At 51.2% G+C, this 57,671-nt stretch carries 51 protein-coding genes, 1 other RNA gene, 1 pseudogene and 1 riboswitch (1 of these 54 running past the window's edge); of the genes and pseudogenes, 13 read left to right on the forward strand and 40 right to left on the reverse strand.

Annotation, left to right across the window (positions count from 1 at the left end; translation table 11 throughout):
• The 3 genes from ssrA to ACN0RL_RS09600 all read left to right on the forward strand — a co-directional run.
• Positions 1 to 109: a transfer-messenger RNA gene (gene ssrA / locus ACN0RL_RS09590) on the forward strand; the annotation flags it as partial.
• Positions 110 to 284: 175 nt separating this feature from the next.
• Complete coding sequence (locus ACN0RL_RS09595; RefSeq protein ID WP_417516109.1) at positions 285 to 1,484, forward strand: tyrosine-type recombinase/integrase; 1,200 nt, start codon at positions 285 to 287, stop codon at positions 1,482 to 1,484.
• Between the two features lie 97 nt (positions 1,485 to 1,581).
• On the forward strand, positions 1,582 to 2,610 hold the full coding sequence (locus ACN0RL_RS09600; RefSeq protein WP_417516111.1) for a hypothetical protein: 1,029 nt from the start codon (positions 1,582 to 1,584) through the stop codon (positions 2,608 to 2,610).
• A 9-nt stretch (positions 2,611 to 2,619) separates the two neighbouring features.
• Here the strand turns inward: ACN0RL_RS09600 and ACN0RL_RS09605 are convergent, their stop codons facing one another.
• The 10 genes from ACN0RL_RS09605 to ACN0RL_RS09650 all read right to left on the reverse strand — a co-directional run bounded on the left by ACN0RL_RS09605 (position 2,620) and on the right by ACN0RL_RS09650 (position 17,864).
• On the reverse strand, positions 2,620 to 3,684 hold the full coding sequence (locus tag ACN0RL_RS09605) for a YagK/YfjJ domain-containing protein (protein ID WP_417516357.1): 1,065 nt from the start codon (positions 3,682 to 3,684) through the stop codon (positions 2,620 to 2,622).
• Between the two features lie 213 nt (positions 3,685 to 3,897).
• Positions 3,898 to 5,430: a YfjI family protein gene (locus tag ACN0RL_RS09610; protein WP_417516113.1), complete on the reverse strand. Its 1,533-nt coding sequence runs from the start codon at positions 5,428 to 5,430 to the stop codon at positions 3,898 to 3,900.
• Entirely contained in the window at positions 5,427 to 5,654 is a 228-nt protein-coding gene (locus tag ACN0RL_RS09615; RefSeq protein ID WP_417516115.1) for a helix-turn-helix transcriptional regulator, read from the reverse strand. The genes ACN0RL_RS09610 and ACN0RL_RS09615 overlap by 4 nt, the downstream gene beginning before the upstream one ends.
• Before the next feature lie 269 nt (positions 5,655 to 5,923).
• Entirely contained in the window at positions 5,924 to 9,265 is a 3,342-nt protein-coding gene (locus ACN0RL_RS09620; protein WP_417516117.1) for a DEAD/DEAH box helicase family protein, read from the reverse strand.
• On the reverse strand, positions 9,262 to 10,353 hold the full coding sequence (locus ACN0RL_RS09625) for a virulence RhuM family protein (RefSeq protein WP_417516119.1): 1,092 nt from the start codon (positions 10,351 to 10,353) through the stop codon (positions 9,262 to 9,264). Before ACN0RL_RS09625 ends, ACN0RL_RS09620 begins: the two co-directional genes overlap by 4 nt.
• A complete protein-coding gene (locus ACN0RL_RS09630; protein ID WP_417516121.1) occupies positions 10,353 to 13,487 on the reverse strand; it encodes a site-specific DNA-methyltransferase in 3,135 nt (1,044 codons plus the stop codon). The genes ACN0RL_RS09625 and ACN0RL_RS09630 overlap by 1 nt, the downstream gene beginning before the upstream one ends.
• Before the next feature lie 53 nt (positions 13,488 to 13,540).
• Positions 13,541 to 16,471, reverse strand: coding sequence for an SNF2-related protein (locus ACN0RL_RS09635; protein WP_417516123.1), 2,931 nt, complete (start codon positions 16,469 to 16,471; stop codon positions 13,541 to 13,543).
• 119 nt (positions 16,472 to 16,590) lie between these two features.
• Positions 16,591 to 16,893 carry a hypothetical protein gene (locus ACN0RL_RS09640; RefSeq protein ID WP_417516125.1) on the reverse strand — a complete coding sequence of 101 codons (303 nt, stop codon included), beginning with the start codon at positions 16,891 to 16,893 and terminating at the stop codon, positions 16,591 to 16,593.
• A 141-nt stretch (positions 16,894 to 17,034) separates the two neighbouring features.
• Positions 17,035 to 17,514, reverse strand: a complete 480-nt coding sequence (locus ACN0RL_RS09645; RefSeq protein ID WP_417516127.1) for a hypothetical protein — start codon at positions 17,512 to 17,514, stop codon at positions 17,035 to 17,037.
• A 101-nt stretch (positions 17,515 to 17,615) separates the two neighbouring features.
• Positions 17,616 to 17,864 (reverse strand): hypothetical protein, encoded by a 249-nt coding sequence (locus tag ACN0RL_RS09650; protein ID WP_417516129.1) that lies wholly within the window; start codon positions 17,862 to 17,864, stop codon positions 17,616 to 17,618.
• Between the two features lie 206 nt (positions 17,865 to 18,070).
• On the opposite strand from ACN0RL_RS09650, the pseudogene ACN0RL_RS09655 reads away from it, so the two are divergent.
• The 3 genes and pseudogenes from ACN0RL_RS09655 to ACN0RL_RS09665 all read left to right on the forward strand — a co-directional run.
• A pseudogene (locus tag ACN0RL_RS09655) lies at positions 18,071 to 18,337 on the forward strand (hypothetical protein); the annotation flags it as partial.
• Positions 18,338 to 18,441: 104 nt separating this feature from the next.
• Positions 18,442 to 18,687, forward strand: coding sequence for a DUF6088 family protein (locus ACN0RL_RS09660; RefSeq protein ID WP_417516131.1), 246 nt, complete (start codon positions 18,442 to 18,444; stop codon positions 18,685 to 18,687).
• Between the two features lie 183 nt (positions 18,688 to 18,870).
• Complete coding sequence (locus tag ACN0RL_RS09665) at positions 18,871 to 19,266, forward strand: nucleotidyl transferase AbiEii/AbiGii toxin family protein (RefSeq protein WP_417516133.1); 396 nt, start codon at positions 18,871 to 18,873, stop codon at positions 19,264 to 19,266.
• Positions 19,267 to 19,412: 146 nt separating this feature from the next.
• Here ACN0RL_RS09665 and ACN0RL_RS09670 read toward each other — a convergent pair whose 3' ends face one another.
• A complete protein-coding gene (locus ACN0RL_RS09670; protein ID WP_417516135.1) occupies positions 19,413 to 19,907 on the reverse strand; it encodes a c-type cytochrome in 495 nt (164 codons plus the stop codon).
• Between the two features lie 280 nt (positions 19,908 to 20,187).
• Positions 20,188 to 21,084, reverse strand: a complete 897-nt coding sequence (locus ACN0RL_RS09675; protein ID WP_417516137.1) for a cation transporter — start codon at positions 21,082 to 21,084, stop codon at positions 20,188 to 20,190.
• A gap of 95 nt (positions 21,085 to 21,179) precedes the next feature.
• Between ACN0RL_RS09675 and cadR the strand changes: the two genes are divergently transcribed.
• Positions 21,180 to 21,584 carry a Cd(II)/Pb(II)-responsive transcriptional regulator gene (cadR, locus tag ACN0RL_RS09680; protein ID WP_417516139.1) on the forward strand — a complete coding sequence of 135 codons (405 nt, stop codon included), beginning with the start codon at positions 21,180 to 21,182 and terminating at the stop codon, positions 21,582 to 21,584.
• Positions 21,585 to 21,714: 130 nt separating this feature from the next.
• Here cadR and ACN0RL_RS09685 read toward each other — a convergent pair whose 3' ends face one another.
• From ACN0RL_RS09685 to ACN0RL_RS09735, 11 genes are all read right to left on the reverse strand, one after another.
• On the reverse strand, positions 21,715 to 21,966 hold the full coding sequence (locus ACN0RL_RS09685) for an SHOCT domain-containing protein (RefSeq protein WP_417516141.1): 252 nt from the start codon (positions 21,964 to 21,966) through the stop codon (positions 21,715 to 21,717).
• Positions 21,967 to 22,075: 109 nt separating this feature from the next.
• A complete protein-coding gene (locus ACN0RL_RS09690) occupies positions 22,076 to 22,255 on the reverse strand; it encodes a hypothetical protein (RefSeq protein ID WP_417516143.1) in 180 nt (59 codons plus the stop codon).
• Positions 22,256 to 22,376: 121 nt separating this feature from the next.
• Positions 22,377 to 22,865 carry a hypothetical protein gene (locus tag ACN0RL_RS09695; RefSeq protein ID WP_417516145.1) on the reverse strand — a complete coding sequence of 163 codons (489 nt, stop codon included), beginning with the start codon at positions 22,863 to 22,865 and terminating at the stop codon, positions 22,377 to 22,379.
• Between the two features lie 135 nt (positions 22,866 to 23,000).
• The gene (locus tag ACN0RL_RS09700) at positions 23,001 to 23,387 is read right to left on the reverse strand and encodes a DUF302 domain-containing protein (protein ID WP_417516147.1); all 387 of its coding nucleotides are present in this window, start codon (positions 23,385 to 23,387) and stop codon (positions 23,001 to 23,003) included.
• Positions 23,388 to 23,420: 33 nt separating this feature from the next.
• A complete protein-coding gene (locus ACN0RL_RS09705; RefSeq protein ID WP_417516148.1) occupies positions 23,421 to 25,772 on the reverse strand; it encodes a heavy metal translocating P-type ATPase in 2,352 nt (783 codons plus the stop codon).
• Positions 25,765 to 25,992: a hypothetical protein gene (locus ACN0RL_RS09710; protein ID WP_417516150.1), complete on the reverse strand. Its 228-nt coding sequence runs from the start codon at positions 25,990 to 25,992 to the stop codon at positions 25,765 to 25,767. The genes ACN0RL_RS09705 and ACN0RL_RS09710 overlap by 8 nt, the downstream gene beginning before the upstream one ends.
• 30 nt (positions 25,993 to 26,022) lie before the next feature.
• Positions 26,023 to 27,375, reverse strand: a complete 1,353-nt coding sequence (locus ACN0RL_RS09715; RefSeq protein WP_417516152.1) for an APC family permease — start codon at positions 27,373 to 27,375, stop codon at positions 26,023 to 26,025.
• Positions 27,376 to 27,386: 11 nt separating this feature from the next.
• On the reverse strand, positions 27,387 to 27,740 hold the full coding sequence (locus ACN0RL_RS09720; protein WP_417516154.1) for a hypothetical protein: 354 nt from the start codon (positions 27,738 to 27,740) through the stop codon (positions 27,387 to 27,389).
• A 165-nt stretch (positions 27,741 to 27,905) separates the two neighbouring features.
• Positions 27,906 to 28,655: a copper resistance protein B gene (locus tag ACN0RL_RS09725; protein WP_417516156.1), complete on the reverse strand. Its 750-nt coding sequence runs from the start codon at positions 28,653 to 28,655 to the stop codon at positions 27,906 to 27,908.
• On the reverse strand, positions 28,652 to 30,367 hold the full coding sequence (locus ACN0RL_RS09730) for a copper resistance system multicopper oxidase (protein ID WP_417516158.1): 1,716 nt from the start codon (positions 30,365 to 30,367) through the stop codon (positions 28,652 to 28,654). Before ACN0RL_RS09730 ends, ACN0RL_RS09725 begins: the two co-directional genes overlap by 4 nt.
• Positions 30,368 to 30,460: 93 nt before the next feature.
• Complete coding sequence (locus ACN0RL_RS09735) at positions 30,461 to 30,994, reverse strand: cupredoxin domain-containing protein (RefSeq protein ID WP_417516160.1); 534 nt, start codon at positions 30,992 to 30,994, stop codon at positions 30,461 to 30,463.
• Positions 30,995 to 31,199: 205 nt separating this feature from the next.
• On the opposite strand from ACN0RL_RS09735, the gene ACN0RL_RS09740 reads away from it, so the two are divergent.
• Both ACN0RL_RS09740 and ACN0RL_RS09745 read left to right on the forward strand, forming a co-directional pair.
• Positions 31,200 to 31,865: a response regulator transcription factor gene (locus tag ACN0RL_RS09740; protein WP_417516162.1), complete on the forward strand. Its 666-nt coding sequence runs from the start codon at positions 31,200 to 31,202 to the stop codon at positions 31,863 to 31,865.
• Positions 31,852 to 33,186 (forward strand): ATP-binding protein, encoded by a 1,335-nt coding sequence (locus tag ACN0RL_RS09745; protein WP_417516164.1) that lies wholly within the window; start codon positions 31,852 to 31,854, stop codon positions 33,184 to 33,186. The genes ACN0RL_RS09740 and ACN0RL_RS09745 overlap by 14 nt, the downstream gene beginning before the upstream one ends.
• A 305-nt stretch (positions 33,187 to 33,491) precedes the next feature.
• On the opposite strand, the gene ACN0RL_RS09750 is transcribed toward ACN0RL_RS09745, so the two are convergent.
• From ACN0RL_RS09750 to ACN0RL_RS09770, 5 genes are all read right to left on the reverse strand, one after another.
• Positions 33,492 to 34,049, reverse strand: coding sequence for a manganese efflux pump MntP family protein (locus ACN0RL_RS09750; protein ID WP_417516166.1), 558 nt, complete (start codon positions 34,047 to 34,049; stop codon positions 33,492 to 33,494).
• 51 nt (positions 34,050 to 34,100) lie between these two features.
• A riboswitch (yybP-ykoY riboswitch) is annotated at positions 34,101 to 34,226 on the reverse strand.
• A gap of 52 nt (positions 34,227 to 34,278) precedes the next feature.
• The gene (gene dmeF / locus ACN0RL_RS09755) at positions 34,279 to 35,217 is read right to left on the reverse strand and encodes a CDF family Co(II)/Ni(II) efflux transporter DmeF (protein WP_417516359.1); all 939 of its coding nucleotides are present in this window, start codon (positions 35,215 to 35,217) and stop codon (positions 34,279 to 34,281) included.
• A gap of 155 nt (positions 35,218 to 35,372) precedes the next feature.
• The gene (locus ACN0RL_RS09760) at positions 35,373 to 36,050 is read right to left on the reverse strand and encodes a hypothetical protein (RefSeq protein ID WP_417516168.1); all 678 of its coding nucleotides are present in this window, start codon (positions 36,048 to 36,050) and stop codon (positions 35,373 to 35,375) included.
• Between the two features lie 16 nt (positions 36,051 to 36,066).
• Entirely contained in the window at positions 36,067 to 36,801 is a 735-nt protein-coding gene (locus ACN0RL_RS09765) for a HupE/UreJ family protein (RefSeq protein ID WP_417516170.1), read from the reverse strand.
• 46 nt (positions 36,802 to 36,847) lie between these two features.
• Entirely contained in the window at positions 36,848 to 37,210 is a 363-nt protein-coding gene (locus tag ACN0RL_RS09770; RefSeq protein ID WP_417516172.1) for a hypothetical protein, read from the reverse strand.
• Between the two features lie 81 nt (positions 37,211 to 37,291).
• On the opposite strand from ACN0RL_RS09770, the gene ACN0RL_RS09775 reads away from it, so the two are divergent.
• Both ACN0RL_RS09775 and ACN0RL_RS09780 read left to right on the forward strand, forming a co-directional pair.
• On the forward strand, positions 37,292 to 37,570 hold the full coding sequence (locus tag ACN0RL_RS09775) for a metal-sensing transcriptional repressor (RefSeq protein ID WP_144778842.1): 279 nt from the start codon (positions 37,292 to 37,294) through the stop codon (positions 37,568 to 37,570).
• A 13-nt stretch (positions 37,571 to 37,583) separates the two neighbouring features.
• A complete protein-coding gene (locus ACN0RL_RS09780; RefSeq protein ID WP_417516174.1) occupies positions 37,584 to 38,888 on the forward strand; it encodes an MFS transporter in 1,305 nt (434 codons plus the stop codon).
• Between the two features lie 334 nt (positions 38,889 to 39,222).
• Here ACN0RL_RS09780 and ACN0RL_RS09785 read toward each other — a convergent pair whose 3' ends face one another.
• From ACN0RL_RS09785 to ACN0RL_RS09805, 5 genes are all read right to left on the reverse strand, one after another.
• The gene (locus tag ACN0RL_RS09785; RefSeq protein ID WP_417516176.1) at positions 39,223 to 39,582 is read right to left on the reverse strand and encodes a hypothetical protein; all 360 of its coding nucleotides are present in this window, start codon (positions 39,580 to 39,582) and stop codon (positions 39,223 to 39,225) included.
• A gap of 252 nt (positions 39,583 to 39,834) precedes the next feature.
• Positions 39,835 to 40,722, reverse strand: coding sequence for a hydrolase or metal-binding protein (locus ACN0RL_RS09790; RefSeq protein ID WP_417516178.1), 888 nt, complete (start codon positions 40,720 to 40,722; stop codon positions 39,835 to 39,837).
• 60 nt (positions 40,723 to 40,782) lie between these two features.
• A complete protein-coding gene (locus tag ACN0RL_RS09795) occupies positions 40,783 to 41,784 on the reverse strand; it encodes a YqaJ viral recombinase family protein (protein ID WP_417516180.1) in 1,002 nt (333 codons plus the stop codon).
• Positions 41,785 to 41,869: 85 nt separating this feature from the next.
• Positions 41,870 to 42,832, reverse strand: coding sequence for a DUF932 domain-containing protein (locus tag ACN0RL_RS09800; RefSeq protein ID WP_417516182.1), 963 nt, complete (start codon positions 42,830 to 42,832; stop codon positions 41,870 to 41,872).
• Positions 42,833 to 42,862: 30 nt separating this feature from the next.
• Positions 42,863 to 43,213 (reverse strand): hypothetical protein, encoded by a 351-nt coding sequence (locus ACN0RL_RS09805; protein ID WP_417516184.1) that lies wholly within the window; start codon positions 43,211 to 43,213, stop codon positions 42,863 to 42,865.
• A gap of 998 nt (positions 43,214 to 44,211) precedes the next feature.
• Between ACN0RL_RS09805 and ACN0RL_RS09810 the strand changes: the two genes are divergently transcribed.
• Positions 44,212 to 45,438 (forward strand): ImmA/IrrE family metallo-endopeptidase, encoded by a 1,227-nt coding sequence (locus ACN0RL_RS09810; protein WP_417516186.1) that lies wholly within the window; start codon positions 44,212 to 44,214, stop codon positions 45,436 to 45,438.
• Positions 45,435 to 46,568: a beta family protein gene (locus tag ACN0RL_RS09815; RefSeq protein WP_417516188.1), complete on the forward strand. Its 1,134-nt coding sequence runs from the start codon at positions 45,435 to 45,437 to the stop codon at positions 46,566 to 46,568. The genes ACN0RL_RS09810 and ACN0RL_RS09815 overlap by 4 nt, the downstream gene beginning before the upstream one ends.
• A 55-nt stretch (positions 46,569 to 46,623) precedes the next feature.
• Here ACN0RL_RS09815 and ACN0RL_RS09820 read toward each other — a convergent pair whose 3' ends face one another.
• The 7 genes from ACN0RL_RS09820 to ACN0RL_RS09850 all read right to left on the reverse strand — a co-directional run.
• On the reverse strand, positions 46,624 to 48,126 hold the full coding sequence (locus ACN0RL_RS09820) for a reverse transcriptase domain-containing protein (protein ID WP_417516190.1): 1,503 nt from the start codon (positions 48,124 to 48,126) through the stop codon (positions 46,624 to 46,626).
• Positions 48,127 to 49,010: 884 nt separating this feature from the next.
• Positions 49,011 to 50,312, reverse strand: a complete 1,302-nt coding sequence (locus tag ACN0RL_RS09825; protein WP_417516192.1) for a sensor histidine kinase — start codon at positions 50,310 to 50,312, stop codon at positions 49,011 to 49,013.
• Complete coding sequence (locus tag ACN0RL_RS09830; RefSeq protein WP_417516194.1) at positions 50,305 to 50,994, reverse strand: response regulator transcription factor; 690 nt, start codon at positions 50,992 to 50,994, stop codon at positions 50,305 to 50,307. The genes ACN0RL_RS09825 and ACN0RL_RS09830 overlap by 8 nt, the downstream gene beginning before the upstream one ends.
• Positions 50,988 to 54,155, reverse strand: a complete 3,168-nt coding sequence (locus ACN0RL_RS09835) for an efflux RND transporter permease subunit (protein ID WP_417516196.1) — start codon at positions 54,153 to 54,155, stop codon at positions 50,988 to 50,990. The genes ACN0RL_RS09830 and ACN0RL_RS09835 overlap by 7 nt, the downstream gene beginning before the upstream one ends.
• Entirely contained in the window at positions 54,148 to 55,314 is a 1,167-nt protein-coding gene (locus tag ACN0RL_RS09840; RefSeq protein WP_417516198.1) for an efflux RND transporter periplasmic adaptor subunit, read from the reverse strand. Before ACN0RL_RS09840 ends, ACN0RL_RS09835 begins: the two co-directional genes overlap by 8 nt.
• On the reverse strand, positions 55,311 to 56,612 hold the full coding sequence (locus tag ACN0RL_RS09845) for a TolC family protein (RefSeq protein WP_417516200.1): 1,302 nt from the start codon (positions 56,610 to 56,612) through the stop codon (positions 55,311 to 55,313). The genes ACN0RL_RS09840 and ACN0RL_RS09845 overlap by 4 nt, the downstream gene beginning before the upstream one ends.
• A 318-nt stretch (positions 56,613 to 56,930) precedes the next feature.
• Positions 56,931 to 57,671, reverse strand: the 3' end of a protein-coding gene (locus tag ACN0RL_RS09850) for an alkaline phosphatase family protein (RefSeq protein WP_417516202.1). 1,215 nt of this gene lie beyond the right edge of the window; 741 of the gene's 1,956 nt are visible here — the last part of the coding sequence; its start codon lies off the right edge, out of view — the gene reads right to left on this strand; its stop codon occupies positions 56,931 to 56,933.

The raw sequence follows: 57,671 nt of genomic DNA on the forward strand, positions 1-57,671 counted from the left end.
CACCCTGGCCTTCGGGTCGCAAGAGGTTAAATCAATAGAAGGACACAAGCATGTAGATCTCAAGGCACAGTGCTGGCGGACGCGGGTTCAATTCCCGCCGTCTCCACCAACCAAGAGTTTCAGGGGGTCCAGCGAGACCCAGTGAAACGCCCCAAAGCCCCGGAAACGGGGCTTTTTTATGTCTATCACATCCATATTGATCCATTGGCATCCACGCAAACTTGTGGGTAACATTGTGGGTAACAGCACATCTCCACTTCTCGTTACCCACAAACTGGACACCCATGGCCCGGCAACTCAACAAACTCTCCGCCAACGAAGTGAAAAATGCTAAGGGTTCCGGGGAGATACGGAAACTCACAGATGGTGGCGGCCTCAATCTGGTCATCAAAGGTGAGTACAAATATTGGTGGTTTCGGTACCGTTTTGCGGGTAACGAAAAGACCCTCTCACTGGGCAGTTACCCACAAGTTACTCTTGCGGATGCGCGTAAAGCTCGTGATGTAGCCAAAGGACTGCTTAATGACAACATCGACCCCAGCGCCCACCGAAAGCAAGAGTCTGCTCAGCGAGTATCCGATGGCGAGAACACCTTTCGCTCCCTCTGTGAGGACTGGTACCAGCAGAAACACTCTGCAGAAGTTACTGAGTCACACGCAGTGCGCAACTGGCGAAGACTGGAAATCTATACGTTCCCTCTGCTTGCCAGGCGCCCCATTCGCTCGATCCTGCCTGCCGATATCCTGCAAGTACTGGACAAGATCGTTAAAAAGGGAAACGTTGAAACCGCACACAGGGTTAAAACACTCATAAGCCTGGTATTCCGGTACGCAGTGGCAACATCGCGAGTAGACTCTGACGCAACCCGGGATTTGACCGGTTACCTGCCCAAGACCCAAGTAAAGCACCAACATGCACTGGTTCGACCTGACGAGGTCTCACGCCTGCTGAAGGACATTGAGGCATACCAGGGGCACTTTGCCACGTCAGCCGCCTTGAGAATCTCTCCATTGGTATTCACTCGACCAGGTGATACGCGGCAGATGCTCTGGGAGCAGATTGATTTCGACAAAGCCCTATGGGAACTTCCGACGACTAAAAACGGTGCACCCTTGATGGTGCCTTTATCACGCCAAGCAATTGCCATATTGGAAGAAGTCGAACCCGTCACCAGACACCGCAGCCCGTATGTGTTCCCCAACGCCAGGGATGCCAAACGCCCGATGAGCAATGTGGCAATCAAGGCCGCCCTGGATCGGATGGGGTACGGTGGAAAAATGACTGCTCATGGGTTCCGGGCTATGGCCAGAACCCTGCTGCAAGAGGAACTCAAATACCCTGTTCACCTGATTGAGATGCAGCTAGCGCACCGTGTTGCAGACATGCATGGGCGCGCCTATAACCGGACTGAGTTTCTTGAAGATCGGCAAAATATGATGCAAGCTTGGGCTGACTACCTGACTAAGCTTTTGTCAAATGCTTAGCATAGCGAAGCTAATAGTTTTAGAGTTATGCCTCCGGAATTTCATTCATCACGCTCACATCGTGATCCTACTGACAAAATTGAAACGCTGATCAAACATGCTTTACACCAACAAAAATAGCCACACCCTTTTGTCAGTTACCCGTGCGATCAACGAGTTGTCTGTATCAAGTAGCACTTTTTTTCAACAGGCTCAAAAAGAAAACTGTACCTTTTTAATTAACATACCAGCCGATACTGAAGTCGCAATAATCAGAGCCTTCTCTACATATGACATTTTTAGGCTTACAAACATTCAGCTTAAACGAACCGCCGCATCCTGGCGTCCCACACTTGTCAGCAGTAAGATCCAGTTCTTATCCCTCGATTCATCTGAATGCCTACCGCTAATCTATAGAGAAAATATTCTGAAAGGCAGCTTTACTGCAGTAGGAAAAATGAGCAACGACGGCAGCGTAGATTTAATGGACATGGAGGCTTACAAGTTAAATTACCCTGAAGCACTGTTCGAATTCGCTACCGACGCTAACTTCTTAACATATCAAAAAAATGAAATATTTTCAGAAGATTTTCAAGAAAAAACTACTCAACCAATTAAAAAGCCAATACCTATTACACTCGAAAGTTTACTTATTCGCGCTGAAGAATTATCAAGGATTGCACAAATTGCAACACGTGAACTGGGAAAACTCGAAGCACAGGAATGGATGTCGTCAATGCTCCTCGATCTGAATGAGGCTTCAACATTTTTCTTTTCTAATTCTGTTGATCCAGACCGTAAACGGATACACGCATGGTTTATGGAAAAATGGAGCGAATTCCGTCTCGGAGACGATGTCATTAATCAGGCTGTATACGCAATTATGCCAGACAGCTTTTACCGTGACGCTCCTAGTAAATATAAAGTCAAACCCGAAATTAGAAGCAAATACAACGATTACGCATCTACTGCACTAATAATAATAAATGAATTAGCACAAGATTGCTGGCAAGAAGCTAACTTCCACATTCCTAGAAGGAAATATCGTAGCCGAAAAGATATTATTGAGGAATTAAATGCTCAAGGTTTTACGGCTAAACTAGCTGGAGCCGTATCAAGTTTCATCCGCCCAAAAAAAAGAACTTAAATACTGAAATCAGATATTGCTCGTAGTCTTAAACGATCCTCTAGGCCGTCCCCTCCTAAGGCTTTTCATCTTTGGCATGTTTCCTCTAAAAAAAACTCTTCCGCACTCCGGTAACAGCCTGACCCAATAGTCTACCTTCACCAAGTATTCAGAGACATATCCTTTGAGGTTGGAAACCTTCTCAGAATCAAAGTGATTTATCACTCCAATACCGAGTCTCCTGTACTTGCCCTTGTTCTTATTGCAATTATAATACGTCCCTCTGCCGTTCGTTATGACCTCAGCCCAGTGCTTTCCGATCAACTTAGCTAGAACAATATCCTTACGATACTTTGCTCCGTCATAAAAAACCAAAAGGTGAAAATGGAAACCCTTTAAATGCCCATACTCCAGCTTGCATGCAAAACCAAGCATTCCAGGAACAGGTATTCCTTGGTAAAGATCCCTTTGCATTTTCGACCAATCATTTTTAACCTGCTTTACCTTCTCCCGAAGTTCCTCAGTCTGAAAATATTCTGACCTATACGATAAGTCTACACGCACTACAAGCAATCTTGAGTGTTTATTGAAAAGTGCTTCAACGTATTGACTAAGACTTTTCGACCTCTTCCTCGCCGCCTTATCAAAGCGCCTTATTGTCTTCTTGAATTTAGTTGAATGGGCTTCTGACTTAATGTCGTCAACCAATTCGTTCAGAAAACATACTGCCCTACCTATTTCGTGGGCTAACAGATTATTAATCATATATGGAAGAAAGGGATCCTCTAATCTCTCAACACACCTAAACAACAGATCCGCATATGGACTTACATTGTGTAATGGAAAATAGTAGCTATACTCATACTCACCTACAACAAGTACTGAAATTAGCGCTTTACCAAGCCGCAAAGATCCTAAAGTAGGCTTTCCACCTCTGAGCCTGACATAGAATAAATCTTCATCACATTCAACAACAGATTTAACTACCCTATCTATCCGTTTCAATCTTTTTATTAGGTCATCTTCTACTGTTAATGCTCTATCATCTATTTCAGCATTATCATCAACACCCTCTACTCCGCTTTGGCTCTCCATCACTACTCTAACCACTCGACCATTAATAACTTACCATTATAATTATATCAATGTGTTATTCGTCTATCACTCACTCATCACTACAACACATAACACCAATTAAATAATAATACAAAATAAAAATCACAACCAATTAACTTGCAACCCCGAAAAACAACTTCAATTAACGGAAAACTCAGCCACCCACGAATATAAGTTAGTGGCAACAAACCATTAATTTTGATAAATCACCTGTCCAAAAATGGCCACTTGAGCTGCAGCAGCGTTATATGGATCTCCTGGAAATAAATCCACACAAGTAACATTCTGCGCAGTAAAAATTGAAACCTGCCCCTCCATCTTCAGAATGTCGAGGGCATCATTTAGCCTGACTTTGTTTCGAATGCGGCCTGGGCCATACTGCCGGATATGGTTTTTACGAATGTACCGCTGATTACCCATTCGTACACTGTCCAACCAGTTTCTTAGCTCCTGAGCATCAACTATATGTCTTGGAGGTGGCAAAAATATCCCAAGATATTCGTCGGAATACCAGAAGCCAATGTCGATAGCCATGTTAAGCACTTCCTTCGATATATCCCCTTCATAACCTTCGAACCAATGGATGCTTGCTGCTAAGCGGGCAATATTATTCGGCAGCTTTGACGCGTGATCTCCCGCATTCTCAAACCGGCCACCTGGCCTGATCTGGACCTCTATTTCGTTTGCAATGTCCGTCCATAGATTTGATGCGTCAGGGCTAAAATGCAGCACCTGCTTCTCTGATTCCGGAGCTTCCAGCAAACCGACAACCTGGTTTAGCAGCTCGTTCATACGGCTATTAAATAGTTCTTGTTTCTCCGCCGCTGGTGAGCCATTTCGAACAAATCGATTCCCTTGGGTAGACTCTGGCCGGGAGACTAGAAACCGTGCCCATAGGCCAGATCCTCTTGTAGCCTCCCCGCGACGATCCATATACGCTTCAAAGGCACTATTCTGGACCATGAGCATGACTGTTAGCCGCCGATCAACAAGATCAAAACTTTCTCGTGTCGCTCGATCTACAGTTATTGTGTCACCACTCCAGATGGCGTTTTGTTTTGCTAGGTCATTAAATGCTCGACCTGCTAGAACGCCACCGCCCTCGCTTGAAATCAGCCCGGCTGCCGGTAGGTTTTGATAAAGTCCGTAGAACAGCGCTTCAGATGTGGAGTCGTCATAAATAATCTTAAATTCCCTGGGTTTTTTTGGCTCAGAATTTTCATGCTCTAGCAATTGCTGTCGGCTTAAATCCGAGAGGGCTTCACCTGCCCCCTTGTTTACAGCACTTTTTATAATTGCTTTTCGCTCAGCTCTCCAGAGATCGTGCTCAACCTTCCAAGCTCGCAAATTTTGCGTGAACTCATATTTTTGCCGCTTTTGAAACCTGTAGATCTCAGCTAGAACACTACTTTCTACTGCGGTTTTTCGTTCCCCCGAATCTCCAATTGTTAAGTACATTTGTGATGTAGGCACAACCTGGCCAATTGGCAAGCGAACATCAATCAAGCCTTGCTGAACTAGTGAGATAGCCCCAAATATGCAGCTATAAATCATCGGCTTAGGCGCTTGGATGTTATGCTCAATTTCCGCCGCAGCAGAGGAAATGAGCGGAGCATTCACCAAATATGGAAATACAACATTTTGAGGTGGCAGAGAGACGCACTGAAACCCTCCACCAGCCCAACGCTGCGCTGGCCCGCCGTGGTAATTATTATGCACCATCATCCAACTCTCGATGTCGAAACGCAGGCCTCAAGCCATTCATTTAACTCCGATTCCACCCAACCAACAGCGCCGCCGCCCAGGCGAACCTGTTTTGGAAATGAGGGATCATGCTGTTTAGCTCTTGGGTCAAGCTTGGCGTAGATTGTGGATCGCGATAGTCCTGTTCGTGTCATGACGTTTTTCAGCCGGAGAATGGTTACAGTTGCTCGTTTTGAATCAGGCATTATTTGCTCCTCGGTAAGTGCCAGAGCATTTATCCTAAAAGAACAACTTGAAGAGGGTACAGAACGTGAGGCTAACGATTACTCACGTTAGCTTTTTTTGGGGGGATTAAATTCATTGTAAAAGCATGGTGGTAGGCTGGGCGCAAGCTATACCTGCTATTCGTAGCAGGTATAGCAGGGAGCCATACAAGATGACATAAGATCCGGATTGCCTTGGCAAGAGATGTGGTCAGTCATTGAGCCCACGCCCAACCGACTACCATTACTCGTTAATGCAGCTTGGTGAAAAGCTTATTGAGGTATGCCTGGCCGCCATCTTCCATGAACAACACATGCCGGTTCTCCAGCTCAGCTTTCTGGGTAGGATCACCCACGTTGAGCAAATCCGAAAACTTGGTCGGTGACAGCACAAAAGCATTCAGAACCAAAGCTGGCTCGCCGGGTTTGGCCTGGTCGGCAAGGGTTTGTTCCAGCGTTTTTACCTCCTTGTATAAGCCAAGCTTTGGATGCGACAGATCCAGATTGCGCAACCCTTTAGGATCAACGAAAGAAAGCCATTGCTGCCCTGTCGCCTCGTCCACCAACCACAAAAGGAAATCCGGGTAGAAGTTGCCTGCCAGCGCAAAGCCTAGGCCCTTCTTTTCGCTATCGGCATTACGCAACAGGTACAGACTGCGCGAACCAATCATTCCCTTGCCTTCTGGCGACCGATAGAATTTCTGGAGATCCTGGACAAACTGCCATTCGCTGGGCGCGTCAAAGCCCAGAGGACGCATTTTCAAAGGCACTGAGTCTTTATCCTCCGGTGCCAGCAGTGGATAGTACAAGTGGCGATCAAAACTGATAGCGACCATGTGAGGCGCATTCCACTGGCTGGCCTCACCGATCTTGCCATCGGCTACTAACTGCTTCAGCACTTCCAGTTTTTTGAGGTACGCCAGCCCATCATCAGTGTTGTCTATTTCGAATTGATAAAGCTTGAGCATTGAGCCGTGGTCTTCGTCGATATGGGCAATATCGTAGAACTGGCCTTCATAGCCCTTTTTCAAAGCATTATAAAAACGGTCGGTGTAATCAATCAGTAAGCGAATCAGGACATCTTCCTGTTTACTGACATCACTAAAGCGACGCACCGTTAATTCAACTGCCGGAATAAACAGCGTGTACCAGTCAGCTGGGCCTGAACAGAAGTCGATAAGCTTCCGGCGGTCCAATCGCAGATTGCTCCAGCTGCGCTGAATTTTGTATTCCTGCAAAGCCAAATAAATCCGATCCCAGTTAAATAGGGTAAACAGATCAGCGTTCAGCTGGCCCCGGTGCCGTGCTTCGGCCGCATTTGAAGAGCCTTGGGTGCGCTCTGTGCTCAGTGCTTCAACACGGGGATACAGGTCGAGAATCACATGGGGCCGTTTGATCTTGTTCTTGAACTCCGTTGGAATCTCATACAGCCAGGGATAATGCGTGCGTTTGAAACCCTGCTTTTGGTTATCTTTGTAGCCGTCTTTCAAGGCCAAAGTCTTTAGCTTGCTAACTGGCAGGTTGGCTCGTGTAGGGAAGTCCAGCTCTAAAATCTCATCACTGGGCGTAACCCCCTCCTCGCGCAAGTAGTCTTTGAACGCGGCCATATAGCTGGCACGCACACCGAAAACATTGAGCGTTTCCAGTTTCTCCAGATGTGTTCCTTTCGGGCGCTCCTGCGGAGTGGTGCGCTTTAACGAGAAGCCCTTCCCTTTAAGACGCACACCGCGACCAAACAACTGGATGATCTGAGAGCCTTCGCCCTGCCCCATGTTCAACAGGCCCATGGTAGACACTCGCCAGCTACTCCAGCCTTCGGTGAATTTTCGTGAACCGACCAACACGTTGAGCTGACTGCTCTTATTGTTAAGCGTTCCAAATAAAGCGCCGCCGAAGTCATCGCGCTCGCTGTCGAATGCCCCCACATCCTCCGCCTGACTAAAAAGCTTACCGTCATCCCCGATATTGATCAGTCCAAATGGCTCGGCATCACCAACACGCAACGCCAACTCACCTTTGCTGCTCTTGATATTAACCAGCTTCAGCCGCTGTCGAGCTCGGGCATTAAAAACCCGCTGCAGAATGTCGGCATAGAGAGCGTCAACGTTGCCCACAAAGCCCATAAGGGGCGTAAAGCGCCCACTGAAAATATTGTTTCCTTTGGCATCCAGAATCTGGGCTTTATCGGCGACCAAATCAGCCAACCAGACTTTAATCTGCGCATCGTTATTCAGGAAGTCAGCCAGGAACTTCACTACTTCCAGAATATCGGATTCCTCACCGGACACGGTGTTGCCCACAAACACCCACAACGGTTTCTCTATGTTGAAATCGCTCAACTTGTCGCGATGGGTACTCCACAGCCAGAGCTGTTGATAGAAGGCCAACAAACAAGCGGTGAAATACTTGGCCGCATTATCCTCGTGCTCGTAGGCGTCTCCGTTCATATTGAGAATCAGGGACTCTTTGCCGTAACCATCTTCATAGAAGTACTTGTAGGAATAATCGAACAGAATGCACTTGGCGTAGTTTTCTCGAGTAGCCGTTACACGGGCAAGACGTCGCTCTTCAGCGCTCAGTGCGAGTTGTGCGAATTGGTCTTCATCCAGTTTTTTCAGGTTGGTCGTCCCAAACAGCATCTTGGCGCGCTTTTTCTGGATCTCCAGCTCTGCCATCTCTACGGTGTAACCTTTGGCAACGGCCTGCCCAAAGGTAGCAGAATACTCAAACGCAAAGCCCCCCTGCACCAGAGCATTACGGCGCCGCATCCATGCCGTGGCATCTTTACCTGTACCCCTGTGGCCCTCGTCCACCAGAACTAAATTATTGCCCTCAAACGCTTCCACCGCGACGGTTTTATCGCCCATTTCGTCGCCTAGCTTATTGATGTCGATGACCTCAACCATGCCGGGGTATTTCATCGTTTGATTTTTATTGAAGTGCTGCGCTGGGAATCCAGACAACTTGAGCTCTTCCAGGTGCTGCCGTGACAGCCCCTCATTGGGAGTCAGCAGAATAATCTTGTCCGGATGACTGCTTGGGTGGCCAGCCTGAAAGTAGTGCAAGTATTGCTTGATGTTGACGTGTAACAGCAGTGTTTTTCCACTACCCGTAGCATTCCAAAACGCCACCTTGTTTAGCTCATCGACTACAAAGTCCCGGAAAGGTTCTGCGCCCTGCTCCTCCCGGTAAAGAGCCATTTGCTCGTTCACTCCATCAAGCAGAGCCTGTCGTTTGTTGAAGTACCAGTCCAGGTAAATCTCGCTGAACAACAGCGACAAATACTGAAAGTACTTCATCTGAAGTTCGTGGCCTTCCAGCTTGTTTCGCTCTTTAGTAATGGCCTGCCAAAAGCTCACAATGTTCAAGTCATATCGGCGCAGATCCGATTCGGCAATCAAGTTGGGATTGAACAGACCGTGCATCAGCTCATGAAAAAACTTGCTCTGACCATCTTCTCCAATGCCCTCATGCCGGTCTTCGCCCAAACGTAGCTTCAAATCAGCCAGCTTTTCGGTATTGAAGAACGTCAACATCCAGCGATTAAGTACCAGTTCCTGGTGGAAGCTGCGCTTCTGTTTTTTCTTGCTCACTCCGCATCCCCCTCAGGCTTGCTCGGCTTTTTGACTTTACCGGGCTTGCTTTCCAGCATTCGAGCTGCGGACTCTAACTCACGGATGTTCTCAATGGCGCCAAGCGTTTCTTTCTCCTCGCGACGACGTACTGCGAATTTCTCGAACTCGGCATGGGCGATAGCATCCGCTTGCTTACGGGTGCGCTTGCCTGCATCCGGCAGAACCTGGCGGTCGTTAAACTTCAGAAAATCGTCCAGCTTCTGCTGCCAATCAGCCATGAAAACCTGCTTGCGACGTTCTGCCTGATCCTCAGCAAAATCCAGCCACATGGTGATGATGCGGTTCAGCTCACGGATCTCGTCCTCACTCAGATAATTCTTGGCCACCGTGACGTCTCGCTTGCGCACCTCGTCACCCGCCCAGCTGGTAAGCCCTGCATTGGGCATCAAGTGATTAATGCGGCCGGCGATTATTTCCGGCGCGGTCATACCGGCGACTGCAAAGTGCAGTTTGTTTTGCATGGTTTGAAAGAAGCGCGTGGTTTCCTTCAGCGACAGCTGGTAGTCCGCTGCCAAAGCAAAGATCTCACGCACCCGCAAGTACATTCGCCGTTCGCTTGCGCGAATATCGCGGATACGTTCCAGCAGTTCGTCAAAGCTGTCAGGTACTCCAGATCCAGCCACCGGCGGATTCTTGAGGCGCTCATCGTCCATCGCGAAACCTTTGACGATGTACTCTCGCAAAACCTGAGTGGCCCACTGGCGAAACTGGGTGGCGCGTACCGAGCTCACCCTGTAGCCCACAGAAATGATCGCATCCAGATGGTAGAAGCCCGTTAGGTACCGTTTACCATCAGAAGCAGTTATCCGGAATTTCCGGATAACTGCTTCTTCCTGCAACTCATTGTCTTGAAATATATTTTTTAGGTGCTCACTGATAGTTCGGACGTCAACGCCAAACAACTCAGCCATTTGTTTCTGTGTTAGCCATAGGCTCTCATCATAAAGCCGCGCTTCTACGCGCAGGCGCCCATCCTTCCCAGGGTAGATAACCAACTCACCCGCCATGTCCGGACCTAAAAGCGATGCAGGTTCTTGATCAGCCATTACACATCCTCCACGGAGAACATGCGCTCCAGAAACTCGGGCTCGATTTGACGCAACTTCAGGACACGAGTAGCACCGCCTTCTTCTTCAGTCTGGGTCAACACGGTCGGGATGTTATGATCCCCGTTGATATACACCACATCGAATTCATTGTCGGCTGGATTGATGGCCAACTTGTCGCACAAACGGGCAACGCCTTCATAATCCAGAACATCGCAATCGCGCCACAACACCAGGCAACTCTCACCACTGGGCAGAGTGCCAGTAACGGTAACGAAGCCGCGTTGCGGCTGGGCATCCATGTGCTTTACCCGCAGGCCAATCAGGTAATTGAAGGTTTCTACCAGATCAACCTTTGTGCGTTCATGAGCACCGGATGAATCGGCGGCAATATTCATGGTGTAATCAAAGGGTTTTTTGAAATCTTCGACCGATAAAAGTGAACCTCTGCTTTCCACATCCAGCATGTAGTGCAACAGGTAGTCATCTTTGGCTGATTGTTCCAGCATTTCGAAGGTCTGGCCCTGCATTGCATCCCGGCGCAGCTGCAGGTTGTTCAGGGTGTCTTCGTAGCTCTCTAGTTTGAGGACTTTAAAGCAGTGAGAAACGGCTGTATCAGGAGCGATGGGTTTTCCATTCACCCACTCCTCAGAGAAAACAACTTTCTGCAACCTTGGTTTCAGTACAGCATCAAAGTACTCGCCTTGCTCAGCAATCACATATCGCCGATGCCCTCCATCTCTTCTGTTGAGATTTATTACTGCATGCGCCGTTGTCCCCGATCCGCCGAAGTAGTCCAAGATATAGGCATTAGGGTCGGATGCGCCTGAAATGTAAATCGAATCGACTACCGCATGGATAGACTTTGGATAGGAAAAAGGGTTAACGCCAAAAAGTGCCTTGAGTAGTGCAGAACCATGCTCCGTGGATGAGTGTTTGGAATCTGCCCATGTTGATACAGAAACGACTCCCCCTTCATTAGGACGTCGCTTGTAGTAAACATAATTCTTGCCTGAACGATCTTTTCGTACCGCCAGATCCGACTTTCTTTCTTCAACCGTTCGCCATTCCCAGCGCCAGCGCTTCTCATCCTTGTCTTCATTATCTGGGAAAACAACCTCTTCGCCGGAGACTGGTTTTTCACAGGGGATCCACTCCTCTGTTTCCTCGCGCCAATCCATTTTTGGCACACGCAGCTCTTTGTCAGTCACATAGATCGGGTAGTACATTGCGCGACGCTTATCTCTATCTGAGTCCGAACCCTCTCGACGCAAATTACGCCATTCGTAAATTCCAATTTGATCAGACTCTTTGAACCGGGCGAGCTGCGCTGCCGTAGGCGGCAGCCGTTGAATTTTTGAAGCATCCGATTTCCCCGCAAAAAGCAGGTACTCGTGAGAAACCGCATAACCAGTGAGCGTTGGGCGCCCTGATGGATTGGAACGAACATTGATAACACCAAGAAGATTGTCATTAAAAACACCTGACAATATAAAACTTAACTCTCGTTGCTGAGCATCATCGATAGCTGACACAAGCACACCGCCAGAAGTCATCAGCTTTGGAGTAAGTTCAAGGCGGGACTGCATTAGGGACGCCCAGCTGGACGATTTATATCCGTTTTTATAACAAATAGCGCTAGCGTTTGTGTTATAGGGAGGGTCAATGTAAACACAATCGAATTTTTCCGAATATCGAGCATCTAAAAAGCTCAGAGCTTGAAAATTGTCACTATTAATCAGCAACCCATCGATTGATGAATCCAAGTCATCGATTGATTGGCTCAAACGATTTTGGACAGATTCTTCATACAAACTAGTATCTAGCATCCGGTGTAACCCAGACTTTAGATCTTCAATCGTACCGGGAATGGCACCATCCCATATTCCTATTTTCTTCCATTCCTGCCACTGTTTTTCATTGGCCGCTATCTCGGGATACAACTCTTCCGGCACCCGATCCAAGGTAATGCAATAATGACTGGAGACAACAAACTTCTTCTTCAACCAAAGCTTTTTCTGAAAAGCTTCCAACTGCGCCAGAAAATCAGTCAGCTCTAAAGCGATTGCACGCAGGCACTGAATCATGCGAAGGTTTTTTTCAATGTCAGCAAAGGTGCCCGCATTCTGCACGTCGTCGAGATGCATGACTTCATTCTTGATGTAGAAGTCCAGCTCTCGGCGTAAAAAGCCACCCAGATCTTTGTGAATGAAGTAATCGGCTGTATTTTTAGTGGTGTAGTCGGTCAGGTACTTTTCCAGCAGGGTGCGCTGGGGGTTCTTTTCAGTGGGGGCACGGTTAGCGAGATCCAGCCAGCGGGCTTTAACACTTTCATCGTCCAGCACAACGCCCACAGCCTGTTTGATAAGGGCATCCTGCTTGGTGCCTTTGGCCTGGGGCGCATAATCAAAGCGAATAATCAGCTCTTGGCTATCATCGCTGCCGATTTCTTCAACCGGGATCAATTCTTCTTCATACTCATCACCCTGCTCATCAGTTCGGATGACTGCTTTTGGCTGAACCAATGCAAACCGACGCTCTTTGTCGTTATCCTTGCGGTTGTCCTTGGCGGTATCTGCCGACACCAGACGGAAGTGTACTGTGCGTCCGTCTTCCAGCTTAAAGCTGAAATTGGCGAAGTTCTCACCGCTCTTAGTGTAATACTGGTCTTTGTTAGCCCAGTGCAGCATCACTTCTTCACCGGCATAGGGGATGGCGTAGGTATCGCCCTTGTAACGGCGCTGACTAATAAAGTCACCGTTATCGTAGTAGCGTGAGAAGAAGGTTAGCAGGTGCGAAAAGACGGCATTTTCGTGCTCGGAAGCTCCGCCACTGTATGCGGCCAACTTTTCTCGCAGTTCCTGCACCTTAGGCACGCTGTTCGGATCGAGGCCATCAGCAGAGTACTGCTCTTCCTTTTCTTTCAGTTCGCGGGCGACTTGTTCGCGCTGAACATCACTGCCGCTGCTCAAAGCGATTTGTACTTTTTCCGGCAAACGTTGTTCCAGATACTCATTAATCTCATCAGCGCGGGCATTGAGAATGCGATAGATGCCAAAATCCAGCTCTGGACGGTCTATCTGGAAAATCTCGCGCAATTTGGCAACGAGTTCCTGGAATTTAGCGTTTTTCATTGCGCTCATCATTCAAGCCTTAAAGGTTGTGTCCCTGGATATTTTCTGGGGTGTTACACCACATGCCAGCGCAGGGTGAATAAGGTGTTGGTTTCGGTTTTTTCCTGCAGGCGCTGCTGCAGGGATTCGATCAGCTCATCGCGCTTATCAATGATTTCGTCCTCTACGGCAAAAATCTCCTGCCGTTGGCGCCGCTGCTGTTTTTCCAGCGCTGAAATCTCCTTCTGGATACCGGCCTGCTCCTGGAGAGTTGCTGCCTTGCGGGCGTCGCGTTTAAGTTGAGCAATCCGCGCCTTGGTATTTTTCAGTGCTTCCTCTGCAGCCAGCAGTTTGTCATCAGCCCACTTTTCTAGCTTGTCTCGTTCTTCATCAAATAGGCGCTGATTGAGGTCGAGGATGTCGGCAATAGCTGCAGCGATATGGCGATCACTATTGGCGTTTAATTCCAGGGGCGGCTGATCAGTCAGTTTTTCCGCATAGCTCTGGGCCTCGACGGCCATTAGTTTTTCACAGGCTTCCTGATCCAGTGTTCGCCCATCATCGGTAAGGCCAGAAAACAACAGCGCGTCTGTAGTTTCAAAAGCAGTAACTTCAAGTCTGTCGAGGCGCAGCCAGCCAGACTGCCCTACCATGTTTTCCACTTGGCTGATCTTGCTGCCGTGGGCACTGTAATTGAAAACGAGTCGAGCTGCAGGCGTAGAAGATGCCAAGCTGGTTTCCAACGCCCATTCGCCTAGCGGATGGCTAAGGCGGTAAGCATGGGCAAGCATATCTGGCTGAGCTGCACCGCGAATCAACTGGTAGCGCCCAGAGGCGATTGGTGGGCTAATTCCTGCTGGAGACTGCTTCAAGGCGAAGGCATAACTGGCGTGGTCAAAGCGTGCCTGCTTTTCCAACGCAAAACGCGTTGCTCCCCAGAACCAGCGGCCTAATCTGTCAAGGCGTGCTTTGGTTTCATCCAGGCGTAATTTGAGGCGGTCGTGTACGTCTTCATCAAAGTTTTCTAGCAGTTGGCTTTGAGTGTCTTGAATCCGGTCGTTGATTGCTTCTTCCAGCTCGACCTGAAGAGCATTGAAAGCATGCTCGATTTCGTCGGGGTGGCGACAGGTGTCATAGATGTTGAGAATGCGTTTTTCAAAATCGATGCCGCTTTCTATACGCCCTAGCACCTCGTCCGATGCGCCGAAAACCCCGGAAAATAGATTGAACTTCTCAGATAACAGCTCCAGTACGCGCTGATCGGCCTGATTGCGGGTGTTGAGGAAGTTAATCACCACAACATCATAGCGCTGACCATAACGATGGCAGCGGCCAATTCGTTGCTCTATCCGTTGTGGGTTCCAGGGCAGGTCATAGTTGATGACCAGCGCGCAGAACTGCAAGTTGACCCCTTCAGCAGCCGCTTCTGTGGCAATCATGATGTCGGCGCCAGTTCCATCGCCCTTCCGGAAATGGTCGATCAGAGCGGTACGCCGATCAACCTGTGGCGAGCCCGTTACTCGATCTGTGCCCCGATGCTCAATCAGCCATTGCTGATAAATAACCGTGGTGTCTGGATGGTTATTGGTTCCGCTGAACAGTGCCAACGATCCGTCATAGCCGTTCGATGCCAGAAATTGGTAGAGGTATTCTTGTGTACGCTTGGATTCCGTAAAAATAATGGCTTTACGCGGAGCGCCAAGTTCAGCCATGTTATTGAAACCATGCTGAAGTGCCGTAAGCAATGACTGGGCTTTGGTATCACTTTTCAGCCCCTGAGCTAGGACGATTATGTCTTTTAGCTCGACAAGCTCTTGCCGTATCGTTTGCTTCTTATGCTCTGGCCCTCGTATTCCCAGATCACTCGCCGCTGAGTTTTTTGAATCTACTTCGTCGGCCTCGTGGCTTTCTTCCTGGCTTTCCTCTAGGTAATCAGTTTCAAGGTCATCATCTTCGACCCACTGTTCAAGCAAATTAACTTTTTCTGCAGCCGCTTCATCAACCAGCATCTGCTCAAGCCTTGCGCAGATAGTTGCAAGCGTTGCCAGGATGGCAGGAGTGCTAGACGCAAGCAGCTTGCGAAGAATCAACCCGGTTAGGTGGCGTTGTCGCTTAGGCAGCGCATAAGACTCCTCCCGCAACAGAAACGCTGAAACGCGTTCATAAACAGCTTGCTCTTCATCGGTAGGATTAAACGGCTGAGTTAGGGCCTTGCGTTCTGTGTATTGAATGTATTCCAGTACATCTTTGCGGAGCGTACGCTGGGTAAAACCAGCCAGCCGACCGCGCAACTCCTCGAGCCCATCGGGGTTGCTAATGTATTGTTTGCGGAACGCTTTTTCATCACCAAAAAGATGCTCGTCAATTAAAGTCGACAGGCCATACAGCTCCATGAGCGAGTTTTGCAGCGGTGTTGCGGTGAGCAGGAGCTTTTTACGGCCCTCCAAGGCTCGTCGCAAAGCCTGGCCGGTACGGTTACTCGGTCGGTGAGCATTGCGTAGCTTATGGGCCTCATCGATAACTACTACGTCCCAAGGTACTGCACGCAACTCCGCTTCAAGCCTGGCAGCAAACTGATAAGACATAATGATGACGGTCTTACCCGCCAACCGTTGAAGGGTGTCCAGAGCGCTTCCGGCAGACTGTTTGCGAAGAGCGACTGCATCCAGAACTGTGGTTGGAACAGCAAACTTCTCTAACAACTCCTGCGCCCACTGCTTACGCAAGCTGGCTGGAGCAATGATCAAGAGCTTGCGACGGCGCTCAGCCCATAGTTGGCAAAGTACCAAGGCTGCTTCAATCGTTTTGCCCAGGCCTACTTCATCAGCAAGCAAGACCCCCTGCTGGAGCGGGTTGCGCATGGCAAACAACGCAGCCTCAATCTGATGCGGGTTAAGGTCCACACTGGCGTCAAAAAGTGATTGTGACAATCGATCCACGCCGTCAGCAGCATGCCGTCGCGTCAGTTCATGGGCGTAGTATTTTGCGTGATACGCGGTGATCAAAACTGACTCCTAAAGGCTGGCTAACGGGCGCTACTGATCAAAAACTGGGGTAGAGGATAGCGCATTTGCCTATTTTTCGCGTCAAACCAAAGCCGATGCGGAGCCTGCTTGTGATAGCACTATAACCAATGGCTGGGTATCGCTACCTCGAAGTTCTTGGAAACCACTTGTAACGTGTTCAATATTTCACGGTGACGAGTTTGCTCCTCGGTGCCCCACTGATCGCGACGGGCCAAGAGTTTACTCAGCTCACCCAGGTTATACATACCCAGCCGATGAAAGTTACCCCAAGTTGGAAGTCCAAACAGGTTATAGATAACCTCTGTGGAATCACGCTCACTGGCCAGGCGCTTTTCGCCTTGCAGCTTGGTTGCGGCCGTTTCGGCATCGTCTTTGTCTTCGTAGGTATTGAGTAATTTCATGGGATCGTGGTGATGGTAGATTGAATGATGCCGGAAACACGCATAGTTGAGGTCAATGAGGCAGCGGGTGATGCTTGCGAGTTCGGCCGCGGGCCATAGCGCCTGGCTCAGTTTGTTTGAAACTTGATCTGGCTATTACACTTAAACAGCCACACTCCGAACTACCCGTTCTTGCGTACCATCCTCATTATTCCAGCGTAGCGAAATTGAAAATGTCAGCTGACGGACGTCGAGCGGGATGTCAGCCAAAAGGTAATATTGTTCTTGCGGAGCCAGCGCGGGGAAAGGTATTTTTGCCTCGAAATCTCCACTCACAAGCGGGTTACAGTCATTGTCTTGCTCTAAGCCGAAGTAAATATTAGTCGCTATCGCCGGCCCCGCATTTTTGATAACGAACTTACTCATCTGGCCTTCTTTCTCTAAACTGATAGTCAAATTGGCCTTCAAGACTTGCTGCTCGCGCTTTTCGAAATCAGCTAACTGCTTCCGGCTTAGCTCGGCGTGAACCTGTTCGAGTTCCAGCAACTGAGCATGATTTTTTCTAGAACGTGAGAGCGCAGTCAGTGATACCACCACGGCAAGCACGGATATCAAAACACTGATTATTTCAAACAAGCTCAAACCATTTCCTCAAGCATAATGCCGTTTCACAGAACCCTGAGCCTGCGAGAACTCGGCCACCGACTTACAATGCCTTCAACTTGTGCATGCCAACAGCTGCATTAAGGGTGCTCAGAACAGCTGTCTTCTGAATCCAAAGCACCTGCAGGATATGTTGGTAGTAGCTCGACGATTTCTCCAGAGTCCTCATCTTCAACCTCTACCCCGTAATCATCACAATACGGGCACCGCTCACGGCCATCATCAAAGGCATGGCGCTCACAAAAAAAAGCGCCCTCACCCACAATTTCATGCATGTAAGTTACCAGAACACGCTCTGCCTCTTGATCACAAACCAAACACTTAATCATTAACCTTCTCCGTCAGACAAAAATCAAAAACAAACTGCTAGATCTCACTAGCACTTTGTTCTGCCTAGACTCAGAAGCTTAAACGACCTGTAATCGCAAAACCATGTGCTGTGCGTTGCAAAGTTGGAAGTGATCTCAAAAAAAGAATCTACAGAGCTAGTTTACGCGAGTGTTAACTCAACCAGTCGCCCAAAACCTAGCCAGGTGATGGAGATTCGCTTCATTTTGCCCAAGGCGTAGCGGACAGGATACGCCGAGATGAATCTGTGATGGCCCAGGTGAACAGCCACTCCCCGGAACAGGTGATGCACGGACTATTCCCAAAGCGTGTCTCAGACATGGTGCTGGATGCCATGACGGACAATGAGAAGCTTTCTATGTAGGTGCTGGGAGATGAGCAAACGCAAAGGGGCTTTGCCTTGCTGATATTGCGGATGTTGGCTGGATCAAAAACAGTTCCCCAGAATTTATAACCTTCACCCTAAACACCCATCATCCTGACACCAACCCGCTTGCAACCCCTGTCATCAAGGGGCTAATATTAATCCACATAGATATCAATGTGTCAGGTCAAAGCATGTCTACATCAGAGAAAGTGACCCGTCAATTGCAGCGCATGAGGCGGGGCGTCCCGTTTTCCATCAATCAGTTCCACGAACTGGGCACTGCTACGTCTGTGCAAAAAGCGCTGAGCAGGCTTGCCCTAGAAGGTGTGATTGAACGAGTAGCCAAAGGCATTTATGTGCGCCCAAAGTCACTGGCCAGCATGCCATCAATCAAAATCACAGCAAGCGCAGAACAGATCGCCAAAAAATGGGCATAGCAGAACGGCTATACACTGGTTAGACAAGGCATTGAGTCGGCTTATCGACTTGGCCTTCAGACACAGGCACCGGTAAAAACAGTGTTTTGGACAAACGTCGACAGTAGAACGTTTACGGTAGGCAATGATGTTGGATGCTACCTGGCAGAGCTGGACGAACTTCAAGCTATAGCTTTTCCGTAAATGACGGTTGCCGCATATCACCCTGGCTACGTTCTTTGGGAAAAGCTGACTGGCATGCACCAATTTTCGACCCAGGAAAAAGACCCAGACCCGCATCGACTGGCAAGGCACTGGTATGACGTAGATTGCATTCTTCAACAAGATGAATTCAGTGATGCCCTTGATGCAACTGACGCAATGACGGACGTGGTGACCATGAAGAGCCAGCGGTGGGCACAAAAGGGTTTCACCTTTGAGAAAGTGCTTGAAGGCCGGTTGGTTCTTGTGCTGGAAGGGGAGCGGCTTGAGCAGATTGCAGCGGATCATCAAGCTGCTATTGAGGGCAGGATGTTTTTGGTGTTCCGGATGATTTTGGGGCGATTGTTTCAAGGTTTCGGAAAGCTCAGGGCAGGATAAATGCCGGCATCAGCCGCAAAAAGCCGAGCAAATCTCCCAAATAGCAATCGAACGCCATCACCGGTGTAACCTTATGTTTAGCGGCACCTAGGTAGCGTCGCGAAATGGGAGAAGTGCAAGTCCGAGGGCATGTGATTGTTAGGTTGCTATAGCTGTCGAAGATAGAGAACTATTTTCCAAATATCGTCTTCTTCTAGAGCACTCTTAAAAGGGGGCATTGCCGTTTGCAATGGAACCCCGCCTTCAGAAATTGTCCAGAATAGATAACCATCAGTTGCCATTGGCATCTTACTAAACATCGCAATGTTGGATGGTCTGGGAGTTAAATTTATACCAGCCTCACCGTCACCTTGTCCTGATGTTCCATGACAGCTTGCGCAGTTGTATTCATATAGCACTTTCCCTTCTTTGATATTATTTGAGGTGCTTTGCAGAGGGTTTACTTTGTTTGCATATTTTTCATCGATACCATTTCGCATGACGAAGCGATGCCTGATCATTGACATATTCATCATACCTCCTTCCATCATACCTTTTCCGCCCATCATGCCTCTTCCCTCCATCATCCCCATTTGTCCATATACATATATTGGTAAAATGAGAGTTGCTGATATTCCCAAACCAAGAAGAATCTTCTTCATACGTCCCTCCAAATTTCTTGTACCCGTGGATTCAACCAATAACCGCAGCACCGCTATTTTATAGTGCTCCGGAATATTCACCCCAGAACACCTCTGCCGGTGTTCGTTAGCCCAGCCGTTTCCTGGGCCGGTTATTCAATTGCTCAATCACTCGATTGATGTGTGTTTGGGACAGTTGTCGGTACTGCATCACTTTGGTCGGTAAAATCCGTGAGGGTACCGGCAACGGCCCTCCAACCTCTACCTGATTACGTCAAAGTGCTGCAGTTATTATCTGAATTCACGCCTTCAGCGCCAGAATTCGCCTGGCACCGTTAAGCACAATGATTCCCGTGATGCCGCCGATAATCAGATCTGGATAATTGGATCCAGTCCACGCAACCAGGGCTCCAGCGATAATGACGCCTATATTGATCACCACGTCATTGGCGGAGAATATCCAGCTTGCCTTCATGTGTGCGCCGCCCTCTCTGTGTTTGGATATCAGCAGCAGACAACTGGTATTGGCGATCAATGCGACGAATGCGATAACCATCATCATCAGCGACTCAGGTTCACTACCGAATACAAAACGTCTCACTACCTCTACGAGTACTCCGAGAGCCAATATCAGTTGGAGCACACCGGCAAGATGCGCGGCACGCAACTGCATCTTTACAGTATGCCCAACGGCATAAAGGGCAAGGCCATATACGGCAGCGTCGGCAAAATTGTCGAGAGATTCTCCAATCAAGCCGGCTGACTGTGCGATTAGACCGGCAGTCATTTCCACCACAAACAAGAGGGCGTTGATGCCGAGCAACCAGCGCAGGGTGCCGGACTCTTGCCTAGCGGAGGCCACAGACTTTTCGGCGGACTTGATTTCCTCTGGATCGGCAGCAACGGTCTCCTGAAGAGAGGCCCCTAGCCCCAAGCTCTGCAGCTTCGCTGTGATGGGCTCGACCTCGCCATTATGTACAACCTTCAACTGACGGTTTGACAGGTCAAAGGATAGAGTTCGAATCTCGTCAAAACCGTTTAGGGCCAAGCGGATCAACCGCTCTTCTGACGGACAGTCCATTTTCGGTACTGCATATTCGCTCACCCATTCTCCTGATGCTTTGGGAGAAATCGACATGTCGACATCCGCTGCAGGCGTTGCTTCACAGCCACTTTGGTCACCACAGGTTTTACTCACGAAACGACTCCACTTGAAGAACCTTGTGCTACCATTAAAAACCATATAGCCACTATAAGGTCAACCGGATAAAGAATTCGCGGAGGAGGAGCTCGATGCGCATTGGCCAATTGGCGCGGTTAGTGGAGGTGGATACACAGACGATCCGCTTTTACGAGCAGCAAGGCTTGTTACCGCCACCGGATCGGCAGGAGAATGGCTACCGTGTTTATACCGAAAAGCATGCTGAGCTGCTGGCCTTCATCCGTCGCTGCCGAATTCTGAACCTGTCACTAACAGAGATTCATGAACTACAGAGCTATCAGAACGACCCTCACCAGCCTTGTGCTGCCGTTAACGCCTTGCTCGATGACCACATCTCTCATGTGCGGTCGCAGATAACAGCTCTGCAAACGCTTGAGAAGCAACTGGTTTCATTGAGAGGGCGTTGCAACGATGGCCGGGAAGTTGAGGCTTGCGGGATTCTTGCTGGAATCAGCGAGCGAAGCCTGCTTCAGTAATAGGCTGAAGCATCAACCGGAAGATCCGATGAGATGTCTGTCCCATTCTCGCGCAGGGGGTAAGAACAACCATTTAATCCGGATCCCCCTTTAGGTTTAGTCTGCCACAAATGGCGGCACGTGAAATCCTTCAATCCGAAAGTAAACGCTTCTTCTCTTCGAACTCGTCCTTATCGATCTCTCCTTTCGCAAAGCGTTCTTTCAGGATATCGAGCGCTGCCTTAGATGATCGCCGGTTGTCGCGAAACGGCGCCCCTGAGCCCCCGCCCAACCAACGGACGAGCAGAATCACAACCGTGACGGCTGTGGCAAGCACCAAAATCATCATGATCGGGCCGAAAATCATTCCGTACCAGGGCATCATTTCCCATCCATGTTGCATAACGTTTCTCCTTCAGTTGGGTTTACCCATGTTTTTCTCATCTTCAGTCATAACGCTCTTCTTGCGATTCAGGCCACGTGCAGGAAGTAAAACACTCCAATGAGCGTCTTCATCGCTTTAGTGGTTCAACAATCTTCGCCTCGAAATCGTCTTTTTCTTCCTCAGACATTCCAGCGCAGTCGTCGCCACAACACAGATCCACGACCGTCATACCGACTTCTATCCCGAGGATCCGAACAATGCCGTCAGGGTCGGGGCATAGAGCCGACCACCATGCATTATCCGGCATTGCCGTAGCCGGGAAGAGCGCCTACTGCAACTCCGTGGGTTTATTCATTTTCATATACCGCCGATATCGACCTGCTGTCCTTGCCGGTGCACCCCACGGTAACCCCGGAATCGTCAGGGTGTCACTTTGCGCGATCTTGCAGTTCCTGCTGATGCTCCAGCATTTGCTCCATCATCAGTTGCATCTGATCCATCCGTTTTTCCATAAACTGAACGCGGTCTTCTGAGTTAATAGCAGGGTTGCCCTGGCTCGAATTTCCCTGCACCCCCTGACCGTGCATCATTCCTTGGCGATTCATCATTCCTGGGTTATTCATCATTCCCTGACCATTCATCATTCCTTGCCTGCCCATCATGCCGCCCCGCATCATGTGCATCTGCTCTTGCATGAGTTCCATATGTTCCTGCATGAGCTTTTGCCGGTTTTGTCCGGAACTCACACGCATTTTAGGCGCCATCTCCTGCATGCGGGACATGTTTTGCTGCATTTGCTGCATCTGCTCCTGGGACATCATCCCACCAGGCATCTGCTGGTTACTCGAACCCTGCGCCCAGACAACCGGTGTGGCCATAATCAAAGAAATTGCGATTACTCTGGTAAAACTCTTCATAGCGAAGCTCCTTAACGAACTCGATTTGCGACACCTTCATTGAACAGCATCTACCTGAATCGAACCTGAATTTATGTTTAGATCAGCCTCTCGATTGCTGTACGTCATTTTCTCTGTGGCTGGTCGAGTCAATCGTCAGATTGCGTTGATCACTTCAGACAACATATCCCTCACCTCACCCGCAATCTCTTTGAGTTGCTCATTTCCAATTGCTGTCATGGATGAAACGGGGTCAACCGCACTGACTTCAACACCCCCGGTTGTTTCGCGAAGAATGACGTTGCACGGCAGCATGGCGCCTACCCGAGGTTCTGCGCCGATCGCTTCCCAGGCCATGTTCGGATTGCATGCGCCGAGAATCAGGTAGGCAGGCATATCCTTGTCCAGTTTCTTTTTCATGGTCGCCTTGACGTCTATTTCCGTTAAAACCCCAAAGCCCTTGTCGGCCAAGGCTTGGCGTGTTCGTTCATCCACTTCCGCGAAATCTGCGTTTTCAATAACTCGATTGATTGTGTAAGACATAGAAACCTCCAATTTCGTTGAGTTTTTACTGCCTTAATCCAGTTTAACCACCCTCAAACGGAGTGCGTTGGCAATGACGCTCACCGAAGACAGTGACATCGCCGCAGCGGCAAAAATCGGTGATAAGAGAATCCCTGCAACTGGGTAGAGCACACCGGCCGCAATCGGTATACCAGCCGCGTTATAAACGAAGGCAAAAAACAGGTTCTGCCGTATGTTGCGCATGGTCGCGATTGATAAATGACGCGCTTCGACAATGCCCATCAGATCCCCACGCAAAAGAGTTACGCCTGCGCTTTCAATAGCCACATCCGTGCCCGTACCCATAGCAACGCCGACATCGGCCGTAGCCAACGCAGGGGCATCGTTCACACCATCTCCGGCCATCACCACGATACGGCCCTGATCCTTGAACCGCTGGACGATCTTCGCTTTGTCCTCTGGCAGCACTTCTGCTTTAACTTCATCAATATGGAGCTTGCGCGCGACGGCTTCGGCAGAGGTTTGGTTGTCCCCTGTCAGCATAACCACGCGGATGCCGTCCTTCTGCAACGAGGTTATAGCTGCTTCGGTGGTTGCTTTGATGGGGTCTGCAATGGCAATCAACCCACAAACCTGATCGTCCACCGCAGTGAATATCACCGTGGCTCCATCCACACGAAGCTGATCTGCCTCTTCTTCATAGGCAGAGGTATCGACGCCCTGTGACTCCATCAACAACCGGTTACCAATCAGAACGCTTTTCCCATCAATCTTGCCGGTTACACCTTTACCATTCGGCGAGTCGAAATCCTCTGCATCCGGCAAGGCAAGTTCCATGGCTTTGGCTTTATCAAGAATCGCATGCGCCAGCGGGTGCTCACTGCCCTTCTCCAGGCCACCGGCATATCGCATCAGATCTTCATCACTGAAGCCGTTTGCAGGAACCAATTTCGTCACCTTGGGCTTGCCTTCAGTCAGTGTGCCGGTTTTATCGACCACCACCGTATCGACCTTCTCCATACGCTCAAGAGCTTCGGCATCACGGATCAACACGCCATTTTGAGCGCCCCGCCCTACGCCAACCATGATTGACATAGGAGTAGCCAGGCCAAGAGCGCATGGGCACGCAATAATCAGCACGCTCACCGCTGCAATAAGGCCGTAGGCCATTGGAGGCGTTGGCCCGACGACTGACCAGACGATAAAGGCAATAACGGCGATCACGATGACCACTGGAACAAACCAGCCGGACACTTTGTCTACCAAAGCCTGAATCGGCGCACGGCTGCGCTGTGCATTTGCTACCATCTGCACAATCTGCGATAGCATGGTGTCGCGCCCGACTTTGTCAGCTCGCATGATGAAGCCGCCTTGCTGGTTCATGCTGCCACCGATCACTTGGTCACCCGCCTGCTTGCTCACAGCCAGGGGTTCACCAGTCACCAGGGATTCGTCGACATTGGAGCGCCCCTCAAGAATCTCTCCATCCAAGGGCACTTTATCGCCCGGGCGTACTCGCAAGCGGTCACCGACCTTCACCTGATCAAGAGAAACGTCGGACTCACCCCCGTCATCGTCCAGCTTTCTTGCCGTGGCAGGGGCCAGATCCAGCAGGGCTTTTATCGCACCCGAGGTTTTCTCTCGTGCACGGAGTTCCAACACCTGCCCAAGCAACACCAGCACCACAATAACGGCAGCCGCTTCGAAATAAACGGCGACCGAGCCGTCCGCCTGGCGGAAAGCATCGGGGAAAATCTGTGGAACCAAAGTCGCGACAAGGCTATAGATCAGCGCAACGCCAGTACCCATTGCGATCAACGTGAACATGTTCAGGTTGCGGCTGAGCACTGATTTCCAGCCTCGCACAAAGAACGGCCAACCACTCCAGGCAACAACAGGCGTTGCCAGCACCAACTGAATCCAGTTAGAGGTTTGCGGCGACAGGATGTGATCAAGGCCTGTGAGGTGGCCGCCCATTTCAAGCAAAAACACCGGAAATGCGAGCAGCAGACCAATCCAGAACCGACGCGTCATATCTGTAAGCTCTGCCGAAGGCCCATCGTCAAGGCTCACTTGCTCCGGCTCCAGGCCCATACCGCAAATAGGGCAATCGCCAGGCCCTTGCTGACGAATCTCCGGGTGCATCGGGCAGGTATACATGGTTCCGGGCGCTACCGGCTCCGCAGGCTCCTGTTTCTCCCCGAGGTATTTATCCGGGCTTTCATCAAACTTCGTCTGGCATCGGGAAGAACAGAAATACCAGGTCTTGCCAGCATGCCGGCTGCGATGCTCTGCCGTATGGGGGTCTACAGACATCCCGCAAACCGGGTCTTTTACCGCGTGCTCATCGTGATGTTCATGCGTGTCGTTTTTGTGCTGGCGTGCGTGCTGATGCTCACTCATTTCGCGCTCCTGCTTTGTCCGCTGGCCAGTCCGCAAACGCAATGAAGTACAGGAAGACCAGGTTCACCATTGGAATAAGGATTAGGACTCCCATCCAGCCCGGGAAGCCGGTGCGCTGACAAATTCGCCAAGCGGGTATAACCGCAACAATGGCAATGACCAGCATCCATAGCCAATGCCCTGCCCACATGGTGTTACCAAACATATCCCCTTCCATCATAGGATTACCCTCCGATTTACGTGTTGAATATCAGTGATGGTGTTCGTGAGACTCGTTACTTTTTACCGCCTCTTTTCTGACAGTCGATTTCAGGAATACCTGTTCAGCAATGGCAATGACAACCATAGTGCCAACGGCCACACCAATCACAAAGGGGTCGGTGTTGAGCTTGACCCAAACGAAGCCGCCCAGAACCATTAGGTCCAGGATGATCGCCACCGCTGGCACCCACCTCGTGGCTTTCACATCTTTATGCAGGTAGCGCAGCACGCCCCAATGAATGGAGATATCCATAATCAGATAAAACACAATGCCCAGCGCCGCGATTCTTGAGAGGTCGAAAAAGGCGGTCAGAACCAGGCCCAGCACCACGGTATAAACGAGCGTGTGTTTCTGGATGCTGCCAGGCATTCCGAAGTGGCTGTGAGGTACCAGTTTCATCTCGGTTAGCATGGCAAGCATGCGAGAGACCGCAAAAATACTGGCGAGAATGCCTCCGGCCGTTGCCATCATGGCGAGCACAACTGTGAACCACAGGCCGTAGTCACCCAGTGCCGGGCGCGCTGCCGCTGCCAGAGAGTAATCCTGGGTTTCAATGATTTCAGAGAGGGAGAGGTTGCTCGAAACAGCGAATCCCACCAGTGTGTAGAGCACAACGCAGGCGGCAATGGAGATAACAATGGCGCGACCGACGTTACGGTGCGGGTCTTTTACCTCGGAGCCGCTGTTGGTAATGGTGGTAAACCCCTTGAAGGCCAGTATGCCCAGCGCCGTTGCGCCCAGGAAGCTACCGAAGGCGCCTGCGTCACCGCTTTGGGAAAAATCTACAGCGAGGCTGTCGGCCAGCCACACGCCTACCAGCCCGAAGACAAGAATGCCGCCAATCTTGAGGATTCCGATAAAAGAAGCGACGCCCTGAATCCAACGATTGCCAAGAAGGTTGATGAGGAATGCCGCCAAAATCAGCGACACCCCCAATATAGACACCATGCGCCCGCTTTCATCTCCGCCGAACAACTGCATGGTGTACGAGCCAAATGTTCGAGCCAGGAAGCTCTGGGCGATCACCATGGAGAAATACATCAGCAAGGCATTAAACGCCGTCGCCAAACCATCGCCGTAGGCCTTATGGAGATACATGCCAATGCCGCCTGCTGATGGGTAGGCATTTGATATTTTGATATAGGAATAGGAACTGAAGGACACAACGATTGCAGCGGCCAGAAAGGCCAGCGGGAAAAGCGCTCCGGCCATCTGGGCCATTTGCCCGGTAAGCGCAAATATACCGGCGCCAATCATGACGCCGGTGCCCAACATGACTGTCCCTGATAGCGTCAGGCTACCTTCCTTGTAGCGAGAAGTTCTGTCTTGTTCCCTGCTCATTCAACCTCCCTTTATTTCTTCATCGGTGGAATTTTTGAACAGCAGAAGGGATCCAGGTTGGCGTTGGCCCGAATGTTTTCATCGCTGAAACGGTAACGCGCAAGCTTTCGGCGCTCCCACCAGCCACCCTTCAGATACCCCCCGCGTGCTTCAATAAGCTCAATCAGTGCGTCGGTCGACCAATGCGTGCCATCAAACGTGACGACGAGTTGATCTTTAGGTTTACCCTCGGCGAAATCAACGCAGGGATGATGATTCAGCTCATGGATAAAATCCTCCCACTGGATCTCAGTGAGACCTTCGACTGTAAGTTTGCGTCGAAGCAGAAATTGCGCCTGGTTTGTTGCTTTATGGGCTTTGGCCATGGCCTTGCACCTCCTAGCTGATCTATCCAGCCTCTATCACAACACCCCAAGCTGAACTGCAGCTGAAAATCGGAGAGACAAACAATCTGTTCATACCGAAACTTGCGGTACGTCAAGTTGCGCTGAAACAGGCCAAGGGGGAATACCCAAGGCCTGCCTGGGGTTTCAGAACGAGAGCCGTGCTCCAACAACCGCAAACCAATCCTCTGTGCTGCCTCCGTCCGCCCTGGCGAAGTCCGCGGTGTCGCCGTATTTACGTTCGTGAACAACACCAACGTAAGGCGAAAATGCGCGGTCTATCAAGTCGTAGCTGAGCCGTAACCCGGTTTCTGTCGATACCAGGCCTTTCCCTACTCCAATTTCCCGATCCTCGCTGAATGCCACCGTTGCATCGAAGGTAGCAGTAAGTATCCAGTAATTGGTGAGCAGCAACTCATACTCCGCATCCAGATCAGCAGACGTGTCGCCATCCTTGCTCACGTAAAGGTTCGCATCAATTTCAAACCATTGGGGCGCCAGGCCCGCGACGCCAAGAACCGCGTAGGTTCGATCCGGGCCTTCCGGTGTGTCGAATCGCACCCCGGCTTTTGCGTCGAAAAACTTGGATATCGGCATTTGACCCACCAACTGGTTTTCGAGCTTTTCGTAGGCTCGCTCTTCAAAGGAATACTCCCCACTTGTAAGCCAGCGAGCTTTGAAATTGTCGGTGCCATAGAAGAAATCCGCGTCCCAAACGCCTATTTCTTCATCGTTGTCACTGTAACGGTATTCAAGTTCTTCGAACTGCACACCCCAAACATTCAGCGGTTGTTTACGCTGGGTGGTGTCCGACATCCGTTCCTGAGCAGATGCTAACGCCGGTATGACACTCAAGCTCACAACCGCACTTGCAATCAACGGCATCCAAAGCTTCATACGTCACCCCCAATATCGCTCGACTGTTTACTGGAGGCAGCCTGTGTAGACTCCGGCCCACCTTCAACAATTACCTTACGGAACATGCCGGCGGCCATGTGATAAGTCAGGTGGCAATGAAAGGCCCACTGCCCGGGGGCATCGACTTCGGTTTCCATGTAAACCGTGGTGCCAGGCTGCACACTGACGGTGTGTTTGATCGGATTCCATTGGCCAGCGCCGACATCGAGAATCGACCACATACCGTGCAGGTGCATGGGGTGCGTCATCATGGTTTCATTCACAAATTTGAAACGGACTCGTTCGCCATATTTCAGGCGTATGGCGTCAGCATCTTCGTATTTAACGCCGTTGATGCTCCAGGTGTAGCGTTCCATGTTCCCGGTAAGGCGCAACTCAATTTCTCGTGCAGGCTCCCGTTCCTCATACAGCGGCTTCTGTGCTTTCAGATCGGCGTAGGAGAGGAATTTGCCGCCATTGGCTGCCGTCGGCACCAGCCCGCTGCCTTTTGCGTAGAACGGATCACTTGCACCGCCCTCGGGCATCATCATCGCGCTATGATCCATACCCTTCATCTGGGAATGGTCCATATCAGACATATCGGCCATCTCGCTTGCGCCGCCCATGTCACCGTGATCCATACCGGGCATGTCGCCATGATCCATTCCCGGCATACCGCCCATGTCCGCCATGGTCAATCGTGCGGGCTCGCGCAATCCGGGAACGGCCGCTTCCATTCCTTCTTCCGTTGCCAACGTTGCCCTGGCGTACCCGGAACGCCCCATAGACTCGGCAAAAATCGTATAGGCTTGCTCGTCTTTTGGCCGAACGATCACGTCGTAGGTTTCCGCAACGCCAATGCGAAATTCGTCCACGTTGACTGGCTGTACGTTATTGCCATCGGCCTGCACAACCGTCATTTCCAGCCCCGGAATCCGAATATCAAAATAGGTCATCGCGGAGGAGTTGATGAAGCGCAACCGAATACGCTCGCCGGGTTCAAAGATACCGGTCCAGTTCTGTGCCGGGCCCTTACCGTTAATCATCCCGGTAAAACCCTGCAGATCCTCAACATCGGCTTGCATCATGCGCATGTCGCCCCATGCCAAGCGCTCTTTTACCGTGCTCAGGAAACCGTTTTCCGACGCGTCCGAAAAGAATTCCCCCACGGTTTGCTGTTTACGGTTGTAGTAATCCGGCGTTACCTTGAGGTTGCGCATAACCCGTTCGCTGGAGTGCGGGTGCTTATCCGTTAACTGAACCACGTAGTCGCGATCGTAGCGAAACGGCTCACGCCCTTCTGGCTCGATGATAATAGAACCAAAGGCCCCCTCTGGCTCCTGAAAACCTGAGTGGCTGTGGAACCAGTAGGTTCCCGACTGAGTAATGGGAAACTTGTAGGTGAACGTCTCCCCGGGTTTGATGCCAGGAAAACTGATACCCGGAACACCATCCTGCTCAAAAGGAAGGATCAAACCGTGCCAGTGAATAGAGGTAGTCTCGTCAAGGTTATTGGTGACGTTAATCGACACCTCTTCACCTTCTTTGAAGCGCAATGTCGGCCCAGGGGACTTGCCGTTATAACCGACGCCCTCTTTCACAAATTCACCGGTATCGATTTCGACCCGGTCAACGGTCAGGTTGTATTCGCCCGCCAAACCAATAGCGGGCAAAAGCAGGCCTAATGCGCCTGCAACAAGGGTTTTCTTCATGGTCAACTGCTCCCGAACCATTTTGCTGAATTCAAAGATCCCGACGCGCTGGCTATAGAGCGAGCGCGATAAACTCTCACTTGTTTGAAGGGATCAGTTGAAATGCACTTCGCCGTACATGCCAGCCTGATAGTGCCCTGGAACGTTGCAGGCAAATTCGATATTGCCCTTCTCCGAAAACGTCCAGACAACTTCCTGGCTCTCACCCGGCTCTAACAGCACGCTGTTCGGGTCGTCATGCTTCATGGACTGGCCATTTCCCATGTCCATCTCCATCATGTCGTGATTGAGCTTGCCTCCCTGGATAACGCCATGCTCAACCATCATCTTCATTTCTTTTTGATGGGCTTCGTGCATATCGGGGGTGCCAATGTTGAATTCGTGCACCAACTGCCCTTTGTTCAGAACTACAAAGCGCACCGTTTCTCCTGGTTTGACCTCGATAGTTTCAGGTTCGTAGTAGTTGTCATACATCTCCACGGTGATGCTGCGGCTGGCGTCCGAGGCTTTCCCCGGTTCGCCGCTCTTGGCGCTATGACCGTGCCCACGTTCGTGGGTGCCAGCGCCGAGTGCTGTTAAGGACATTGACATGGCAACTGCTGTAACTGCGAACTTTGCTAGACTCATCAAACCTTCTCCTGTGGTACGGCGTAACGTGCGTTGTAAACCTGTGTTTGCCCCGCAACGTGAATATTGTGCTAAAACGCTTGGTACCATCGCGCACGAACCTGAACTCTTTCTGAAAATCTGGAATTATTTGTGGTTCAGGCTCAATTCAGTTTGATAAGCGACACTGCTGCAGCCTGTTTTGGCTTAAAAAAGGAAGCGACACATGAGACTACTGCTGGTAGAGGATGACCGACTGCTTGCTGACGGGCTTGCCAGCCAACTTGAGAAGGCTGGCTTCAGCGTGGATATCACTCGCACAGCAAAAGAAGCGGTTATTTTAGGTGAGCAGGAAGACTACAAAGCCGGCGTACTGGACCTCGGGCTACCAGACGGAAATGGTCTGGACGTGCTGAGAAAATGGCGTTCAAACAAAGCCACTTTTCCGGTACTGATCCTGACCGCAAGGGGGGACTGGCAAGATAAGGTCAACGGCCTCAAGGCCGGAGCAGATGATTACCTGGCCAAACCCTTTCAGACTGAAGAACTGATTGCCCGATTGAATGCCATCATGCGCAGAAGCGAAGGCAGAGTTCACTCGTCAGTTAAGGCGGGGCGTTTTGAGCTGGATGAAAACCGGCAGTGCCTGAAAGTCGAGGATGGCACAGAACACAGCCTGACCGGCACAGAATTCCGGTTACTGCGCTGCCTGATGGGCCGTCCTGGTCATATTTTTTCCAAGGAACAGCTGATGGAACAGCTCTACAATCTTAACGAAAGCCCAAATGAAAACATTATCGAAGCCTATATCCGGCGCCTGAGAAAGCTGGTTGGGCCGGAGAGCATTGCAACTCGGCGCGGTCAGGGATATCTGTTTAATGACGCTGTTTAGAAAGCCTGTCTCCGTAAAAGGTGCGCTTCTGCTCCTGCTGCTGCCCGCAGGCATTGGCTTGATGGCCATCGCGTGGCTTGTGCATGGGTTACTTCTGGAAAGAATGTCCCGGGAGTTTGTCGAGAGCCGCCTGAAAGACGAAGTGGCTTTTCTGGAACACCATATCCGCCAAGCCGACGGTCAAATAGACATGCTTCAGACCGGGGATTATTTTGAAGAAGTGTTCCATCATGCCTTTGCTATCCAGTCCCCGGCTCAAACCGTCATATCTCCGCAATCCTGGCAGCCGTTGCTGAGCCCCCTGCTGCAACCGAATGACCAGAACAGCATCAGGATACACGGTGCCGAGATACCCAATGCGCCCTCCGATATTCTCGCCTATCGAGAATCCTTTTTGGTAAACGACATCCCTATTACCGTGATCGTTTCAGAAGATATGGGCGCGCTGCAAAACAGTCAGGCGGAATTGCATGCCTGGACGGCGATCGTATCGATTTTACTGATCTTTTTACTGGTAGGCGTTATCTGGTTTGGTATTAACCTGTCGATGCGCCCCGTTGTCTCACTTCAGGCCGCTCTCAAACGCTTACAGAGCGGCGAAATCTCCCGGATAAACGTAGAGGCTCCGGAAGAATTCCGGCCACTGGTGCAACAACTCAATCAACTTCTGGATTCCTTGGATCAGCGGCTTGAGCGCTCCCGGGAAGCGCTCGCGAATCTGTCTCACAGTGTCAAAACGCCCATCACTGCGGTCAGGCAGGTCCTCGAAGATACCAGTCGCCCCCTGGACAATGATCTTAGGCATGAGATGGGGTCGCGCTTGAGTGATATCGACCGGCAGTTGGAAGCCGAAATGCGGCGCAGCCGGTTTGCGGGTCCACAGGTGGGTAAGAGCGCCTATCCCGTAAAGCAAGCCCGCGATCTCCTGTGGATGCTGGGCCGACTCTATCCCGAAAAGTCGTTTGAGCTGTCAACGTCACTCACCGACGAATCTCACTGGCCAATTGAGGAACAAGACCTGAACGAAATATTAGGGAACCTTCTCGATAATGCCGGGAAATGGTCGACCTCTTTCGTTGAACTTTTCCTAACGCAGAGCGATGGGTTTGCTCGTATGGCTGTGTCTGATGATGGCCAGGGAGTCAAAGCAGATGAAATATCCAGTCTTGGCCAGCGTGGGTTGCGTCTAGACGAGCAGACACCCGGACATGGTCTGGGACTCGCCATCGTGAGGGAAATAGTTAATCGTTACGGTGGGAATGTTACTTTCTCAGCCACTTCGCAAGGGGGATTGCGGGTGGCCCTCGAAATCCCCAATTAGGCTTATGCCTAACGTATTTTATCGATACGTTTAGATAAAAAAATAAAGCGTGCTTAAGACGGGCGGTCAGTACTCCGACCGCCTAATTAACCCTCGCATGCTGACTAGACATAGATCTAACTCTCTCGATATCAGTGATCGTCTGGCTATGACATCTTGAGCCGCATGCTGTAGTGTGAGGAGTCGAAAGCGATTGCTCGTTATTCTTAGGTACAAATGCAATGGATGAAAGCCTGAGGAGTTATATGCACTGTACTGATAGCTTTCCCTACTATTAAAGCAGGGTAGCTCTCTGTTTGTGGGCGCTAAAGGTGGCTCGATAATATCCACACGCCGACACCGATGAGCGTAACACCACCAAAGATTTCCGCTCTGTGTCCCAACACGGAACCCACAACCCTCCCTATCATCACCCCCAGTGTCACCATAAACGTTGTCGCCAAACCAATCAGGCCAGCAGCAATCCAGATGTTTACGTCTATAAACGCCAGGCCCACGCCTACTGCCATGGCATCAATACTGGTGCCAATTGCGGTCAGAGAAAGCTTCAGGAAGGACTGTTTGGAAGGTTTTTCTATGCCTTGCGCACTTGGTTTCAGACCTTCATAAATCATGTGTAAGCCGAGAGCTACCAACAGGGAGAAGGCTATCCAGTGATCCCAGGCCTCTACGTATGACGATGCCGACTTACCAATTAACCAACCTATCAGAGGGGTTATTGCTTCGATTGATCCAAAGATAAGCCCGATTCTCAGTGCGTCGAGAAGGCGGGTTTTTTTGAGGCTCGCGCCCTTGCCGACCGCAGCTGCAAAGGCATCTGTAGACATGGCAAAGGCAAGCACAATGAGGGTAATTGGGTTCAAGTAGATATCTCCGGTCAGGCATGTTGAGTCCACAATATATCCACACGCCCGACCTCAGGCATGAATATATCGATGGTCTCGCCAACCAAGAGGTGTTCGCACCATGGCGTATGGCCAAGTATGTTGACACGAACTCTTCCGAATACCGGAAGCAGGCTACTCCCCAAAGAAGCACTAGTTTAACAATCCTTCTCAGAGGTCACAAACCAGCGTTTGATTTTTCTTCTGCTTACCCAGATTCAGACTCCGCGCTGCATCGTTGTGGCTCTACCGTTATATGCATCAAGGTGTGGCAGCGAGCCTGAATACGTTGCCTGTATACATCGGGTGATTCCGGTTCGTGTGAAACAACCGAAACAATCGCTGCATGGATGTTCGGGCCGATGCTCCAAAGGTGAAGATCGCTAATTCGTGTATCGTCATCCTCAATCGCGTTTGTCACACTTTCTTCCAGATCGCTACGCTGCTGATCGAGCAACACACTGGAAGTCTCCTTGAGTAGAAGCCATGACCAACGGGTGATCAGTGCAGCGCCCACGAGCCCCATGAACGGGTCCAACCAGTTCCAGCCTGCAAATTTACCTGCTAGCAGGGCCGCAATCGCCAACATTGAGGTCAAGGCATCGGCGAGAACGTGAAAATAGGCGGCCCGACGATTATGATCGTGGTGCCCGTGATGATTGTGATCATGGCCGTGTCCGTGGTCGTGATCCCCTCCACCGAGTAACCAGGCCGAAACGCCATTGACCACCAAGCCAATCACCGCGACAAAGATTGCTGCATCGAAGGATATGATGACAGGATCAATAAAGCGCCCAATGCTTTCAATCGCAATATAGAGCGCGAAACCGGCTAACAGGACGGCTCCAGTAAACCCGCCCAGTGCATTAACCTTGCCTGTACCAAACGAGAACTGCCTATTGCCTGCGTTTTTGCGTGCGTAGGCATACGCGAATGCAGCAATGCCCAATGCGACCGCATGGGACCCCATATGCAGCCCATCGGCCAACAAAGCCATCGAGCCATAGATAATACCGGCCAGAATCTCCCAAACCATCATTGTTACAGTCAGACCGACGACGATGAGAGTGCGAGTTTCTCCGGAGCGCTTTTGGTCTTGACCGAAAACGTGATCGTGTTGCCACTGATCGAGATTATGGCGGTGAATTTTAAGCGTTCCTGGGTTGGAGAGAATAAAACCCTCTGACGTATCAGAGGGTAGCCAGATTGATATTTATAGTCTGAGTCGTAGCCCGCCACCCGATCGGGCCTATCTAAAGTCGATAGGCCCGATCCTGGCAGTTATTATTCAGGCGACTTCCATCACATCGCTCTCTTCATTTCGCCATAGTCACCATCGGTGCGAAGCACCAGCGTGATGTTGTTACCGTTCCGGTTACGAAAAAACCAGCCGTGATTTCCAGTGAACGCAGCTTCCAGTTCGCCTTCATCTTCCGGCACACCACGACCTTTTTCATAGGAGATGGACTGGCCACCGCCGTCACCGTGGGTGTCGAAGTTGACGGGGCCGCCTTCAGTTTCCCAAGAGAAACGGGCTACGGCCCCTTCCTGCATAGTGAGCTTGAACTCTGTGCCTTCACCCGGCGTAAGGGTGACGCGCACCTCGTCTTGCCATTCGGGTTCGGCGACGGGTGCCAGGACAGGCTCCTCCGCTTTTGGCTCGGCTTCAAGTTCAGGTGGTGTCGCTGCCTGGGATGCTGTTGCAGAAGTCTGTGCTGCGCTCTCCTCACTGGAGGATTCCACAGACACCATCTGGGCGGCTTCGTCGGCGGCTGCTTCTTCCACGAGCTGCGCCTTGATTTCACCCATTGCCGTCAAACCAAGCAGGCGGCCAGCGCCTGTAGGATCCAGAGCGTATTCGGAGGGCATCACCACGGTTACGAGCAATACCAGCGCTACGATGGCTGCAATGATGGTGGAGCGAACCAACTGCGCGGAGCTGGGTAATTCGTTACGGGTGGGCATATCGGTGTTATACATAAAACGGTCTCCGGAATTAGGCAATGAAATAGCCGGTTAGCTGATAGCCAATGAGCAGGAAGCCGGCGCTCATCATGGCGATATTGGCGGTATAAGCATGGCGGAAAAAGCCATCGGTTTTACGCCAGTAGCTCATGACGATGAGGATCATCGCCAATGCCAGAAGCTGGCCGATTTCCACACCCACGTTGAACGCGAGCAGGTTCGGTATCAGTCCATCCGGGGAGATGTCGTACTCAATGATCTTCGTGGACAGGCCAAAGCCGTGGAAGAAGCCGAAGATCAGAGTGGCAGCCTTGGTGTTGGGCTGGAAGCCGAACCAGCGCTGATACGCACCCACGTTATCCAGTGCCTTGTACACCACCGACAGTCCAATGATGGCGTCGATGATATAGCTATTGATGCCGACGTTGAAATACACACCTAGCAGCATGGTGGTGGAATGCCCCAGCGCAAACAAGCTTACGTAGATTGCGATGTGTTGCATGCGATAAAGGAAGAAGATGACCCCCAAAAGGAATAGCAGGTGGTCATAACCGGTGACCATGTGCTTTGCCCCAAGATAGATAAACGCAATGAGGTTTACCCCGGATATTTCCTGGATGTACCCCTTGTCTCCCTGGGCAATGGCATGGGCCAGCACATCGGCGCTCATTCCGAGCAAACCGAGTGTCAGGAATATCCAGATCAGACGGCGACCGCCGGCGGCTGTGTGCGCACGCCAAAGGCCGTCAAGCAAAGTTGACAACATAACGACTCCAATTGTTTTCGTTTAAAAAGCTGCGGTGCAGCAAGACTTAAACAATCAGAGAGGCTTTTGGAGGGCGGTCGAGCCGGTAACGAAAGCTGCGGGGAGAATCTCCTGCGCACGGAATAGGCTGCCGGAGTGAGATCGAACAGTCTGAGATGGAGCGGATCGCCGGATGATCCACAGTTTCGTGGCTGTGATTGCCGGCGTCGTGGTGCTGGTGAATATCGGACTTGTCGTCTAAATCATTGTGGTTGTGCGAATGATCATTTTGATCCGCTGATACAAACCCGCTCAGCTCGGCGACACCATGAGAGGAGGTCTCACCGATGACCGAAAACGTCATGCCAGCTAGAGCAAACAGCAGGGCAAGAAACGGAATCAGTTTTTTATGATAGATGGCCGTAATCATAAGTGCGGGCTTGTTAATCTGGCTGTTGGATTAATTTGGTGATAGAGAATATCATCCCCCTAGGGGGGATAGGAATTAAAAATGGGAAATGATCACAAGCACCACTCACATCCGCAGATCATCAAACGCCTGAAACGGGCTCAAGGTCACTTGGGCAGCGTGATAGAGATGATGGATGCCGGGCGATCCTGCCTGGAACTGGCACAACAGCTTCATGCTGTGGAAAAGGCCATTCAACAGGCAAAGCGGGTGTTGGTCCAGGATCACATCGAACACTGTCTTGACGATGCGATTGGTCCACTAGAGCCCGATCAAAAAAAGCGTATTGATGAGTTCAAAGCCATTGCCCATTACCTGTGAATGTTGCTGAGCCATGCTTGATATTCTGAAATGCCGCACGTATCGACACCTGTTCTTCGCTCAGGTCGTTGCTCTACTGGGAACCGGTTTGGCAACCGTTGCGCTTAGCCTTCTGGCGTTTGATTTGGCGGGCAACGAAGCCGGTCAGATACTGGGCACCGCGATGGCGATCAAGATGACCGCCTATGTGCTGATCGCACCACTGGCCTCGGCGTTCGCGGAGAACGTCTCCCGCAGGATGCTGTTGGTGTCACTAGATGTCGTGCGTGCCTTAACGGCACTAGCCTTGCCCTTCGTGACCGAAATCTGGGAGGCGTATGTGCTAATCGCCGTACTCCAATCCGCTTCTGCTGCATTCACTCCCACATTTCAGTCCACCATTCCAGATACACTTCCGGATGAGGACGATTACACTCGGGCTCTCTCCCTTTCCCGCCTCGCATACGATATGGAAAACCTCATCAGCCCAGCGTTGGCGGCGGTGATATTGCTTGTCACAAGTTGGCAGGGGCTGTTTTCAGGAACGGTCATTGGTTTCATTGCGTCGGCGCTGCTGGTGGTTTCTGTGGCGTTGCCGTCAAGTGCTAAAACAGAAAAGCCTCGTGGGATCTATGAGCGTGCTGGGCGTGGTTTCAAAATCTTTGTGGCAACGCCCAGCTTGCGGGGATTGATGGCATTGAACCTTGTTGTCAGCTTGGCTGGCGCGATGGTGATTGTGAACACAGTGGTGTTGGTCCAGGGCCAGTTTGGCTTGACCGACCGGCACACGGCGATGGCCTTTGCGGCCTTTGGCGGAGGATCGATGCTCGCGGCATTTGCTTTACCGGCTTTACTGAAACGGTGGCAAGATCGCCGTGTCATGTTGACGGGGGCAGGCATCCTCATTTCCGGGCTGGTTCTTGCAATACCTGTAGACAGTCTGGGCTGGCTACTCCCGGTCTGGGCTTGGCTTGGTGTTGGTTTTTCTACGGCACAAACGCCTGTTGGCAGGCTACTCACACGATCCTCCCATGGAGAAGATCGGCCCGCACTTTTTGCAGCCCAGTTCTCTTTGTCCCATGTAGGCTGGCTGGTTGCGTACCCGTTGGCCGGTTGGGTCGGATCGGTCGCTGGAATGCAGATTACTCTGATTATGCTGGCCAGCCTTGCGTTGGTTGCGCTGATTCCAGCTATCAGGCTTTGGCCTGCTGTCGATTCGACGGAACTTCTTCATTCACATGATGATCTGCCAGATAATCACCCGCACACCGCAACGTCTGGCCGTCAGCATATCCACCCCTACATCATCGACAGTTTGCACTCGAAATGGCCGGACTAACGCTGTTTATACGTGAAGTCGGTAAGGCGTGAGTTTTGCTTAAACTTTTATAAAAACATCAACCGCTGACATATTCTGATAATAGCACCGACCGAAAATTCAAATCAGCTTGGCAAGGTACTACCTGATACTGGTTCGCCAAGGCCGCAACGAACGGAGATGAGTTATTAAGCGCAGCCGACATATCTACCGAACAGCTATATCCTTGGCTGCTGCAAGAATTTTCTGTAACTCATTATCCACAAAATTCCTTTTGATTTAACGTCCGTAGCCTGCGCAGCTTTTGAATCGAGACCCGGCAACGATTAAAAAGATCTTGCCATACTTGGAAGTATTAACTATTTTGCACCATCAACTGTAGGTGGCTAATATTTCGTCGTAAAACATTCCACTGCGCCTCTGCATCCAATACGTGCTCATCACCATTAAGCACTATTGTTCTGCCCTCATCAGGAAAGAACAAACACCTAGCAAGCCGAATGCAGGTTACGAATACCGTTTCAGCAACCATTCGAATATGGTCACTTTCTTGATTGGTTCGAAGGATATTCCCCGAGTATCCAAACGCACTGAGTATTTCCGTTACGTTGGCTTCAGTGGTATCTCGCTGACCAAGGACTTCGTATCCAGCGAGGCCACTATGGAGCGAGTCTAGGGCAAGGTTATGATATTTTTCATCTAGCTCTTTGATCATGGCTAACACCGGTATCTGTGGATAGAGTCGCCAGCATCACGGATACGCAAGCCTGTAACTCTTCAATATTAATCAGTAGGTTAGACCACCCCCTTTCCCCTTGCCATGGAATTGCTTGAATTTTTTATTGACCCGCATGAGCACAGGAGTGGTTAACCAAGCCTGGATTGCCTCACCAGCCGGCGCCCCAGCACAAAAAATATACACATTTCGATTCAGGCAAGTGGCCCCTGCAGGGCCACTCATCAAAATCTAGCCAGAAGCTAACCTTGTAGAATCGATGCCTTTCCTCAGTTTTGATACAACAGATGAATTATCCAGCGAACCATCATCTGTCACCGCAGGATAAAACTCATCAACCACCTGAACCGCCTCATCCTCATCATACTCAAACAGCGCATTACCAAACCCCTTCGCAGCTGCCTCATCCAGCGCAGCCTGGTCAACGCCCTCCTCCTTCATTTGCTTGGCTTTCTCCCTAGCTTCAGCCACCGCCTCCTGCAGTGACATCCCCTCCTTGATCACCAAATCCACATAGTAGATCGGTGTGCGACGGCTTTGCGTCGTGCTCTTCCCTCGAAGCTTCAATTCCAGCGGCATATAGGCCAGCAAACCACCAGAGACTGCCTGGTAATAGCTCAGCCTGGCCGCCAGTGTCCGTATGCTGTTGTAGCCAGTGGTGCGGAAGATAAATGTGCCCAAGTCATTGCTGTCACCTACTTGTACATTTAAACGACCGTAGGGCTTGCACAGCCCGCCTTTACCAAACTCACATAACGTTGGGCCAGGGCATGGTAACGACTGCACGCCTGTCTGCGTAAGGCGCCTGCAGGTATCGCCATTACCGACACACATTGGTCGTCCGCTTTTCCGATCGAACATGGTGTACTCCGCCCGCAGGTTGAGATCCGCTTCGTTGAACAACATGCGCACCGGGATAGTTCGCAGCTTGCCGTTTGGCGCATCCTTGCGCATTTCTTCATCCAAGGGGTGCAGTAGCCATCCATCTACCTCCTGAATTTGGGAGGTGATGGTGAATTGATTGTCTTTTTGCGGAAGTCGGATGCCATTCTTCTCAACGACCCGACCAATACTGATGCGCCCCAACACAGGCGGCGTAATCGCTAAACCTTTAATCATGATGACTCTCCTGAAAAAGGGCCACGGGGCACTTGTCAGACCCGCGTGGCCAAGGGGTGTTCATGCTTGGATGAGGAATCGCCGGCTTCCCGGCCTGGTAAGTGGGTAATGCTCCAGCAGCTCTGGCTGTTCCTTAAGCAGTTTTTTGGTGTTCAACGCAACGGAGTCTTTGCTTCGTTTCCAGCTAACACTGCCGCTTGGGAAGGTGGCCTTTGAGGCCTCCCCCATTTGGCTCTGAATTCGTTGCTTTAGGTGCGACTCTGTAGACTTCAGGGTTTCCATTTCAGACCGGATAGCCAGAAGCTCGTCAAAGGCTTGGGACAGCTCCTTGCTTTGGCTGAAGTCCAGAGTTTCGCCTTGATCTACCGGGTACAGATGGCGTAGTGCGCGGTCTGCAGAATCGGTTCCATCGGCAGGTGGTGGCGTATCCGTTTCCACGAAATCCCAGAACTGACGCTCCAGCGTAATCAGGGCATCGATAAGCTCTTCATTCCGTTCAATCCGGTAGATCTTCAGCTCCTGACCACACAGCAGAACGCAAACATCCGCCGCCTGTTTGCTAGTGACCGCTAACTGGTGTTGAACCTGGCACTGGATGTAATCCGGCACGCCGTCCTTCCATAGCCGTGATCCGAACTCGCCTGCTGTTTTGCACTCCAAAATCTGCACTTCGTCGTCGGCTGCAACGGAGTAATCGAGATTAGCCAGCATCCAATGCTTGTCCGGATCTGGATGCTGTAGTACCGCATTCACTCGGCGTACCTTGCGCCCCGTCTGCTGGCTGTATTGTTCAGCCACGATGGGTTCAAGCACATGCCCCCAGTACACTGGCGAACTGGGATCATCAGAATCCGGCTTCGGCAACCCAGCATCCCTGCCAGTCTTGACCATCCACAGTTCAAGTTGTGACTGATAAGGGTTCATGCCAATCGCAGCAGCCGCATCGCTACTGCCAATGCCCTGTTTACGAACCTTCAGCCACTCATCCCGACTGAGATCCTTAGTGGAGATCAGCCTCAATGCTGGACGTTGTTTCTGAATTACTTTTGCAGTCATGCCCATGATGTTTCCTCCAGACATAAAAAAAGCCCGCCAGAGCGCAGTGCTCCGGCGGGCTTTATGACGTTTTGGGTTTAAGTTGTGAGTTTTACGCTACGAGTGACATAGCTTGTTCGAGTGCTAGATTCTTAACAGCCGCGCCGGTTCCAAACCAGGCAGAATCCACTCGGTGATCAATCGATTTGGCTCTGCGGTGATGATCGATGAATTCCGTTATCGAGTTGAGCAAGCCGTAGGCTGTGCCATCGGATGACGCCAGTGCTGCGCCCATACCCTCACCTTCATAAAGCGCGAGTGCTTTGGCCATGGACCGCTCATTGGTTTTACCCACACCGTCTTTCGTATCGTCCGTGAACACCTTCAGGAAGTAATTCCGCGCTTCCGTGGTTTTGACTTTGCGCTCGCTCAGCGTTTTGAGGCGATACATGAAGTCGTCCCAGGCAGAGACCGATATACCTAGCTGCTTCTTTACAACCTCCGCATCGAAGGCGGTGTTGTGTTTCACCTTCACTGCGGTCGCAGTCGCATCTTTCAGGGCTACCGCGAGGGTGTTGTTGCACACCACACGAATACTGGTGAACTGAGCGGTGGTGGCCATGGTGCCATCACAGGCTGTGGCCAAGAGGACATAGGCATTCGTTTGGTCGTTGCCTTTCAGTACGCCGGATTGTCCGGTACGCGCTAAAGCCCACATCTTACGACCACCTTTCAGCACACCTGCCGTATCCAACTCAAAACCGGATATCTCCGTCAGGTCCCGATAGAACTCCAGGATTTCATCTGGCTGGACCACTTTGAAGCGGTTGCCAACAACCGACAGTGGAGCCTTGGTATCCGAACGGTAAAGCACCTTGCTATCCGGATACGCCCGAATCTCCCCGAGAGGGCCACCGGCATTGGTGACGAAGCGCACTGGGCTTTCTTCGATCTGCCAATCCAGACCAGCCTGCTTCGCCCAAACCTCCAGGGGCTGGTTTGTCGTGAGTTGATTCCCCAAGCCATGCCACGGGGTTTGGCCAACATAGGCCATCTGCTCAATAAGGTGAGCCATGATTGTTCTCCTATGGAATTTACAAAGGGGTTAACGGATGTCGTCCCGGGGATCGGGATCAGCACTGAAGGAATAGCCGCAATCCAGGCAACGGTAATTGTCGAAGACACGTTCATCCAGGACCTCGCCCAGAATCACGCCAGCTGAAGCACCGGATGCGCCACCCAGCAGCGCACCAATCAGGGCGCCACCGATACCGCCGACTGCTGCGCCCATAGGCCCAGCGGCGACCCCAATAGACGCACCCACTCGACCACCTGTTGCAGCAGCAACATAGCCACCATAAGTGCCGGCAGACGCACCAACGACACCGGCCATTTTCTTACCGTAGTTTTTCTTACCAACCCGGACGGATTGGCAGTTGGGACATTGTTCGGGCATTGAAGATACCTCTGTGAATTGGGAGGGAAGGCACTTTGAGCGCCTTGGTTCACAGAGGTGATATAGGTTTGAGATTTTTTGGAATCAAAATATTTTGGACGTGTTAATCAGGCAAGCACTCCTGTAGAGGAGGTCTAGCGGCTTGCGATCAAGGTGTTCTTTTAACCATAGTTGGCCAAACCGTCCTCATTATGACGACATGCGCTGGGAGTTCTGGTCGCTCACTTTCATTGGAAAGCGGACCTTTTTGTCACTTCGAGACGGGCCAGTGAAGGGAGATTGGGTAGTCGTCCAAGAAGCACATTGCTTGATTTAACGCCTGGGGTAAGTCCAGCTTCTTTTCAGAAGGATCTGCAGTAACCGGGTAAAACTCTCACTATCAGCCAGTGCTGAAGGGTCATAGAGTACGACTCACTCACTAACCAGCTGTGTGCAGTGGCCAGCAGAGCCTCAATGTCCGGCATTGGTTCCCAATCAATAACCGCATTGAATCCGACCAACTCTTGGTATTTCTCGGCAGCGGCTTCCATTACCCAGAAGGCATACCCAAATGAAGAGTCAGTATTGGGCAGGCCACGGGGGGAAACCTGAAACTGGAAGATGCAAAAGTCCAACAGGTTTTCTACAATTTCCAAAACCAGACCCATGTTCACGAATTGGGAATTATTTATTGACTTACCGATAACTGAATGAGACATTAGTTCCCAATATGGGAACTTTTAGAGATCGAGCGTTATGAGGTTAGTAGGCCGCGAAAGGGTGTTCAGTCGGAACATCGTTGACGCCGACGTGCGGGAGTGGCTTTACGTCTGGATGTCGGAAATCACCGAAAGCCAATGGTCATCTCCGATAGAGCTCTTAGACCACTACCCCTCGGCTCAAGATTTGGGGAAAGGCAAATTTCTTTTTCCAGTTAGCGACAGAGGTATGTGTTTAGAAGTTCTATTTTCATTCCCACAGAAAATCGCATGTATTCTCAACTTTAAAGAAAGTAGCGAATGATGATCGAACAAACCAGGGTCATAAAAACAGAAGATCAGTACCAAAACTATCTTAGCGAAGTTCAATCGCTCTTGATGTCCGGCCCCCAGATAGGAGGAGAAGACAGCGAAAGATTGGAGTTGTTGACGGTACTACTTGAAAACTATGAGAATCAAAAATTTCCAGTCGAAGCTCCCGACCCGATTACGGCGATCAAGTTCCGAATGCAGGAAAAAGGGCTAAGACAAGCAGACTTGATTCCATACTTTGGAACTCGCAGCAGGGTTTCCGAGGTACTTTCCGGTAAGCGCCCACTAACTCTGCAGATGATTCGGGCGCTCTCGGTCGGACTGGGAATATCAGCAGAGACGCTTATTGGCCTTCCCGAGGAAGAAAGGACGACTCAGCAGGAAATCGATTGGTCCCGCTTCCCAGCAAAAGAAATGGTCGCACGAGGTTGGATTCAAAAGGCGGCAGGACGTGCAAAAAGAAGCATTGAGGAACAGGTTCAGGAATTTATTTCACAAATAGGTTGGCAGCTTGGCGATGCAGCCTTTAAGCGAAACATATCAGGCGAGGCGTTTTCTCCGACTACCAAATATGCCCTCTATGCTTGGCTGTCCCGCGTTATTCAGAGGGCAAGAGAGCAAAAATCTGTTGTTGGAACATTTGACGAATCAATTCTCTCCAGCCAAACACTTAGAGAGCTTGCACAGCTTAGCTGGTTCGACGATGGCCCTAAACTAGCGATCGAGTATTTGGAAAAAATCGGTATCTGTGTCGTCATAGAGCCTCATCTTAAAGGCACAATGCTTGATGGCGCTGCTCTCAAGGATGTCGATGGCACCCCTGTGATCGGCCTTACTATTCGTCATGACAGATTAGACAACTTTTGGTTTACGCTTCTACATGAGGTTGTCCATATCTGGAAACACGTCGGCGAGGATGACACATTCATGGATGACCTTGATTCATCGGCCTCAACTGATAAACGAGAGGCTGAGGCAAATCGTTTAGCACGCGAAGCTCTTATTCCGCGCGTAGCATGGAAAAGAAGCCAAGCCTATCTTTCACCATCGAAAGAGGCGATTGATGAGCTATCACGGAAGCTGAGAGTGAGCCCGGCAATAATTGCAGGGCGCATCCGGCGGGAAAAAGGAAATTACCGCCTTTTTGCTGATTTAGTTGGGCACGGAGAAGTCAGTAAAGTTCTATTCAATCGCGGCGAAGAGGGCGCAAAATGATACCTACCTACATCCCGATACTTAAGGGAAAAAAGGGCGAGTTTGACGCCCTCAAGCACACAAATGCACGCACTGCTCAGCGGCTAAAACCGTTGTTTGAACTACCAGCGTTCGCAGGAAGTGTCGCAGATTCCAAGCGTTTCAAAGATCTGACGCAGCCGACAGTTGCATTCATTAACGAATTCGCAGTCAAGACGGCGGACGTATGGACAGGAAGAGAATGCTTTGTTGATGCCCGACATTGGGCACCAAATGCCACCCTTGAAAATGGAGAGCACGTTCTAAGCTACGCTTATTCTCGACTTGCAGCACTGGATGTTCAGGCTAACCCTGTCGTTAATTACGATGTTTGGGACGACCCAGAGTATCAAGAAGTCTTTAAGAATGCTGGAGCCGGAAGCAGTGCCACCCTTTGCATTCGTCTTGAAACCGATGCCTTGGACGATCTCGACGATCCCGATTACTTCATTGATCGCCTGGAAGAAATCATTGCTAAAACAGCTTTCGACGAATCGAACATATGCATCCTCATCGATTTCCGCGATACTTCCCCTCTCTCGGTAATCGACATGCAGTCTGATGTAGAAAAATGTTTAGCCGCACTGGCCCGGTGGGGCTTTGCCTACACCGCCATCGCAGGCAGCTCAATTCCAACATTGATTAACGACGCAGTTGAAGAAGTAAACTCAACTGGCTTCGTGACGAGGAAGGAGATGCTCACGTGGAAGGCAATAAAAAAAGCGTACCCCTCAAAGAGCCTCGTATTTTCGGATTACGCAATTCGCAACCCCAATGCTGTCGATGATGTCCCAGCTCCTCATGCAAATGGAAAAATCAGGTATACGATCACCAATCAGTTTTTTGTGGTTCGTGGCCATTCGCTCCAATTCCATGACAAAGGAAAGCAGTATCACAGGCTATCAGCGGTAGTCGCTAACAGTAGCCATTACATGGGGCGAGGCTTTAGCTATGGCGATGAACATATTTATTCTTGCGCAAAAGGCGAAGGCGGGTGCGGAAACTCGACAACCCGAATAACAATCGATACCACTCACCACTTGAAGGCTGTCACAACCGAAATCTTCGAGTTCACTGTGACCACCGTGAAAGATGCGGAGGAGAGCCGATAGAGCCCAACCATAGCAGGGCGCTCATGGAAGAGAGCCCCCTTATCGCAGCCACCGATTAGTAGTTGTATTCATTTGACTTGGGATTCATCACCCCTTCGATGCCCCGATTTTTCAAGCCTAGCTGCACGGCTTTCTGAATTAAAAGAAAGCTTGGCACCTCCAGCAAAGCTTTTCCGTGAACAATTCTTGCCCGAAAAGTCTCTACCAGTTCATCACGCTTAACGTTGAACGGGAATTCAGCTGAACAATCAAACTTCCACCGAATTAACAGCTTCGATCGCAAACGCAACGACCTGAAAATCGTAGATACTAACCATCCGTCCAAGTGCTTCAATTGCTCAAAATCGTCTACTAATGGATAAAAGCTCATAATGCCTTTGAATTTGATCCTTTTGGTTCGACCATTGATATAGCTTTCTAATTGATAGCTAGTAAGACCGCCATACAAATACCTTCGAATCTGCATCATCGCCGACAGTAATGCTTCATCTTTACCACGAGATGGAATTTTCAAGCCCTTAAGCTTTGGCCCCTTCAACGGTTGTATAAGGTTCTTGTATAAAATATAGGATATTTGACTCTGAATCTTTTCTACGGAAGCGGGCTTTATGCTGACAGCATCTACTGAAATCCCGTACCCCAGAAACTCGATGCTGCTTTTTGTACTGCTCAGTTCAGAGGGCAACCCTTCACGCGTTAATAAGCTGATACCCTCAGATTTCTTAGCGTTTATCTTTACGCCTGCGAAAGTAGAGAAATCGTTTATCGCTGTAAACGCGTCACACACCTTCTGATAGCTTGAGCTCCAGATGACAGTATCATCAGCGTAGCGCGCAAACCTTACCCCGAGGCCTTCCAGAGTTCTATCAAGCTTCCAACAAACTAAGTTGGCCAAAAACAAAGATATAGACGTGCCTTGCGGAATTCCTACTTCACGCTTCTCTAAGAATGCATCAATTACTTTCCGCTCCTCTTCGCTGATATAAAACCCATTACAATCGAACTGCTCGCGCAAATATTCGTGGGAGATAGAACCGAAGAAATCAGAAAAATCAAATTCGGCGACAAATGCTCTCGCGTTAAGCGATAGGTCTACAGAAATATCCTGGATCGCAAAGTGAACGTTCTTGTCATTTCGATAAGCATAAGAAAATGAACTAAACCGATGCCTATTTTTTTCAAGTAGTCTCTCATAAAAAATTCGAGAAACAGCAACGTCGGGCAACTGGTATATCGAAAGAACTCTCTTACCGCCACCAGGCTTATCTATTGGTTTCTGATGCGGCTCACGGGGACTATACGTCCCATCCGCCAGCTTCTTGGTAATCGACTTGGCAATACTTTTCGACTTTTTCCTTACGTGGAAAGGGTTAAAATTATTGTCGTAGCTCCAGTAGCTTGGTTTCTTGACTACTTTTTCTGGAACATCGTGAATACGAGCTTTATTTTTTTCATGCTCTAGGTGTAGGAAATTGTGATAGGAGTGGTAACGATCGATTAGCTTTTTTGCTTCTTGTTCAATTACAGAGCTAAGATGGTCTTCAAAACGGTTGGTCATAAAACAAAAAGCCCGTCCAATGAACGGGCCTCCCACGGGTGCAACCACGTAAAAGTAAGTTTCAATTTGGTTGAAGCCTTGAAGCCTCTCCCCCTATCAACCTATTGGGCGCCCGTTCGTTCCCTAGGAACGTATTTTCGCTCCCGACGGAGCTTTCCACCTCATTGGGGTGTGCTTTGAGCATACCACAGGGAAAGCTCGCTTTGAATCGATCTGCGCTAGCTATACTGCGATAAAGTTCAAAAAGCACCGCGAAGTGATGAAGATAGCCTCGCTTCTGATTTACTCTGGTCGAGCGCCTTTGGGACCACAAGCCAGCGGCAAGCGCTAGACATGAAACACAGAGCCCCGCGCCTGTTGACCCTTACCTACACGCCACCACAGAGCCCGTTACCTCATGCAACCGGTATCATTTTAAACATCCCTGTTTTAGTCGCACCGCTGATTAGGGTTTTCTGCCCGGTTGTGTTTTGCGAGGCATTGCCATGGCGTCAGGTCTTCCAGTGAAATCGGAGGGGGGAGGTAAAGGGGTCTCGCGGCCTCGGAAAAGATCCCCTTTGTGGTCATAGCAGAAGAGTCGGGGCCGAGACAGGCAAACTATAGTGTAAAATGGCGGCTAGCGGCTTGAGTCTTCTTTACCCACAGAGTTTAACGCTTGCATTTTGCGGGTAACATTGTGGGTAACCATTAGTTATACAAAAATTTAATTATTTACTATCAGACTATTACCGACGTTATTAGCGTGACGCCGTCTCCACCAAATTCAGAACTACCGGGAACCCCCGGACTTCAAAACCTCTCCAAAAGCCCCGCCAGTCGGGGCTTTTTCTTGCCCGGACTGTCTTTGGTGGCCCACGGGACTCCACGTGACTTGAAAATACGTGCTAGCTGTCGTGACTGGATTCGGTCTCAACAATAACGCGATGATAGTTGCCCTCACGCTTTGCTGTGTAATGCCATCCGATCCTTTGACTAAGGGTTGTTGTCAGCTCCAGGCCCAGGCCGTAACCCGTATTTTCAGACGATACCGGGGAAGGATTCTGCGCATCCGGTTCTACCGGGTTGCTGATCGTAACCCTGCCCTCCTTCTGATCGATAACAACAGTCCCCTCCCAGCAGTGCTGATAGGCATTTCGGATCAAGTTGCCGAGAATGATGCGGGCCGGCACCAAAGGTACCGTGCAGCTGTACGGGGAGGTACTAACCTCCGTGGTCACAGGCTTGCCGGCCAAAAGATATGCCATCTCGGCCGACAACTCGCGCACCAGCTCCGACAGATCGACTACATGGGACTGAAGCGGAGTGTCCGGTTCATGGTTCAGCCAAAGCAGCGTCTCGGTTAGGTGCTTCATAGTCAGGCTGGCGCGGTCGATACGATCGACAATGCTCTGCTCGTCTTCGAACCTTTCTCGCTTCTGAGCCAGCTTGCGCTGTAATTCAATATTGGAGCGGATGGTGCTGATCGGTGTCCGGAGTTCATGGCTTGCGTGTCTGAGAAACCGCCGCTCACGGTCTACCGCTTGCTGCACCGAGGAGAGGCTGTTTCGGATAAGTTCCGCCATTTCATTCAGCTCAGGATAAGAAAAATCCGGCACTGGGTCTGAGAGTTTGTCGTTGTCGAGGGAATGAGTCCAGGCTCGCAAGGCAGCCATGGGGCGGGACACATGCCACAGGAGCAGCCAGCCAACGATAGAAACAAAACCAATCACCAGCATACTGACGGTCAGCGTGAACACTCGGTTTTGCCGGGAGGCTTGAGGCAGCACTTCCGAGGTTTGTCGAGGCGTCACTTTCTGGCTCAGGTACAGCGGGCCGTGAGCGGTATCGTCGCGCATCGCAAAGACGATCGACTTCGGGCGGCTGAACCAGGCACTGTTTTCCTGTTTAAGCAATTGGCCAGATTTGCCCGGCCCATTCGGAAAGGCACGAAGGGCATAGGCCGGCAAGTTACTCCACTGCGTTGCAACGTCAAAACCGCTGAACTCTCTGACCTGCCCGCTTTCCCCTGCGCCAATCACCTCACTGAATGTTCGGGCGGCTTTTTCCATATTGCCTGCCATCGCCGCATCCAGCCCCCGGATAAAATGCTCCTTGGCGACCAGAGTATAAGCCGCGACCAGAATGAGCCCCAAAGCGACAAAAGAAGCGATCAGAACGGCTCTGAGGCTAATCCTGTATCTAAACATTTATTTTACCTGCGCCAGGAGGTTTCAAAGCAAAGCCGGCTCCGCTGATGGTGTGCAGCAGCGGTTCGGCAAAGGGGCCATCAATGGCCTTGCGCAGGTTGTAAATATGAACCTTGAGGCTGTTGCTATCGGGGTGGTCATCCCCCCAGGCCGAATCCATTAGTTCTTCACGAGATACCGGAGACGGTGAGGCACGCATCAGGCGTTCGAGCAGGCGCCAGCTCGTGGGCGACAGTTTCAGGGCCTGACCGTTTCGCTGCACGCTCTTCTCACTGAGGTTCATCTGCAGATCACCGCAGGTGAGCTTCTGGATCTGACCGCTGCGCCTGTGTGAAAGCGCCCGGACTCTGGCCAACAGCTCCTCCATTTCAAAGGGTTTGACCAGATAATCATCGGTGCCGGCGTTGAAACCCTGCAGCTTATCGTCAAGCTGGTCGCGGGCTGTCAGCATCAATACGGGGGTATCGTTGCCCTGCTCCCGCAAACGCTGGCAAAGGCCAAGGCCGTCCAGGCGAGGCATATTAATATCCAACAACAGCACGTCGTAGCTGTTTTGTTCGATCAGATTGAGCCCTGCAATACCGTTGCTGACATGGTCACAGATGAACCCTTCCAGCTCCAGGTATTGCACCAACGTCTGAGCCAGGTCGAGATCGTCTTCGGCCAATAACAATTTCAGCATGGATCGGACTCTTGTTTACCTGGCCTCACAGTAAACCAGCGGCGAATATCTGTGAACCTTTCGGTCACGTCGTGCTGAATAGCGACCAGTACAGGTATCAGAATGAGGGTGATGACGGTTGCGAACATAATCCCGTATCCCAATGCAACGGCGGCCGGTATCAGAAACTGTGCCTGTGCTGATGTTTCGAACAGCAGAGGCGCCAGGCCGGCGAAGGTTGTGAATGACGTCAAAAGAACCGCGCGCAGACGGCTCCTGCACGCTTTACTGATCGCTTCAATCTGATGATCTGCATCGGGTTTCAGTTCATTGTATCGAGACACCAGCAAAAGACTGTCATTCACGACAACACCACTGAGCGCAATAATACCATTGAGCGACAGAATGCTGATGGAAAGATCGTTCATCCAGTGCCCCAGGATGGCTCCGACAATTCCGAACGGAATGGCAGTCATGATCAGGACGGGCTGAATGTAGGATTTCAGGGGGATTGCCAGCAGCATGTAGATGACCAGCATGGCGATCATGAACACGTGCACCATAGAGTTCTGTGTTTCTGCCTGCTCCTCCGCTTCACCGGCAAAATTGATATCCAGCCCCGGGTATTGCCGCTCCAGTGTCGGAACCAGATCCTGCTGCAGGTTGGCGACCAGCTCGGAAGCCGACAGAACGTCCTTGTCCACCTCGGCGGAGAGATAAAGTGCCCGCTTGCCGTCAATACGGGTAATGGTATCCCTGGAGTAGCCGTAGGTGACCGTAGCAACACTGGACAGGGGAAGCACCGTGCCGTCGCCTGTGCGAATGCTGGCACTCAGTACGTCCGTCGGGTTTTCCCGGGCACCTTCCGGATAACGGACTTTAACCTCTACTTCGTCGTTATTGCGTTGAAATCGTTGTACCACCTGACCACTGAAGGCCTGAAGCACCTGCTGGGCCAGCGTATCGGTGCTCAACCCCAAAGCTTTGCCCTGAGCGTTCAGTTCCAGGAACAGGCGCGGCTGACTGGCTTCGATGTTATCTTCGATGCCACTGATCGCCGGGATGGTTGCGAGCTGTTCCTTGATATCCCGTCCGGCGGCTGTCAGCAATTCATCATCAGAAGCCCTCAGTTCAATACGAAGTGCGTCTACTGTTTCGCGCCGGCTGGCGACACTGAGGGTGCGCACACCTTCCGGCAGGCCCGCGCTGCGTTTCCATTGGTTGGAAAAGGTATTGATATCGTATGGGGAGTCCGATGCCAGTTCTACCGTGACAGTGCCGGACTGGTCACTTCCGGAAAGTACCTGCAGGTTGGCAATGCCGGTTTTTGCGTCGACGTTGGCGCGCTTGATGAGTTGCTCATCCACTTGATGAGCTTTTTGCTCAAGAGCAAGCAGGGCGGAATGAGTCAGGCCAAAGCTGGCGTCGGTTTCCATGGTGATGTTCGCTCGGACCGTGTCGCCCGGTATGTTCGGAAAAAAACTGGTCCGAACGGTACCGTTGAAAGGCATAGCCATGACCAGTGCAAACAGGGCAATGAATAAGACCAGAACGGCATACCGGTACGCGAGTGCCCAGTCGATAACCGCTTTATAGATCCGGTCGTTGAACCACTGGAGACCGGAATCTGCCCCTTGTTGAATACGGTGCCAAGCTTTGAAGAACAGATTTCGACTGGCCTTGCGATGAGTGTTCAGGTGCGCCAGGTGGGCAGGCAAAATAAGCTTGGACTCCACAATCGACAGCAGCAGGCAGATCGTAACGACAGTGGCAAACTGGGCATAGATCTGCCCCAGCCTACCGCTGAGATTCGACAGAGAATAGAAGGCCACCACGGTGGTAAACACGCCGAAGAGCGTGGGCACCGCCACGCGCAGGGTGCCTCGAATGGTGTTGCGAAGGGTGTCGCCTTCCTGTTTGCGCACGGTGTAAACGCTTTCGCCCACAACCACGGCATCATCCACCACAATTCCCAACGCCATGATGAAACCAAAGGTGGTGAACTCGTTCAGTGAAAGACCGGCAAACCGGTCGCCCATGAGATACAGGGTTCCGAAGAAGATAAATGGCAAACCCATGGATACCCAGAACGCCACAGTCAGGTTCAGGAAGACTGCCAGAAGAACGAACACCATCAAAATGCCGGTCAGTGCGTTGGTGACGAGAAGGTCCAGCCGTTCACTGATAGAGGTGCTCCGGTCGTACCAGCTGGTAAGCTCTACGCCCTGTGGCAGAGCTCCGTTGCCGTGCCATTCTTCGACTACCTGCTTGGCCGCTTCAACCGTCTCGGTGATGTCGTCCAGGCCGGTGGTGATCACTTGCAGAGCAATGCTGTTTTCGCCGGCAAAGCGGGACAGCACCGCGGTATCATCATCGTATGTGTCGTTAATGAAAGCGAGATCACCCAGGGCGACAATCACACCATCGCTGCTGGTGATCAGAGGAATGGCTGCAAATTCTTCTTTCAGATAAGCCTGTTGCGAGGCTTTCAGTTGCAGATAGACCTGTTCATTTTTCAGAACCGCCGTCATGGTGCTGGAGGAGCCCTGATTGATCGCATCCTCGACATCCGACAGGGACAAACCGTAGGCCTGTAAACGCCCCTCATCGATCTCTATCGACATCATGGGGTCAAGCCAACCGGATTTGCTGACCCGGCTGATGTCAGCCTTTGCCAGCAGGTCAGATTTCAGTTCTTCGGCCAGTTGCTGCAGGGTGTGACGGTCGGTTTCGCCATGGAGCTGCAACCAGAGCGAGTGCTCCACCCGTTCCGCTTTTTCAATAACCGGGCTCTTGGCATCGGCCGGGAAGGTGGAAATCGCATCCACTTTGTTTTTTACGTCTCGCAACAACACATCCAGGTCGTAATCACTTTTCTTTTCGATAGTGACTTTTGTGCCGCTGGAGGTAGACGTACTGGTGATGTCAGCAATGCCGTTAACATCTTGCAGCTGTTCTTCGATCTTGATAGCCAGCCCTTCTTCCGACTGCTGTGCTGAGCCACTGTTGTAGGTGACCGAGACAGAAATGCTGTCTGGTTCTGTGCTCGGAAATGCTTCTTTGCGAAGGTCTCCGACCTGGAGAACACCAAGGCCGATCACCAAAATCAGCAGAAGGTTGGCCGCAACCGGGTTATTGGCAAACCAGGGTATGAGGCCCTTGTTCCAGCTTTGATCAGTCATCGGATACCTCCACCGGATTGACGTCCATACCTGGCATGTAGGTGCTCAGCGGATGGGTCAGCACGTTCACGGTTTGGCCGTAAAGCGAGGCCGGTGGTCGTATATAGATGGCCTGTTCGTCACTGGCGACCGGGTCTGCGGAGAACTTGGCCAGAACGCCATTGTTTTCGTACCAGATTTCCCCTCGTTGGCTAAGTGAGGACGACGCCAGGCGCCAGAGATCACTAAGTTCACGGCCCTTAATTTCTGCTCTGAGGAAAGTCCCGGGGGCCAATACGTCGGCTTGCTCCAGTGGCCGATCTACCGCAGCAATCACGGATTGTTGCCGGGTTGTATCATCCAGGTGAAGTTCCGTGCGCTGAATATAGCCGCGCCATTCCTGCCCGGTTTCTACCGACATCAAGGTTACCGGCCACTGCCCTTGATCCAGCAATTCGATACCCGGAAGCTTCTGCCAGTCGAGTTGAGAAATCGGCAAAGAGATCTCGATTCGGTCTGCACTGTAGAGTTCGGCTATGTCGTTCCCGGCCTGCAGGTAACTGCCAGGCGAGACGGTGCGGCTGACAATGAGCGCGTCAAAAGGCGCCCTGACACGGGTTTGTGCCAGGTCTTTTTCAGCACTGGCCACTGCAGCCTCGGCGTTAGCAACCGCTGCTTTAGCTTGCGCCACTTGAGGCTCACGCAGCACCAGAGGAGAATCCGGCTCGCCGGTCATACCGGAAGCCTGCCACTCCACTATTGCCTGCTCCGCTTCTCTTTCGGCCTCAAGCAGATCTAACTGTGTACTGGCCAGATCGTTTTTTGCACTGGCAAGCGCCGCGCGATAATCGCTGTCTTCCAATGTTAAAAGAAGATCGCCCTGGTTCACGATACGCCCAGATTCAAACATGCTTGCGAGTTCCGAAACCTGACCGGAAACCTGAGCGGTGAGTGTCATCTGATATCGCGCCTTGGCCGCACCAAATGCTTCAACGTTAACAACGTGAGACTCTGTAATTACCGGAATAACGCTAACATCCGGTGCAGTAAGGTTACCCTCCTTCGCGGGCAGAGGCCGGTTTTCCTGGTCCTGGAGTTTCTGGCCGTTATAAACGAATACACTGATCAGCACGCCGATGGCGGCCAACAAAACAAGCCATTTTGCGTATGGTCGGATCATGACTGATCGGTCTCCTTGATGCCCAGCCCCAGTGCAAGCCCGAGTGTGATTCGGTTGCTCAGACGCTCGTAGATTAAGTCGTTAAGTTGTGATTCCAGATCAAAGGTCTGCCGTTGCACTTCGAGTAGGTCGAGTACAGAAACCAGACCATTCCGGTATTTCTGCTGGTACTGCTCATAGTTGCGGCGGGCACTCAGCAATGCGCTGTCTATCTGCTGTTGCTGTTTGGCCAGGCTTGATTCCTGGCCGATTGCATTTTCAACTTCCTGCACGGCGTTCAGTAAAGTTTCCCGGTATGCCTGATAGCTCCTGGCTGTGGTCAGTTCGGCGGCTTCCGCATTGGCTTTCAGCTCACCGCCACGAAACAAAGGCGCCGTTAATTGACCGAGCAATGACCACACCGGATTTCTCAACAGAGCTTCGCTTGGCGATGTTCCTGTGTCGCTCAGGGCCGCTTCCAGGCTGATCGATGGCAGCATGTCTTTGTAGGCAACAGACGTACGAAAGTCGCTTGCTTCTATGGCCAGATAGGCCGCTTTCAGGTCTGGTCGGCGCTGTAACGTCTGGTCGGCCAGGCCGGCAAGGGGCAAAAAAACTTGCGGGTAGTCGGCGGCAATGGCCGTGCTGCCATAACTCCGGCCGAGCAACAGGTTCAAAGCTCTTTGTTGCTGCTGCAGGGATTCCTGAGTTGCAATCAACGAGGCTCTGGCACTGGCTGCGGAGGTTTGGGCACTGTCGAGGTCCTCAAGGTCACCCAAACCAGAGCGGTAGCGCTGAAGAATCCACTGCTCGTTTTTTTCCAGCAGTTCCACGCGCTGTTTCTCGATGGCAACGGATCGATTCAGGTTAACCAGCTTCAACCAGCCCTGCATGACCTCGGCTGAGAGCGTATCCCGGGCAGCCTGGTAAAGAGCCAGCTGTTCGGCGACATCGCTTGCGGCGGCCGATGCTTGATCAGAAATCTTTTGCCACAGATCCAGTTCCCAACTGATGCTGATGCTTCCGGTGTAGGCGGTATCGAGATCTTCCGTTTTATTTGCGCCGAATCCAGCCTCGACGTCTGGGAGTTGATCTGCCTGAGTTGCCCGGTATTGAGCCCGGAGAATTTCGAGAGAGAGCAGTGTTTGCCCAAGATCCGGGTTGGCCACGTGCGCTTCGGCAATCAGCGCGTCCAGGTCACGGCTGGTCACCAGCTCATTCAGATAGGCTGTTTCGGAACCCACTCCCAGCTCAGACCAGGAGACAACGCTCTGACGCTCGGAATCGGCCTGGGCCAGATAATCCGGGCTCGTGGACAACGAACTGCAGCCGGCAGCAGACAGGCAGAACAGGACAATCGGTAATGCTTTCAAGCAGGGGAAGCGACACATAAACAAAAACCCAATCGGGCGCAGTTGAATCTGCGGTAAGCGACTGGGTTCAGAGTATCTAAAGGCTGGTTAAGGGAAGGTTAAGGTCTTCCTGAATTCATCGAGATGGAAAAGCATACCCACCGCATTTATGATTGCGAACAGCTGAGCCTTGAGGGGCGCCGCCCCCGGGCGGCTTTTTAATTGCCTGAAACAACGCCAAAGAGTAATCCTCTCGATCGTTGGCTCCGAAGGCCAGTTTCAGGTTCATTGATAGCGCTCCGGCTGCGAGAACCGTGTGCCGCCGGAACCGGAATTTAGTTGCTCTATAGAAATCGGTGCGCCCTCACCGTCAAGTTCCACCAGGCCGATTCCGGCATTATTCCAGAGTCTCTCCCCTGCTTCACGGCCTTTGGGTATGCGCGGAGTCACGCGCATACGCCTTCGCTTGGTAAACCAGTTAAGTGGCGACCAGGGCGCATAGAGCCAGCGATTCATCCGATCCAGCCACTCCAGAAGCGTATGCGGAAACTCGTTCTTGATACCGCTGCTGGTGATCTGCCAGATTCGCGGCCGGTCTGGCCGGTGCCGGAGGCGCACATCGTAGGCAAAAGAATAATGGACGTCGCCGGACAGTATCACGAAGTTTTCCGGCGTACGTGAATGGCGGAAGATGTTCAGCAGCACACTGGCGGCACCGCGGTGCGCCATCCAGTTTTCCGCATCAACCACTAGAGGTTTGCCAAAAAAAGTAAACGCGCTCTGAATGGACTCAATCAGTTTTACACCAAACATGGGCGCTGGGGAGACAACAATCACGGCCTTCTGATCAATGATATCCTGCTGGAACTCGGTGAGTGCTTCCCAATCCATTAGCCCTGACGGGCGGGCCCGATTAAGCTCGCTGCGCCAGCGTCGGGTGCGTGAATCCAGCACCACAATTCTGGGCGAGGTGTTCAACGAGTAGTGCCAGTTCTGGAATTGCAGAAGGTCATCAATGAGCGCATT

The sequence above is a fragment of the Marinobacter sp. genome, from assembly GCF_048259445.1.
Classification (GTDB): domain Bacteria; phylum Pseudomonadota; class Gammaproteobacteria; order Pseudomonadales; family Oleiphilaceae; genus Marinobacter.

Coding starts and splice junctions, on each gene's coding strand:
- ACN0RL_RS09770 (WP_417516172.1), bottom strand. CDS start 37,210: ATGATTACGGCCATCTATCATAAAAAACTGATTCCGTTTCTTGCCCTG.
- ACN0RL_RS09695 (WP_417516145.1), bottom strand. CDS start 22,865: ATGAAGAGTTTTACCAGAGTAATCGCAATTTCTTTGATTATGGCCACA.
- ACN0RL_RS09765 (WP_417516170.1), bottom strand. CDS start 36,801: ATGTTGTCAACTTTGCTTGACGGCCTTTGGCGTGCGCACACAGCCGCC.
- ACN0RL_RS09780 (WP_417516174.1), top strand. CDS start 37,584: ATGCTTGATATTCTGAAATGCCGCACGTATCGACACCTGTTCTTCGCT.
- ACN0RL_RS09595 (WP_417516109.1), top strand. CDS start 285: ATGGCCCGGCAACTCAACAAACTCTCCGCCAACGAAGTGAAAAATGCT.
- ACN0RL_RS09795 (WP_417516180.1), bottom strand. CDS start 41,784: ATGGGCATGACTGCAAAAGTAATTCAGAAACAACGTCCAGCATTGAGG.
- ACN0RL_RS09690 (WP_417516143.1), bottom strand. CDS start 22,255: ATGCCGGATAATGCATGGTGGTCGGCTCTATGCCCCGACCCTGACGGC.
- ACN0RL_RS09800 (WP_417516182.1), bottom strand. CDS start 42,832: ATGGCTCACCTTATTGAGCAGATGGCCTATGTTGGCCAAACCCCGTGG.
- ACN0RL_RS09710 (WP_417516150.1), bottom strand. CDS start 25,992: ATGATGGAAGGGGATATGTTTGGTAACACCATGTGGGCAGGGCATTGG.
- ACN0RL_RS09610 (WP_417516113.1), bottom strand. CDS start 5,430: ATGATGGTGCATAATAATTACCACGGCGGGCCAGCGCAGCGTTGGGCT.
- ACN0RL_RS09810 (WP_417516186.1), top strand. CDS start 44,212: ATGATGATCGAACAAACCAGGGTCATAAAAACAGAAGATCAGTACCAA.
- ACN0RL_RS09640 (WP_417516125.1), bottom strand. CDS start 16,893: ATGAAATTACTCAATACCTACGAAGACAAAGACGATGCCGAAACGGCC.
- ACN0RL_RS09715 (WP_417516152.1), bottom strand. CDS start 27,375: ATGAGCAGGGAACAAGACAGAACTTCTCGCTACAAGGAAGGTAGCCTG.
- ACN0RL_RS09735 (WP_417516160.1), bottom strand. CDS start 30,994: ATGAGTCTAGCAAAGTTCGCAGTTACAGCAGTTGCCATGTCAATGTCC.
- ACN0RL_RS09660 (WP_417516131.1), top strand. CDS start 18,442: ATGTCTACATCAGAGAAAGTGACCCGTCAATTGCAGCGCATGAGGCGG.
- ACN0RL_RS09805 (WP_417516184.1), bottom strand. CDS start 43,213: ATGCCCGAACAATGTCCCAACTGCCAATCCGTCCGGGTTGGTAAGAAA.
- ACN0RL_RS09835 (WP_417516196.1), bottom strand. CDS start 54,155: ATGACTGATCAAAGCTGGAACAAGGGCCTCATACCCTGGTTTGCCAAT.
- ACN0RL_RS09705 (WP_417516148.1), bottom strand. CDS start 25,772: ATGAGTGAGCATCAGCACGCACGCCAGCACAAAAACGACACGCATGAA.
- ACN0RL_RS09740 (WP_417516162.1), top strand. CDS start 31,200: ATGAGACTACTGCTGGTAGAGGATGACCGACTGCTTGCTGACGGGCTT.
- ACN0RL_RS09825 (WP_417516192.1), bottom strand. CDS start 50,312: ATGTTTAGATACAGGATTAGCCTCAGAGCCGTTCTGATCGCTTCTTTT.
- ACN0RL_RS09605 (WP_417516357.1), bottom strand. CDS start 3,684: ATGGAGAGCCAAAGCGGAGTAGAGGGTGTTGATGATAATGCTGAAATA.
- ACN0RL_RS09725 (WP_417516156.1), bottom strand. CDS start 28,655: ATGAAGCTTTGGATGCCGTTGATTGCAAGTGCGGTTGTGAGCTTGAGT.
- ACN0RL_RS09760 (WP_417516168.1), bottom strand. CDS start 36,050: ATGTATAACACCGATATGCCCACCCGTAACGAATTACCCAGCTCCGCG.
- ACN0RL_RS09785 (WP_417516176.1), bottom strand. CDS start 39,582: ATGATCAAAGAGCTAGATGAAAAATATCATAACCTTGCCCTAGACTCG.
- ACN0RL_RS09670 (WP_417516135.1), bottom strand. CDS start 19,907: ATGAAGAAGATTCTTCTTGGTTTGGGAATATCAGCAACTCTCATTTTA.
- ACN0RL_RS09615 (WP_417516115.1), bottom strand. CDS start 5,654: ATGCCTGATTCAAAACGAGCAACTGTAACCATTCTCCGGCTGAAAAAC.
- ACN0RL_RS09840 (WP_417516198.1), bottom strand. CDS start 55,314: ATGATCCGACCATACGCAAAATGGCTTGTTTTGTTGGCCGCCATCGGC.
- ACN0RL_RS09730 (WP_417516158.1), bottom strand. CDS start 30,367: ATGAAGAAAACCCTTGTTGCAGGCGCATTAGGCCTGCTTTTGCCCGCT.
- ACN0RL_RS09685 (WP_417516141.1), bottom strand. CDS start 21,966: ATGCAACATGGATGGGAAATGATGCCCTGGTACGGAATGATTTTCGGC.
- ACN0RL_RS09815 (WP_417516188.1), top strand. CDS start 45,435: ATGATACCTACCTACATCCCGATACTTAAGGGAAAAAAGGGCGAGTTT.
- ACN0RL_RS09665 (WP_417516133.1), top strand. CDS start 18,871: ATGACGGTTGCCGCATATCACCCTGGCTACGTTCTTTGGGAAAAGCTG.
- ACN0RL_RS09630 (WP_417516121.1), bottom strand. CDS start 13,487: ATGAAAAACGCTAAATTCCAGGAACTCGTTGCCAAATTGCGCGAGATT.
- ACN0RL_RS09625 (WP_417516119.1), bottom strand. CDS start 10,353: ATGGCTGATCAAGAACCTGCATCGCTTTTAGGTCCGGACATGGCGGGT.
- cadR (WP_417516139.1), top strand. CDS start 21,180: ATGCGCATTGGCCAATTGGCGCGGTTAGTGGAGGTGGATACACAGACG.
- ACN0RL_RS09820 (WP_417516190.1), bottom strand. CDS start 48,126: ATGACCAACCGTTTTGAAGACCATCTTAGCTCTGTAATTGAACAAGAA.
- ACN0RL_RS09650 (WP_417516129.1), bottom strand. CDS start 17,864: ATGATTAAGTGTTTGGTTTGTGATCAAGAGGCAGAGCGTGTTCTGGTA.
- ACN0RL_RS09720 (WP_417516154.1), bottom strand. CDS start 27,740: ATGGCCAAAGCCCATAAAGCAACAAACCAGGCGCAATTTCTGCTTCGA.
- ACN0RL_RS09830 (WP_417516194.1), bottom strand. CDS start 50,994: ATGCTGAAATTGTTATTGGCCGAAGACGATCTCGACCTGGCTCAGACG.
- ACN0RL_RS09700 (WP_417516147.1), bottom strand. CDS start 23,387: ATGTCTTACACAATCAATCGAGTTATTGAAAACGCAGATTTCGCGGAA.
- ACN0RL_RS09790 (WP_417516178.1), bottom strand. CDS start 40,722: ATGATTAAAGGTTTAGCGATTACGCCGCCTGTGTTGGGGCGCATCAGT.
- ACN0RL_RS09600 (WP_417516111.1), top strand. CDS start 1,582: ATGCTTTACACCAACAAAAATAGCCACACCCTTTTGTCAGTTACCCGT.
- ACN0RL_RS09745 (WP_417516164.1), top strand. CDS start 31,852: ATGACGCTGTTTAGAAAGCCTGTCTCCGTAAAAGGTGCGCTTCTGCTC.
- ACN0RL_RS09775 (WP_144778842.1), top strand. CDS start 37,292: ATGGGAAATGATCACAAGCACCACTCACATCCGCAGATCATCAAACGC.